Source organism: Hymenobacter sp. HDW8 (genome assembly GCF_011305775.1).
Classification (GTDB): domain Bacteria; phylum Bacteroidota; class Bacteroidia; order Cytophagales; family Hymenobacteraceae; genus Hymenobacter; species Hymenobacter radiodurans.
Genome location: NZ_CP049907.1, coordinates 1,835,858 through 1,893,528, shown reverse-complemented (window position 1 = coordinate 1,893,528; position 57,671 = coordinate 1,835,858). Strand labels below are relative to the sequence as shown.

52 protein-coding genes and 2 pseudogenes (2 of these 54 running past the window's edge) are annotated in these 57,671 nt (G+C 52.7%); 29 read left to right on the top strand and 25 right to left on the bottom strand.

What is annotated here, in order from left to right:
* Nucleotides 1-1,577: the 3' portion of a transglycosylase domain-containing protein gene (locus tag G7064_RS07775; protein ID WP_240935805.1), read on the top strand. 787 nt of this gene lie to the left of the window's left edge; 1,577 of the gene's 2,364 nt are visible here — the last part of the coding sequence; its start codon lies beyond the left edge, outside the window; the stop codon is at nt 1,575-1,577.
* Nucleotides 1,578-1,625: 48 nt separating this feature from the next.
* Here the strand turns inward: G7064_RS07775 and G7064_RS07770 are convergent, their stop codons facing one another.
* From G7064_RS07770 to G7064_RS07760, 3 genes are all read right to left on the bottom strand, one after another.
* Complete coding sequence (locus G7064_RS07770) at nt 1,626-2,546, bottom strand: TIGR01777 family oxidoreductase (RefSeq protein ID WP_166073145.1); 921 nt, start codon at nt 2,544-2,546, stop codon at nt 1,626-1,628.
* A gap of 123 nt (nt 2,547-2,669) precedes the next feature.
* Nucleotides 2,670-3,347 carry a GTP cyclohydrolase I FolE gene (folE, locus tag G7064_RS07765; RefSeq protein WP_166073144.1) on the bottom strand — a complete coding sequence of 226 codons (678 nt, stop codon included), beginning with the start codon at nt 3,345-3,347 and terminating at the stop codon, nt 2,670-2,672.
* On the bottom strand, nt 3,340-3,747 hold the full coding sequence (locus G7064_RS07760) for a 6-pyruvoyl trahydropterin synthase family protein (protein WP_166073143.1): 408 nt from the start codon (nt 3,745-3,747) through the stop codon (nt 3,340-3,342). Before G7064_RS07760 ends, folE begins: the two co-directional genes overlap by 8 nt.
* Before the next feature lie 312 nt (nt 3,748-4,059).
* On the opposite strand from G7064_RS07760, the gene G7064_RS07755 reads away from it, so the two are divergent.
* Nucleotides 4,060-4,770, top strand: coding sequence for a DNA repair ATPase (locus G7064_RS07755; RefSeq protein WP_133271847.1), 711 nt, complete (start codon nt 4,060-4,062; stop codon nt 4,768-4,770).
* Nucleotides 4,771-4,847: 77 nt separating this feature from the next.
* Here G7064_RS07755 and G7064_RS07750 read toward each other — a convergent pair whose 3' ends face one another.
* Both G7064_RS07750 and G7064_RS07745 read right to left on the bottom strand, forming a co-directional pair.
* Nucleotides 4,848-5,435, bottom strand: coding sequence for an inorganic diphosphatase (locus G7064_RS07750; RefSeq protein ID WP_166073142.1), 588 nt, complete (start codon nt 5,433-5,435; stop codon nt 4,848-4,850).
* 12 nt (nt 5,436-5,447) lie between these two features.
* Nucleotides 5,448-8,414 carry a M1 family metallopeptidase gene (locus G7064_RS07745; protein ID WP_166073141.1) on the bottom strand — a complete coding sequence of 989 codons (2,967 nt, stop codon included), beginning with the start codon at nt 8,412-8,414 and terminating at the stop codon, nt 5,448-5,450.
* 148 nt (nt 8,415-8,562) lie between these two features.
* Between G7064_RS07745 and G7064_RS07740 the strand changes: the two genes are divergently transcribed.
* Nucleotides 8,563-8,982, top strand: a complete 420-nt coding sequence (locus G7064_RS07740; protein WP_133271850.1) for a hypothetical protein — start codon at nt 8,563-8,565, stop codon at nt 8,980-8,982.
* An 85-nt stretch (nt 8,983-9,067) separates the two neighbouring features.
* Here the strand turns inward: G7064_RS07740 and rplS are convergent, their stop codons facing one another.
* From rplS to G7064_RS07700, 8 genes are all read right to left on the bottom strand, one after another.
* On the bottom strand, nt 9,068-9,424 hold the full coding sequence (gene rplS / locus G7064_RS07735) for a 50S ribosomal protein L19 (RefSeq protein WP_133271851.1): 357 nt from the start codon (nt 9,422-9,424) through the stop codon (nt 9,068-9,070).
* Nucleotides 9,425-9,577: 153 nt separating this feature from the next.
* Nucleotides 9,578-10,255, bottom strand: a complete 678-nt coding sequence (trmD, locus tag G7064_RS07730) for a tRNA (guanosine(37)-N1)-methyltransferase TrmD (protein WP_166073140.1) — start codon at nt 10,253-10,255, stop codon at nt 9,578-9,580.
* 74 nt (nt 10,256-10,329) lie between these two features.
* Nucleotides 10,330-10,911 carry a ribosome maturation factor RimM gene (gene rimM / locus G7064_RS07725; protein ID WP_133271853.1) on the bottom strand — a complete coding sequence of 194 codons (582 nt, stop codon included), beginning with the start codon at nt 10,909-10,911 and terminating at the stop codon, nt 10,330-10,332.
* Between the two features lie 148 nt (nt 10,912-11,059).
* Nucleotides 11,060-11,602: a 30S ribosomal protein S16 gene (locus G7064_RS07720; RefSeq protein WP_133271854.1), complete on the bottom strand. Its 543-nt coding sequence runs from the start codon at nt 11,600-11,602 to the stop codon at nt 11,060-11,062.
* A gap of 187 nt (nt 11,603-11,789) precedes the next feature.
* Complete coding sequence (locus G7064_RS07715; protein WP_133271855.1) at nt 11,790-12,545, bottom strand: acyl-CoA desaturase; 756 nt, start codon at nt 12,543-12,545, stop codon at nt 11,790-11,792.
* Between the two features lie 330 nt (nt 12,546-12,875).
* On the bottom strand, nt 12,876-13,583 hold the full coding sequence (locus G7064_RS07710; protein WP_133271856.1) for an RluA family pseudouridine synthase: 708 nt from the start codon (nt 13,581-13,583) through the stop codon (nt 12,876-12,878).
* Nucleotides 13,584-13,680: 97 nt separating this feature from the next.
* Entirely contained in the window at nt 13,681-14,496 is an 816-nt protein-coding gene (gene panB, locus G7064_RS07705) for a 3-methyl-2-oxobutanoate hydroxymethyltransferase (protein WP_133271857.1), read from the bottom strand.
* Between the two features lie 80 nt (nt 14,497-14,576).
* A complete protein-coding gene (locus G7064_RS07700; protein WP_166073139.1) occupies nt 14,577-17,435 on the bottom strand; it encodes a putative LPS assembly protein LptD in 2,859 nt (952 codons plus the stop codon).
* 132 nt (nt 17,436-17,567) lie between these two features.
* Here G7064_RS07700 and G7064_RS07695 point away from each other — a divergent pair, with 132 nt between their 5' ends.
* From G7064_RS07695 to G7064_RS07675, 5 genes and pseudogenes are all read left to right on the top strand, one after another.
* Nucleotides 17,568-18,374: an N-acetylmuramoyl-L-alanine amidase gene (locus tag G7064_RS07695; RefSeq protein WP_166073138.1), complete on the top strand. Its 807-nt coding sequence runs from the start codon at nt 17,568-17,570 to the stop codon at nt 18,372-18,374.
* A gap of 65 nt (nt 18,375-18,439) precedes the next feature.
* Entirely contained in the window at nt 18,440-19,483 is a 1,044-nt protein-coding gene (locus tag G7064_RS07690) for an MlaD family protein (RefSeq protein WP_133271860.1), read from the top strand.
* 101 nt (nt 19,484-19,584) lie between these two features.
* Nucleotides 19,585-21,212, top strand: a pseudogene (locus tag G7064_RS07685) (acyl-CoA carboxylase subunit beta).
* 13 nt (nt 21,213-21,225) lie between these two features.
* Nucleotides 21,226-21,615 carry a hypothetical protein gene (locus G7064_RS07680; RefSeq protein ID WP_166073137.1) on the top strand — a complete coding sequence of 130 codons (390 nt, stop codon included), beginning with the start codon at nt 21,226-21,228 and terminating at the stop codon, nt 21,613-21,615.
* A gap of 369 nt (nt 21,616-21,984) precedes the next feature.
* Nucleotides 21,985-22,857 carry a transglutaminase-like domain-containing protein gene (locus G7064_RS07675; protein WP_166073136.1) on the top strand — a complete coding sequence of 291 codons (873 nt, stop codon included), beginning with the start codon at nt 21,985-21,987 and terminating at the stop codon, nt 22,855-22,857.
* Nucleotides 22,858-22,930: 73 nt separating this feature from the next.
* On the opposite strand, the gene G7064_RS07670 is transcribed toward G7064_RS07675, so the two are convergent.
* Nucleotides 22,931-23,542, bottom strand: coding sequence for a redoxin domain-containing protein (locus tag G7064_RS07670; RefSeq protein WP_166073135.1), 612 nt, complete (start codon nt 23,540-23,542; stop codon nt 22,931-22,933).
* An 87-nt stretch (nt 23,543-23,629) separates the two neighbouring features.
* Nucleotides 23,630-24,211, bottom strand: coding sequence for a 4'-phosphopantetheinyl transferase superfamily protein (locus tag G7064_RS07665; protein WP_166073134.1), 582 nt, complete (start codon nt 24,209-24,211; stop codon nt 23,630-23,632).
* Nucleotides 24,212-24,517: 306 nt separating this feature from the next.
* Here G7064_RS07665 and G7064_RS07660 point away from each other — a divergent pair, with 306 nt between their 5' ends.
* The 3 genes from G7064_RS07660 (at nt 24,518) to folB (ending at nt 27,139) form a co-directional block, all read left to right on the top strand.
* Nucleotides 24,518-25,444 carry a WD40 repeat domain-containing protein gene (locus G7064_RS07660; protein WP_166073133.1) on the top strand — a complete coding sequence of 309 codons (927 nt, stop codon included), beginning with the start codon at nt 24,518-24,520 and terminating at the stop codon, nt 25,442-25,444.
* 175 nt (nt 25,445-25,619) lie between these two features.
* Nucleotides 25,620-26,630, top strand: coding sequence for a DivIVA domain-containing protein (locus tag G7064_RS07655; protein ID WP_166073131.1), 1,011 nt, complete (start codon nt 25,620-25,622; stop codon nt 26,628-26,630).
* Nucleotides 26,631-26,752: 122 nt separating this feature from the next.
* Nucleotides 26,753-27,139, top strand: a complete 387-nt coding sequence (gene folB / locus G7064_RS07650; RefSeq protein ID WP_166073130.1) for a dihydroneopterin aldolase — start codon at nt 26,753-26,755, stop codon at nt 27,137-27,139.
* A gap of 95 nt (nt 27,140-27,234) precedes the next feature.
* Here the strand turns inward: folB and G7064_RS07645 are convergent, their stop codons facing one another.
* A complete protein-coding gene (locus G7064_RS07645; protein WP_166073129.1) occupies nt 27,235-28,113 on the bottom strand; it encodes a YsnF/AvaK domain-containing protein in 879 nt (292 codons plus the stop codon).
* A gap of 58 nt (nt 28,114-28,171) precedes the next feature.
* Nucleotides 28,172-28,630 (bottom strand): YsnF/AvaK domain-containing protein, encoded by a 459-nt coding sequence (locus tag G7064_RS07640; protein WP_205711193.1) that lies wholly within the window; start codon nt 28,628-28,630, stop codon nt 28,172-28,174.
* Between the two features lie 567 nt (nt 28,631-29,197).
* Between G7064_RS07640 and G7064_RS07635 the strand changes: the two genes are divergently transcribed.
* From G7064_RS07635 to G7064_RS07620, 4 genes are all read left to right on the top strand, one after another.
* On the top strand, nt 29,198-29,620 hold the full coding sequence (locus G7064_RS07635; protein WP_133271869.1) for a BlaI/MecI/CopY family transcriptional regulator: 423 nt from the start codon (nt 29,198-29,200) through the stop codon (nt 29,618-29,620).
* A gap of 46 nt (nt 29,621-29,666) precedes the next feature.
* A complete protein-coding gene (locus tag G7064_RS07630) occupies nt 29,667-32,213 on the top strand; it encodes a M56 family metallopeptidase (RefSeq protein WP_166073128.1) in 2,547 nt (848 codons plus the stop codon).
* 147 nt (nt 32,214-32,360) lie between these two features.
* Complete coding sequence (locus tag G7064_RS07625) at nt 32,361-34,898, top strand: DUF5916 domain-containing protein (protein WP_166073127.1); 2,538 nt, start codon at nt 32,361-32,363, stop codon at nt 34,896-34,898.
* 49 nt (nt 34,899-34,947) lie between these two features.
* The gene (locus G7064_RS07620; RefSeq protein ID WP_166073126.1) at nt 34,948-35,346 is read left to right on the top strand and encodes a VOC family protein; all 399 of its coding nucleotides are present in this window, start codon (nt 34,948-34,950) and stop codon (nt 35,344-35,346) included.
* A 16-nt stretch (nt 35,347-35,362) separates the two neighbouring features.
* Here G7064_RS07620 and meaB read toward each other — a convergent pair whose 3' ends face one another.
* Both meaB and G7064_RS07610 read right to left on the bottom strand, forming a co-directional pair.
* On the bottom strand, nt 35,363-36,340 hold the full coding sequence (gene meaB / locus G7064_RS07615) for a methylmalonyl Co-A mutase-associated GTPase MeaB (RefSeq protein ID WP_166073125.1): 978 nt from the start codon (nt 36,338-36,340) through the stop codon (nt 35,363-35,365).
* 17 nt (nt 36,341-36,357) lie between these two features.
* Nucleotides 36,358-37,449 (bottom strand): WD40 repeat domain-containing protein, encoded by a 1,092-nt coding sequence (locus G7064_RS07610; protein ID WP_166073124.1) that lies wholly within the window; start codon nt 37,447-37,449, stop codon nt 36,358-36,360.
* A 233-nt stretch (nt 37,450-37,682) separates the two neighbouring features.
* Here G7064_RS07610 and G7064_RS07605 point away from each other — a divergent pair, with 233 nt between their 5' ends.
* On the top strand, nt 37,683-38,123 hold the full coding sequence (locus G7064_RS07605; RefSeq protein ID WP_166073123.1) for a DUF4174 domain-containing protein: 441 nt from the start codon (nt 37,683-37,685) through the stop codon (nt 38,121-38,123).
* 3 nt (nt 38,124-38,126) lie between these two features.
* Here G7064_RS07605 and G7064_RS07600 read toward each other — a convergent pair whose 3' ends face one another.
* Nucleotides 38,127-38,918 (bottom strand): SDR family NAD(P)-dependent oxidoreductase, encoded by a 792-nt coding sequence (locus tag G7064_RS07600; RefSeq protein ID WP_166073122.1) that lies wholly within the window; start codon nt 38,916-38,918, stop codon nt 38,127-38,129.
* Between the two features lie 166 nt (nt 38,919-39,084).
* On the opposite strand from G7064_RS07600, the gene G7064_RS07595 reads away from it, so the two are divergent.
* Nucleotides 39,085-39,567 carry an ankyrin repeat domain-containing protein gene (locus G7064_RS07595; protein WP_133271879.1) on the top strand — a complete coding sequence of 161 codons (483 nt, stop codon included), beginning with the start codon at nt 39,085-39,087 and terminating at the stop codon, nt 39,565-39,567.
* A 97-nt stretch (nt 39,568-39,664) separates the two neighbouring features.
* Nucleotides 39,665-40,072: a DoxX family protein gene (locus tag G7064_RS07590; protein ID WP_133271880.1), complete on the top strand. Its 408-nt coding sequence runs from the start codon at nt 39,665-39,667 to the stop codon at nt 40,070-40,072.
* A gap of 133 nt (nt 40,073-40,205) precedes the next feature.
* On the opposite strand, the gene G7064_RS07585 is transcribed toward G7064_RS07590, so the two are convergent.
* The 3 genes from G7064_RS07585 to G7064_RS07575 all read right to left on the bottom strand — a co-directional run bounded on the left by G7064_RS07585 (nt 40,206) and on the right by G7064_RS07575 (nt 45,368).
* Nucleotides 40,206-41,015 carry a class I SAM-dependent methyltransferase gene (locus G7064_RS07585; protein ID WP_166073121.1) on the bottom strand — a complete coding sequence of 270 codons (810 nt, stop codon included), beginning with the start codon at nt 41,013-41,015 and terminating at the stop codon, nt 40,206-40,208.
* A gap of 341 nt (nt 41,016-41,356) precedes the next feature.
* Nucleotides 41,357-43,480 (bottom strand): methylmalonyl-CoA mutase, encoded by a 2,124-nt coding sequence (gene scpA, locus G7064_RS07580; protein WP_166073120.1) that lies wholly within the window; start codon nt 43,478-43,480, stop codon nt 41,357-41,359.
* Nucleotides 43,481-43,571: 91 nt separating this feature from the next.
* Nucleotides 43,572-45,368: a methylmalonyl-CoA mutase family protein gene (locus G7064_RS07575; protein WP_166073119.1), complete on the bottom strand. Its 1,797-nt coding sequence runs from the start codon at nt 45,366-45,368 to the stop codon at nt 43,572-43,574.
* Nucleotides 45,369-45,535: 167 nt separating this feature from the next.
* Here G7064_RS07575 and G7064_RS07570 point away from each other — a divergent pair, with 167 nt between their 5' ends.
* From G7064_RS07570 to dnaA, 4 genes are all read left to right on the top strand, one after another.
* On the top strand, nt 45,536-46,762 hold the full coding sequence (locus G7064_RS07570; protein WP_166073118.1) for an outer membrane beta-barrel protein: 1,227 nt from the start codon (nt 45,536-45,538) through the stop codon (nt 46,760-46,762).
* A gap of 123 nt (nt 46,763-46,885) precedes the next feature.
* Nucleotides 46,886-47,641, top strand: a complete 756-nt coding sequence (locus G7064_RS07565) for a 5'-nucleotidase C-terminal domain-containing protein (RefSeq protein ID WP_166073117.1) — start codon at nt 46,886-46,888, stop codon at nt 47,639-47,641.
* A 65-nt stretch (nt 47,642-47,706) separates the two neighbouring features.
* The gene (locus G7064_RS07560) at nt 47,707-48,627 is read left to right on the top strand and encodes a bifunctional metallophosphatase/5'-nucleotidase (RefSeq protein ID WP_166073116.1); all 921 of its coding nucleotides are present in this window, start codon (nt 47,707-47,709) and stop codon (nt 48,625-48,627) included.
* 141 nt (nt 48,628-48,768) lie between these two features.
* Nucleotides 48,769-50,262, top strand: coding sequence for a chromosomal replication initiator protein DnaA (gene dnaA, locus G7064_RS07555; RefSeq protein WP_166073115.1), 1,494 nt, complete (start codon nt 48,769-48,771; stop codon nt 50,260-50,262).
* Nucleotides 50,263-50,337: 75 nt separating this feature from the next.
* On the opposite strand, the gene G7064_RS07550 is transcribed toward dnaA, so the two are convergent.
* A complete protein-coding gene (locus G7064_RS07550; protein ID WP_133271889.1) occupies nt 50,338-50,826 on the bottom strand; it encodes a hypothetical protein in 489 nt (162 codons plus the stop codon).
* A gap of 130 nt (nt 50,827-50,956) precedes the next feature.
* A complete protein-coding gene (locus G7064_RS07545) occupies nt 50,957-51,382 on the bottom strand; it encodes an OsmC family peroxiredoxin (RefSeq protein WP_166073114.1) in 426 nt (141 codons plus the stop codon).
* Between the two features lie 282 nt (nt 51,383-51,664).
* Between G7064_RS07545 and G7064_RS07540 the strand changes: the two genes are divergently transcribed.
* The 7 genes and pseudogenes from G7064_RS07540 to G7064_RS07510 form a co-directional block, all read left to right on the top strand.
* Nucleotides 51,665-53,161 carry a GH3 auxin-responsive promoter family protein gene (locus G7064_RS07540; protein ID WP_166073113.1) on the top strand — a complete coding sequence of 499 codons (1,497 nt, stop codon included), beginning with the start codon at nt 51,665-51,667 and terminating at the stop codon, nt 53,159-53,161.
* Nucleotides 53,161-53,586: a hypothetical protein gene (locus G7064_RS07535; RefSeq protein ID WP_166073112.1), complete on the top strand. Its 426-nt coding sequence runs from the start codon at nt 53,161-53,163 to the stop codon at nt 53,584-53,586. The genes G7064_RS07540 and G7064_RS07535 overlap by 1 nt, the downstream gene beginning before the upstream one ends.
* Nucleotides 53,565-54,029 carry a 3-oxoacyl-ACP synthase gene (locus tag G7064_RS07530; RefSeq protein WP_166073111.1) on the top strand — a complete coding sequence of 155 codons (465 nt, stop codon included), beginning with the start codon at nt 53,565-53,567 and terminating at the stop codon, nt 54,027-54,029. Before G7064_RS07535 ends, G7064_RS07530 begins: the two co-directional genes overlap by 22 nt.
* A gap of 168 nt (nt 54,030-54,197) precedes the next feature.
* Nucleotides 54,198-55,360: pseudogene (locus tag G7064_RS07525) on the top strand (1-deoxy-D-xylulose-5-phosphate reductoisomerase).
* A 169-nt stretch (nt 55,361-55,529) separates the two neighbouring features.
* Nucleotides 55,530-56,846 (top strand): RIP metalloprotease RseP, encoded by a 1,317-nt coding sequence (gene rseP, locus G7064_RS07520; protein WP_133271895.1) that lies wholly within the window; start codon nt 55,530-55,532, stop codon nt 56,844-56,846.
* 75 nt (nt 56,847-56,921) lie between these two features.
* Nucleotides 56,922-57,419: a DUF6702 family protein gene (locus G7064_RS07515; protein WP_166073110.1), complete on the top strand. Its 498-nt coding sequence runs from the start codon at nt 56,922-56,924 to the stop codon at nt 57,417-57,419.
* 230 nt (nt 57,420-57,649) lie between these two features.
* On the top strand, nt 57,650-57,671 hold the 5' portion of the coding sequence (locus G7064_RS07510) for a winged helix-turn-helix domain-containing protein (protein ID WP_166073109.1). Its footprint extends 338 nt past the window's final position; only the first 22 of its 360 coding nucleotides appear in the window; it begins with the start codon at nt 57,650-57,652; its stop codon lies beyond the right edge, outside the window.

Sequence of the window (57,671 nt, the reverse complement as noted above, 5' to 3'; positions counted from 1 at the left end):
AGGCAGGGCATTTGACCGCGAAACAGGTTGATTCTCTGCAAAAAAGCCCCCTAGCCTTACGCTATCAGGTTGATAAGCACTTTGATGGCCCTGAAGCCTACTTCCGCGGTGCGGTAAGCCAGACGGTAAATGAGTGGTGCGAGAAAAACGGCTACGACATGTACCGCGATGGCCTGAAAATCTACACTACGATTGATTCGCGCATGCAAGCTCACGCCGAGGAGTCGGTGTTGCAACGCATGAAAATATTACAGCGGCAGTTCGATAATTTCTGGCGTAATCGGGGCGGTAATCCGTGGGTAGATGATCAGGGAAAGGAGATTCCTGATTTCATCGAAACCCAAATGAAGCGCACGGATCAGTATAAGCGACTGGCTGAGCGCTACAAAGGCCAGCCAGCCCGCTTAGATTCAGCCTTGAACGCGAAGCGTCCAATGAAGGTGTTTACCTGGAAAGGCGACGGCGACACGACACTCGTCATGTCGCCTCTCGATTCGCTGGCCTACTACAAGAAGTTCCTGCACGCGGGCATGATGACGATGGACCCATTCACGGGTCATATCAAAGCCTGGGTTGGTGGTCTAAACTACCACTTTTTTCAGTACGACCACGTTAAGCAAGGCCGTCGTCAGCCGGGCTCTACTTTCAAGCCCTTCGTGTATCTAACGGCTCTTGACAACGGCTACACGCCTTGCGACCGTATCCGCGACGAGCGCGTGACCATCCGTTACGTGGAAAACGGCAAGAACATGGAGTGGAAGCCCAACAACGTGACCCGTGAGTACTCCGGCTCCAACATGACTCTGCGCCATGCCATGGCTCGCTCCATTAACTCAGTGACGGCGCAGCTTACGGAGTTGGTAGGGTGGGAGAATGTGGCTAAATATGCCCACAAAGTTGGTATCCGCAGTAAGCTGCTCGATGTGCCTAGCATTGGCTTGGGCTCGGGGGGCGATGTAAGCGTGTACGAAATGGTAAATGCGTACAGCACCTTCGTCAACAACGGCTTCCGCACCGAACCCCTGCTCGTTACCCGTATCGAGGACCGCAACGGCAACGTTATTAAGCAGTTCGACCCTAAGCAAAAGCGCGTTATCCCGGCCGAAACGGCGTGGCTCATGCTTTACATGCTGAAAGGCGGCATGGAGGAGCCAGGTGGTACTTCGCAAGCCTTGTGGGAGTACGACCTGTGGAAGAAAGGCAACGAGATAGGGGGCAAAACCGGCACGACCTCCAACTATTCTGATGGCTGGTACATGGGTGTAACCAAAGACCTAGTGAGCGGTGTGTGGGTAGGCGGCGAAGACCGCAGTATTCACTTCTACCGTTCTCAGCAAGGAGAAGGCAGCCGAATGGCTTTGCCCGTGTATGGCACCTATATGGAGAAGCTTTATAGGGACAAGGACTTAGATATAGAATACGGCCGCTTCCCTTCGCCCACAGTCAAAATATCGAAGAAGTATAACTGCGTAACGCCCGCGCCGCGCCGCATCGTGGAGCCCATTGACTCCTTGGTAACGGACAACCTGCTGGAGAAACTGAACGCTGGCACCATCGCCATACCAGACAGTTTGTAACTCAGGGCAGCGCAATATTAACGGAGGAATAGAAGCTTTATTAAGCGCTTATTCCTCCGTTGCGTAAAATGACTCCAAGGCCCCCTTCAAATTGGGATATTCAAACGTAAACCCTTGTTTTAAAACCTTCTCGGCGCTTACCCGCTGTGAAGCAAGAACGATTTCGCTCATTTCGCCCATCATTAGGTTCAGCGCAAAGGCCGGTACTTTAGGGAGTACCAATGGGCGATGCATTACATCGGCCAGGGTTTCAGTAAAGGTTTGATTAGTAACCGGGTTAGGCGATACAGCATTATACGTGCCCTGCCACTGCGGCTCATCTAGCATTTGAATGAGTAGCCGGCATAAGTCGTCGAGGTGAATCCAAGACATGAATTGCTTGCCCGAGCCTAAGGCGGCGCCTGCCATAAGCTTCACGGGCCGTGCCATTTGGGGCAATGCACCACCTTGCGTACTCAGCACTATACCGATACGCACAACAATGGTCCGAATGCCGAGCGCTGCCACTTCATGAGCTGCTTGTTCCCACTTTCGCGATACATCAGCCAAAAAATCATCGGAAGGAGTATTGGGGGGCGTTTCTTCGTTTACAAGCTTATCGCCGCTGTCGCCATAAATACCAATTGCCGACGCCGACAAGAATGCTCGGACATGGTGTTCTCCTTTAGCTAATTCCTTCGCTAGCAGCCTAGTGCCATCTAATCGACTTTCCAGAATCTCGCGCTTTCGCTCGTCCGTCCACTTTCCATCCGACACACTCGACCCGGCCAAGTTAATAATATAGTCGGCGTAGCGAATGGCGGCCGGATCTAGCGTTTCGTGGCGCGGATCCCAGCGGAAAGTGTGGTAGTGGCTAGCGCCGGCTTGGCGGCTAAGCAGGGCCACTTCATAGCCCGCATCAATGAGAAGTTCGGCGAGACGTGTGCCAATTAGGCCCGTACCGCCGGTGATGAGAACTTTTTGAGACATACAAATGAGTGTTGCCTATTGCAGTCTGGCACTTACGTGTTTAGTCAGCAAAGGGTGTTGGGCAGATGACGTGGTGAATGGGGATGCAAGCTAATAGGCCGCCGACAACTCACAACCAGAATTTTACTTCCCAATCAAACGCAGAAATTCAGTACGGAGGGCTTGGTCGCGGTCGAAAGCCCCGCCATACTCGGCCGTAAGCGTGCTGCTGCTGGTGTCATTCACGCCCCGGCTCATCACGCACAAATGATCAGCCTCTATTAACACGGCCACATCGTTAGTATGGAGGGTGTTTTTTAGCTCCTCGGCAATTTGTCGCGTCAAGCGCTCCTGCACCTGCGGGCGACGAGCATAATATTGCACCACCCGATTCAACTTAGAGAGGCCAACCACATGCTCGCCGGGCAGATAAGCCACATGCGCTTTTCCAATGATAGGCACAAAATGGTGCTCGCAGCAGGAAAAAAGAGTGATATCGCGCTCTACCAACATCTGATGGTATTGGTAGCGGTTGTCAAAAAGTTTTACATCGGGCTGATAAGCAGGGTTGAGGCCGCGAAACCACTCATGCACATACATTTTGGCTACTCGGCGAGGAGTCCCCTTCAAGCTGTCGTCGTTCAGATCCAGACCCAGCAACGTCATTATTTCGCGAAAGTGGTCGGCAATGCTGGCTATTTTCTCTTCTTCGCTTAGCGTAAAGGCATCGGGGCGCAGAGGTGTGCGCAGATCAGCCGGCAAGTGGGCATCGTTTGGGACGGGGAGGTCCGTTGCAGCAACTGCGGGCACGGCGTTATCCATGATATTCAACAAAGTTGCGTTCGGTCTCATATAAGGTGACCGATAAAATTAAATGGGGCTCAATATGAGACCGTAGCTTTTGCCAAATCACTACGGCGATATTCTCGGCCGTGGGGTTAAGGTGGCGAAATTCTTCCGTATCCAAATTGAGGTTACGATGATCAAAGGTATCCAGAATCTCGCGCTTAATCAGGTCGCTCAGACGCTTGAGATCATACACGTAACCGGTTTCCGGGTCGATTGCACCCGTAAGGCGTACGATCAGCTCGTAATTGTGACCGTGGTAGTTGGGGTTGTTACACTTGTCGAATACTTGCTGATTGCGTGCCTCATCCCAGGCCGGATTGAAGAGCCGATGGGCAGCGTTAAAATGTTCCTTGCGACAGACGGTGACTTGCATAGTGCTTGCTGAACCACAGGTATAGCGTTTTGTTCAGTTCACTTCGGTAGTGGCTATTTATTGTACGACTAAAAGGACTTTAGCGGCTACTGAAATACCTAACTCCGCTTTAGACCTCAGCCCAAAGACTCATTATAGTAGTTAAACCATATAGGTTATGACTTAATAAACAAAAGCGCGTGTTCTTGAAAAAAAACAACTCAAAGGGTATGCGGTAAAGGGTAGTCTGGTATAGATTTGGCGTAGTGAGATTTGAGATAGCAACACAATCTTTCTACTAATAACTTTTTCTTCAACCCTTTTCATTCATATATGAAACAAGGTGTACTACTTACTCTGCTCCTGAGCTTCATGCTAACGGTGACTGGCTATGCCCAGAAGTCACCCGTTGATGAAACGGATATGTCGATCAAAGGCATCCCCCGCAAAGGGCAACGCATTTCTTTGCAGCTTGAAAGCAAGCGCGTAGAAGAATCATGGGCTAAGCGGCTGAATGAGAGATTCGGTAGCAAAGTAAAGAACGACAAAGGCGTGTACTCTATGGAGGGTGTCACGATCGACGAGATATCGAAAACGCCGGTTCGGGTTTTCAGCAAAATTGATGCTACGCCTACGGGCACTACCATCTGGTGGGCTATTGACTTAGGCAACGCTTACCTCGACAGAGCCACTACTCCTGTGCAGTGGAGCGCCGCGGAAAAGTACCTAAAAGACTTTGCTCGCCTACTTTATCGGGAAGACTTGGCAGTACAGGTTGCTGAAGCTGAAAAGTCTCTGGTTATTTCACAAAATAATCATAATGCTGTTATTGCGAAAGCCGACTTGGTAAGAAAGGATATCGAGAAAAATAAGGCTCGCAAAATGGAGATTCAGCAGGAACTCGCCAAGAACGCCGCTGAGCTTCTTCAGTACAACAACGTGGTGGATATGAACCTGAAAGAGCAGGAAGCTGCCCGCGCCGATATTGTAAACATGCGCGTAGCCTTGGAGGCTGTAAAGGATCGCATGAACAAAATTGAGTAGTCAGTACTTCGTATAGAAAAAGCCCCCAGAGTTCATTTGGGGGGCTTTCTTGTTTTCTATCGATTCCTAAACGTTACCTAACGCATCACCTTTCGCACATGCTCGGCGGCGGCTTGTTCATCTTTCCAGCCCATAATTCGTACTGCGCCCGGTGAGTCACGATGCTGAAACCACAGCCGTAGCATCTGTTGGGCCGCCGGATAGCGCTGGGTAAACTCAGCCCATGTGCTGGTTTTGGGTAAGATTTGCTGACTCGGCCGCGCTGGTACAGCTAGTACTACCCGTTCTATGGCTCCAGCATTATCCAGTAGCACCAAGCCAATGGGCAACACTTCAAGCACCGTACCGATCGGCTGACTTTCGGCTAAAACTAATACCGGCAGTGGGGCGCCAGTTGCGGTGCTAGTACCCGGCACAAAGCCATAGTTGCCAGGATAAGGAAGAAATTCCAGCACTCGATCTTTGCCCGCGCGTTGCTGGGGGGCAAATTCGTGGGTAGCTGGATCGTAGCGGCGCTCAAGGTTGGTGCCCGCCGGAACCTCAATTACAGTTTGCAGCAGCTTACGCTCAGCCGAGAAGGTCGGTAGCTCGGCGTAGTCGGTTTGGCAACCAACTACGCCGAGACCAATCAGAAGGCTGCCTAAAACTCGTTTGGCTCCCTGCATCAATATCTGAGCTTACTTAGCCAATTGTTCGTCGAGCTGCCGGAAGGGGTTGAGCTGATCTAACCGCAGTACGAAGCGAATCCGGTCGGTAAAATCCTTGCGGCTGCTGGGCAAACCGTTCTCGTATTGAGAGCCGGCTACGGGCAAGTAGAACTGGAAGATGTTTTTAATAACCGGAACCACCAAGCCGGCATCGTAGAAGAAATTTTGCCCCCCACGGCTGCTATAAAGCGTGTTGTCTTCTTTAGTAGCACCAAAGTCAGCAAATACGCCCAAGCCTGTCACCGGTAGGTCGGCTTGCAGATTGAGAGTGCTGAGCCACCGCTGGCTGCCAACTGGGATAAAACCTTTGAAGGCACCGTCGCGGTCGTCAGTTTGATGCGTTTGAGCAGTGAAGGCATCCGAAATCTGCTGGCGGTCTAAGAAGGCCGTTTGGCGACGATAGTCGGGGCTGCCACTCAGACCAATGAAGAAGGGTGCCTCATTAGCCTTTTGCAAAAAACGCCCGCCAAACAAACGGGCCTGCACGCGTTTCTTCGGCGAATAATATAGGCTGTACGAAGCCGAAGCACGCAGCAACGTGGCTTGAACTGATGAATTTTCTACAGACAAATCAGGAGTAAGTCGGTTCAGCTCCACGCTGGCTGACCAAGTTTGCAGCGCGTCGCCAGCTTGCACTTGGTAGAGCAAGGTCTGGATGCTGCTGGTTACATCAAAATCCTCGTTGCGCACGGAAGTGTTCGCAAGTTGAACCGTGTGCTGGGGGGCATTATAGGCCGACTTAGGCAACGTCAGAGTCAGGCTGGGCTCTACCTTCACATAACGCTCAAAACGCTGTACTGTGACACCGGTAATAAGCTGACGAGCGGTTTCCTTTGGCAAAATGTTCAGGTTAAGCGTGCCAATGCCGTTTAGCTCATTGCGGTTGAAGCTGTACATAGGCATAGCCAAGTAGCTCAAGCGTTTGGGAACTAAGGGGCTGCTATAGAAGGCCGCGCCCAGCATAAACTTATCGGACGTATTGGCTCCCAGCACTGGTGCCCAGTTGATGGCGGCACGATCCCAGCGCTCCACACTTACGAGAGGTCGGAGGCGCAAAGGCTCGAATCGAGGCAAACTGCCACTTAGGTTAAGCTTATCATCTCGACGGTTAAGCTGGGGTGTAACGTACGTAGGGTCAATGACCACAGAGGCGACGCCCTCGCGCCGAAAGTCAAGCTGGGTTTCTTCATCTTCCTCTCCGTTACCAAATACGGGTGTCCATTGCGTCTCAAGCACCTCGCCCTGGGCATTAAGCGTTGATACTGGCACAGCAAACGGAGCAGGCGAGTCATTCCTGACCAATACCTTTACCTGGTCATTCGTCACCTGAATGTCTCCTACAGCGGCATTGTAGCGCGTGGTGTTTTGAAGCATGTTCTCAAAAAACCAGTCTAGTTGCTGACCGGTGCTTTCCTCAAATACCGCCTGCATATCGGCCGGAGCAGGGTGCTTGAACTGCCAGCGCTGATAGTAGGTGCGCATGGCAGCATCAAACTTCTCCTGGCCCAAGTAACCAGCCAGATACTTCAGCAAAGAAGCCGTTTTGGTATAAACGATGATGCCATAGTTGAATTTGCCGTACTCAGCTGCGCTAGGTCCACTTACTGCCTGATCGAGGCCCCTGCTGGCAGATGCCTGATAAGGTACCTGATTCAAAGCCGTTGCATTCAAGCCTTCCACACCTAAAATAGTAGCGGCTTTGCCCGAGTTCAGCACACTTTCGAACATACCCGCATTCGGATTGTCGCGCTCAGCTACCCGATTCTCGATGTAGGAGTTCACGCCCTCATCCAACCATGGGAATGCCCGCTCATTGGAAGCCAGGATACCATAAAACCAATTGTGCCCTACCTCGTGCACAATGGCTGAAGGCATCGTTACCGTTACCATGGGGTATTCCATCCCTGAGCCGGCGCTTAGTGCCCCGTCTACGGCCGTAGCAGCCGTGTATGGATACTCGCCCACCCATTGTGAGTAGTAGGTAACGGCGTCGTTCACGTCCTGTAGGCCTTTTATCCACTTCTCTACGTCCTTGTTCACGAACATCACCCAAGTGTCTACTTGCTTACCTGAAGGCAGTGTAACGGCGCTCTTAAGTACGTTAAAGCGTTTGTCGGCAAACCATGCGAAGTCGTGTACCCGATCCTGCACGTAGCGCAGGGTTTTTGTCTCTGAAGCAGAACTTGGGAAGGTGAGGTCTTTGCCATAGTCTTCCGGTTTTTTGGACGCTGCGGTGGTAGCTAATTGCGTTAAGCGTGCCTGTTCTTCGGCGTTTTGCAGTACGCCGGTAGCGCCTACCGTGTAGTTGGAAGGTAGCGTAATACGCACATCAAACGAGCCAAATTCGGAGTAGAACTCGCCTTGGTCCAAATAAGGCATCGGATGCCAGCCTTGGCTGTCATAAACGGCTGGCTTTGGATACCACTGCGTAATCTGATACGACTGGTCTACGTGCCCGAAGCGCGAAAACGACGCCGGAATCTTTACCCGAAAAGGCGTCGTAATCGTAATTTTGCCCCCCGGAGCCAAAGGTTGGGGCAACGCTAGTTTCGCCATGTCGGCATGTTCCGGGTCGAAGGTAAGGGAAGCAGGCTGGCCATTTACCTTGAAATCAAGCTGGTCGATGAAGCCGCGCTGGTCTTGGGGGGCAAATTGGAACTTGCGGCTACCATTACGCAATTGCTGTTTCGCAAAAGCCGTGGTGTTGTCACGGTAAGCGTTGGGCCAGAGATGAAACCAGATGAAGGTAAGTTGGTCGGGCGAGTTGTTAGTGTATTGAATTTCCTCTTGGGCCGTGAGCGTGTGCTGGCGGTCATCCAGGGTGACATCAATAGAATAATTAACTTCTTGCTGCCAATAACTGCCAGGTGAAGTGCTCTGCGCCGATAGCGCCAGAGGAAGAAAAGCAAGCCAGCAACTGGCTAATAACTTTTTCATGTGGGGAGGAAAATATAACGAGCGAATAAATGTGGGACGAAAGTACGCGGTCGGCCTCATAATGTCGTGTCACAACCTTTGTAGCGGTCGGCCCGTTTTCTCAAACTCAGTTCCACCGTCCGCCCCTGCGGACTAACACCCCCAACCTATGTCTTTCAATAAAATCCCCAAAGACGATACCCAGCACCAGAACCACTTGGATGGCGCTATCAATAACCTGAACAACGACTTGCAGGAAGAAGCTTCCAAAGCCGGCTTCGACAATGTGCTTCAACGCTGGATTGAAGACATAAAAGACGTAAACAACCCAGAACTACATCAAATTGTAGTTGATTTGCAGGCGTTAAAGGCCCATTTTAACGGTGGCACAATTGATCATAAGCTTGTTGGTCAGCTAATGGGACGCCTGGGTGATAATACTCTGAAAGCAGCCATATTTGCTGAAAACCCAAACACTGCCCAGCGGGTAACCAACTTGGGTGAAGCGTTGCTGAAGGCAGCTAAGCAAGTGCAAAACCCCAACGTCAATTCAACTCCCGAACAGGATTTGAAAAATTCGAACGGCTAATAGCTGCTTAATCGAATTTGTATAAACGCCAAAAAGCCGGCTCCTTGATAGGAGCCGGCTTTTTGTATGCTTAGGCAGGCGTGGCTTAGCCGCGCTTCTCTTTGATCTTGGCTGCTTTGCCCGACAGGCCACGCAGATAAAACAGACGAGCACGACGCACTTTACCGCGACGAACTAGCTCAATCTTGTCGATGTTGGGCGACAGAAGCGGGAAAATACGCTCCGTGCCAATTTGGTTCGAAATCTTACGAACGGTGAAAGTTTCGCCGTTGGAGTTTGGATTCTTGCGCTGGATAACAACGCCCTGGAACTGCTGAACACGCTCTTTGTTGCCCTCGCGAATCTTCACGTGAACATTAACGGTGTCGCCGGCGGCGAAAGCGGGGAAGCTGGCGCGGCGCTCCTGGGATTCCTGCTGGATAAAATCGAGTAGTACGCTCATGGCTGGGAAAAACTAAAAATAGGACGGCGCCGCCGTCCGAGTGGTTTCGGGTAAAAGAGGCGCAAATATAGCGCTCTGTTTTGAGGAAGGCAAACTTATTACGCAGTTAAATGCTGAAAGGGCCAAATGACTGCATGCATGATGGTTGGCCGCTTACTCGTCCAGTAAATCTGGGCGTCTTTGGCGCGTTCTTTCTAGGGCTTGCTCGTGTCGCCAGATCTCAACTTGCGGAGTATTGCCAGAAAGCAGAATGTCAGGGACAGTCTGGCCACGCCACTCAGCTGGCCGTGTGTATACCGGCGGAGCCAACAGATTATCCTGAAAGGAATCGCTTAAGGCGGACTCTTCATTGCCAAGTACGCCAGGCAAAAGCCGCACGATTGCATCGGTGAGAATGGCGGCCCCAAGCTCGCCACCACTGAGTACGTAGTCGCCTACGCTGATTTCATGCGTGATATACGCGTTACGAATGCGCTCGTCAATGCCTTTATAGTGCCCGCAAAGAATGATCAAGTTCTCAGTCAGTGACAGGCGGTTTACGAGCGGTTGCCGAAGCGTCTCACCGTCTGGGGTCATATAAATGACAGCATCGTAGCGACGCTCAGCCAAGAGCCCGTCTAGGCAAGCCGCAATAGGCTCTACGCGCAACACCATGCCGGCACCACCGCCAAATACATAATCATCGATTTGTCCGTGCTTATTAATAGCAAAGCGGCGCAAATCGTGAACATGAATTTTAGCCAAGCCTTTATCCTGGGCCCGCTTCACAATAGAATGACTAAAGGGACTAACCAATAAATCGGGCTGACAGGTTATAATATCGAGGCGCATGGTAGCACCGCCACTGGCAGTGAAGCTAGAGTCTTAAAATAAATCGGTGATTAAGCCCTGGGGGGCTTTTTTAACTATGGTTCGATGAATTCATCGGGCTCGTCACGCTCCCGGGAAGAGGGCTTAAGGTAAACATCTAACAAGCCCTCGGGCAGGCTAACGTGTAGCTTACGTTCAGCCTCATCAGCGTGTAAAACCAATTCATCTACCACCGGAATCAGCACTTCCTGACCCTGATAGCGCATGCCCATCAGGTCTTGCTGGGGCATCTCGTAGAACGTCTCCACAATGCCTAGCTCACCCAATGTTTCATCGACAACAGTGTAGCCGATAACATCGTGGAAGTAGAACTGGTCATCCTCAAGCTCCGGCAATTCATCGAGTGCCTTGTAGAGCTTGGCATTTCGCAAAGGCTCGGCCGCTTCTATTGTGTCGATGCCTTTAAGCTTTAGCAAAATGCGGTCAGACGCTTGCGGTTGTACACGCTCCACAGTGTAAGCGGTTAATTTGCCTGGCGTGGGGGGCAATTCCAGCCACACCGACTTCATTTTACGGTAGGCCTCCACATCATCTACATCCAGGAAAGCAACAACGAAGCCTTTGAGGCCGTGTGTCTTCCCAATGCCGCCGAGTTGATAGCATTCGTCAATAGTCATAGGACAAGAATTCTAATGAGTGACAGGAAAGAAGGTAACAACGTCAGCTTTGGCAGTAAAAAGTTAAGAGTTTAGAAGAGGCTGCCGCGACGCAGGCCGCAAGACAACAACTTCTAAACTCTCAAACGTTTAAACTCCTAAACTAAGCTTAGGCGCCAGCTTCCTCAGTGGTTTCAGCCGGAGCAGCGGCTTCGGTCGTTTCGCCTTCGGTTTCAGCAACAGGCTCAGCAGCAGGAGTCTGCTTTTTGCGAATTGCTTCAGCACGGGCTTCCTTAACCTTGGTTTCGGCGGCAAGCTGCTGCTTGCGCGTCTCTTCCTTAGCAGTGCCCAGGCTGGTACGCTTGCCTTCGATCTTCGCATCTTTCTGCTCTTTCCAAGCAGTGAAACGCTCGTCAGCTACGTCCTGAGCGATGGCACCTTTGATAACACCCAATTGCAGGTGCTTGCGGTACAATACGCCACGGTAAGAGAGCATAGCACGAACCGTATCGGTAGGCTGGGCACCCTTCATGATCCAGTCGAAAGCTTTGTCGCCGTCGAAGTTGATCGTAGCAGGGTTAGTATTAGGGTTGTAGGTACCGATTTTCTCGATGAAACGGCCATCGCGGGGAGCGCGGGCGTCGGCTACTACGATGTCAAATTGCGCGGCTTTTTTACGGCCACGGCGGGCGAGGCGGATTTTAACTGCCATAAACCTAGTTGGTTAAGCGACGGAACCCGTCCGTCTGGTTGAAAGTGAGGCGCAAAGGTACACACATCTTCGCAAGATTGAAAACCTTTCAGCAGATTCGGCCTGTGTACCTATTATCACCCCTGTGAGGAGATAAAAGAAAAGGCTGCCTCGTTTCCGAAACAGCCTTTCTAGTAGTTGGGATAACTTAAGCAGCAACCCGCACTGGTACTTGTTGCTTGCGCTTGATCTTAATGACGCCCATCTTATCCATGCCCCAAATGAACACATAAGTAGGATCAAACTCCCACCACTTCACACCGAAATTAACGCGCAATGGGAGCTTATGGTGGTTGTTCTGAAACAGTTCGCCGAAAGCCAAGAAGTCTAAGGCTAGTGTATTCCTCGACTTGTCATGGTTGTCAAAATTCTGATAGCCGTACTTGTGGCCACCCCAGTTCACAATGGCGCCGTGCAACGGACCCATCAAAAAGTGAACTGGCAGCAATAGATACATCCACCAAGCTGTAGCAAAGTTGATGTAGAAGAGCACGTAAGCCGTGCCCCACGCCAAGCGCGAATACCACTGGCTACCAAAGTTTTCTACAGCTTCCCATACTGGATAATCGCCTTCAAAGCGCTCAGGAGCTTCTACGTTATGCTTAAGCAAGTCAGTGTAGATGACCTTCGTCTTCCACATCATCGCAAATGGATTGGATGAGAAGTGGGGAGAGTGTGGATCCATCTCCGTGTCAGAGTATGCGTGGTGCATACGGTGCAGGATGGCGTAAGCCCGCGGCGACAGAAACGAGGAACCCTGACAAGCGTACGTGAAGAGGTAAAAGAACTTCTCCCAGAACTTGTTCATTGTGAACATCTTATGCGCCGCATACCGGTGCAAATAAAATGTCTGTGTGAACAGCGAAAGGTAGTAGTGAGCAACGAAGAAAATAAGTATGGGCATAATGCAGGGTGTTGAATATCAGAGGAAGCAGAACCGGGGCGTTGTTCGCAAAAGACTACGCAGTCGACTTTAGTTCAGATTTTGAGTACAAACCTACAGCCAGAGCTCCGCAGGGTCAATAAATAGGCTAAAAAGGCCAAAATCTTGTTCAGATGCTATTTTTAGGTACACTCAAAAGAAACAACGAGCCAGTAATTGCAACTAAAGTTTAGCGTTGTTGTAAGAGTCTCTCCAGGCAGCTTCGATGATCATGAAACCACGCTTTTAGAGAAATTTACTTCTAAACCTGTGGACGAAATAAAGGTTGGGAAAAGCTGATAGTCCTGGCTTTTAATAATAAGCGCAGGCGGCTTCCCAGTGTGCAATAGAAGGTAAGGGAGCCTCAAAGGTCATCAACTCTTTACTAACGGGGTGGGCCAACTCAAGCCGACGAGCATGCAGGGCGATGCTTACATCGGGTAAGGGTGCCAAAAATCCATATTTCACATCGCCTACAATGGGCGTACCCAAGCCGGTAGCGAGCTGCACCCGAATTTGGTGTGGGCGACCTGTAATAGGGTTTACCTGAACCAGATAGCGTGAGCCAGCTTGCCCTAGTACTTCATAATCCAGTTCAGAACGCTGGCCCTGCGGGTGAGCGGTAGAATACGCTTTGGTGACGTTGCGAATTGGATCTTTGACGAGCCAGTGCACCAAGTGCCCGCTGGTGGGCTCAGGACGCTTGCCTACCAGCGCCCAATACGTTTTGTGCACCGTGTTATCCCGAAACATCTCATTGAGGCGGCTCAGGGCTTTCGAGGTTTTGGCAAGCGCTACTACGCCACTTACGGGTCTGTCTAGTCGGTGCGCTACGCCTACAAAGGCCGCTCCTGGTTTTTTGTATTTGAACCGCAGATACTCAGCAGCCTTTACCGATAACGGTTCGTCGCCGGTTGAGTCGCCCTGTACGAGCAAGCCGGCCGGTTTATTTATGATAAGCAGATGATTGTCTTCGAACAGAATCTCCTTCTGTTCCGACCATAGATTCGGACGAGTCACGCGGAATTAATTGACGGCTAATAATAATAACCTATTGAAAAAAGCCCCCCAATGCACCCGTAGCGAGGCGTGGATGCAAAAGGCGTATTTGCAGAATCTAGTAGGCCTCTTCGGCCGAAGGGAAATCACGTGTTTTTACATCCTGAATGTAGCGCTCCACGGCATCGTGCATTACATCACCAATCTCAGCGTAGCGACGCAGAAAACGAGGTTTGAATTCTTTAGTGATGCCCAGCATATCATGAACCACTAACACCTGCCCGTCAACATCGGGGCCGGCGCCGATACCGATAACCGGAATAGTAAGCTTTTCAGCGACTTGCTTAGCCAAAGCCGAGGGAATTTTCTCCAGCACTAAGGCAAAGCATCCGAGTTCTTGTAGCAGCTGTGCGTCTTCAAGCAATTTTTGGGCCTCAGATTCTTCTTTGGCCCGCACCGTGTAGGTGCCGAATTTGTAAATGCTTTGAGGAGTGAGGCCTAAATGGCCCATGACGGGAATACCAGCCGTCAGAATGCGGGTAATGGATTCCCGGATTTCAGCGCCGCCTTCCAGCTTTACGCCGTGCCCGCCCGATTCTTTCATAATGCGAATAGCCGAGCGCAACGCCTCCGACGAATTACCTTGGTACGAGCCAAAAGGCATGTCAACCACCACAAAGGCCCGCTTTACCGCCCGTACCACGGAGGAGGCGTGGTAAATCATTTGGTCGAGGGTGATGGGTAGAGTCGTCTCGTGGCCGGCCATTACGTTGGAGGCCGAGTCGCCTACGAGTAGCACGTCAATACCGGCACCATCGAGCAGGGTAGCCATCGAAAAGTCGTAGGCTGTGAGCATGGCAATCTTTTCCCCCCGCCGCTTCATCGCTAGCAGTTGATGGGTGGTCACGAGCTTAACTTCTTTGTGCTGAGACATAGGGAGCGGAGAAAGTGAGGTATGAAGGTGGGACCCGGATGGGCGGATTGTTCGACTGAGCCTGAATTTGCCCCCCACCCTTACCGATTCTGGAAAGTGCGGTTGCGGTTAAGCTTGAGATCTTGCAGGAGGCTTGACTTGGCGGCAATGGTTACGTTGTAGCCCTGACGGATACCAAACGGAAACCAGCTGCCACTGATTTGCCAGCAGTGCAAATCACGGTAAAAATCGAGGGAAGTAAATGAAACCTGGTTGCTGCGGAAGTCATAGCCGCTGCTGTAGCCTATACGCAGGTTCTGGGTGAGCTTTACCGAGCCGCTTAGGTTGAGGGAGGCTACCGTTAGCGCGTCGGCGCGGGGCCGGTTGGGCCGGCCCGGAATAGGACCCGGATCTTGATAGGTAGCGCCAAAAGAGGTGCTCAGCTCCCAAGGAATATCAAAGTCTACGTAGTCCTCATAGGGGTCAACGCGCACGGGATTACCCAGAACAGGGTCGTTGGCAGGAGCCACATCGCGCGCTACAGTCGACTTTTTAGTGCCTGCTGCGGGATTGAATTGATAGCTCAGGTTTAGGGTAGCCGTCGTGAGCTGAGCCAGCCGACGCTTTGATTGATCAAAAAGGTATTTATTGATAAACCGGCCGGTGGAGTCGCGCTGATAGAAGACAAAGCCGGCATTTACCACAATGTTCAGCTTTTTGGCTACCTGCGTACGGAACGTAACAGCAAGCGGCAGCAGGTTGAGCGAGTCAGCGGCGAAATCGTAGCCGGTATTGAAATCAAGCCCATCAATCAAGCTGACCTTCTCAAACGGGGTGGTGCCGGTCGTGTCATTTTTGGAGCGAACCTTCATTTCTATCTGGTTCTGCAATCCAATGGTTACCGCACTGGAAGCGCGGCCATTCGCATTCCCAGCCGAGGCGCCGATAAAGCGGCTGAATGCTATTGGATTGCGGGTGATGTCGTTCTGCTGACCAAACTGGTTGTACAAGCGGCCTTGCGCATCACGAAGGGCACCCAAGTTCAGATTAGACTCATAGAAATTATCGTTCCGGGAGAAATCAGGGGCGTAGCTGTAGCTAACAGATGGCGTAATCTTATGGCGGATAGCTTCAATCTTGGCGCCTTTGATAGGCAAAATCCCATAGATGTTGGTCGATAAGCTGGCGCCAGCGGAGTAATTGTACAAGCGACCAAATTGCGAAACGGTGTCGATGCGTACAGCCTGCGCTTCGGGCTCGTAGTTGTAATTCAGCCGTTTGAAATACCAGGATTCGCCGTAATTGATTGTGGGATTAAGACTCAGATACTTTAGGACGGTGTAGTTACCCAGCGTAATGCCAAACTGGTGCTGGATAGTTGGCTGGGCGTTGTTCAGTAAAGGCGCCAGATTTGAGAATTCGAAGGGGATGGTGCGGCCCACACTCGTGCCCCCAATCACGGGGATAACCCCGCCGTTCAGTAAACGGGGCTGCTCCAGGTTGCTTATCTCATTCCGGCCAATGAGGTTATACGATATAGCAATCTGCTCGTAAAATTGATCGTAAAACTTTCCTTTGGGCTCGATGCCAAACCACTGATACGGATACTGCCGCGCTACCTGCACCGACACATCGGGCAGCACAAAATTCATGACGCCCGTCTGGGTGTTCTGGTTTTGGCTGAGTTGAAGCGAATAGTTGATGGGCGAGTTACGGATCTGTTTCTGATAGCTGATCGTGGAGTTGAAGGAGGGGGTGAGGTAGCGCCGCGTGTCGAAGGAGTTCTGCTGGTTGTAATCGGTGCTACCCGCCTGCACGCTGGCCGAAAAACGTCCCCCACCGGGCCGGGGAGTGGGGGTGTGGCTCCAGTTGATCCAGATGGTTTTGGGGCTGCGCGGGCGCCGAAACGGCTGGTTGGTGTTGGCCGTCTCTGAGCGCAAAATAAGGTCGGCTGGGCGCTGGGTGTAATCGATGCTCAGCAGGCCGTTATAATTGTAGCGCTTGATGTACTGCATCTCGCCCCGCAGAGCAAAGCCGCCGAAAGCTTCGGCATTGCCGGCGTACACATCGCCAGTGAGGCGCAGGCCAATGTATTCGTTGGGCGCGAAGTAGTAGCCCCCGTTTCGCAGGAAAAAGCCCCGGTCGGCGGACTGCCCGAACGTGGGGAAAATGAGGCCCGAAGCCCGGCTTTTGCCCGGCGTGGGAAAGTAGCCAAATAGAAAACCCAGCGGAGTCGGAATATCGCTAATCACGAGGTTGAAAGGGCCCGTAACCACTTTCTCACCCGGAATCACCTTCATTTTGGTGGCATTGATGTGAAAGTGAGGATGCTCCAGATTACACGTTGTGTACTGACCATTGCGACCAAAAATCTCGTTTAGGGCATTCTTCTTCACAATGCCAGCATGCACATAGCCCTCACCCTGCTGCGTAACAGCGTCGGCAATTTTGCCCTTCCGGGTTTTGAAGTTGTAATTGATGGTGCCAGCCTGATAAAGCCCCCCAGCGTCTTTAAACACCGGCCGGCCCTGCACCTTGCCCGCGGAATCGGGGGCGCCGTTGGCTTTTAGCAGGTTTTGACCGTAGTCAACGGTAATTACGGCGGCTTTTAACGATAAATCACCATAATCGACGTTAGCATCATCGTAGAGGTAAGCTACTTTTTGCTGTACATCAAAAAGGATGGAATCTTTAGCCGAATACTTAACGGTGGTTTTGATATCGCCCTTCACTTCAGCTCCCACACGTAGCGAATCACCAGCGGCGCTGGTATCTATGGCCGACACGAGACGGCGCTCACGGGCGGCCCGGCTGGTGTCGGCGGGCAGTCCGTTAGTGGTCTGGCGCCCGTCAGAGTTGACGCGCGGTACGACGGCAGGCACGGGCTTTGCGGGCCGCCGCTGTTGGCCCCAAGCGCCGCTGATACTCAGCAACAAGAGCACAACTGCGAGCAGCGGCACTAGCCGCCCCGGAAGGGGAAGTAGGCAAGAATAACTCAAGCGGAACGGCGCGGGCAAGGCCACGTAGTTTTTATCGTTTATTTTGTGGCAATTTGCAAAGGTAGCGGCAAGCTACCCCAACTAACGAACTCTGTGCGGAATATTGTAGCTGTTTGTCTGGCGAGTCTGTTGTTTATTTCTGGCTCGTCGGTAGCCGTGGCCCCAGGGTCAGCGGTTTTGCCCCCCAAGAAGTACCAACTACGCACTGTGGTACTCGATGCCGGCCATGGCGGTAAGGATAGAGGCTGCGCCGGCGTATCGGCCCGGGAAGCGGCGGTTTCATTGAAAATAATTCTGGAACTCGGGCGGCTCATCGAAGAGAATGAGCCGGATGTGAAGGTAGTATATACCCGCAAGACCGACGTATTTGTGGAACTAGCTGATCGGGCTGGTATTGCCAATAAAAATAACGCGGACCTATTTATCAGTGTACACTGTAACGCTGGCCCATCTGAGGCTTATGGTACGGAGGTTTGGACCATGGGTACGGCCAAAACCGACGCTAATCTGGCGGTGGCCAAACGGGAAAACGCAGTTATTTTACAGGAAGATAACTATAAAGCGCGCTATGGAGGCTTTGATCCTAACTCGCCCCAGAGCCACATTCTGTTCTCGCTATTTCAGAGTGCCCACGTAGATAATAGCCTGCGATTTGCTCAAAAGGTTGACTATCAGTTCAAAATAAAGATTGGACGTAAGTCGCGCGGGGTGAAACAAGCCGGGTTTTTGGTGCTCTGGAAGTCAACAATGCCGTCGTCTCTGATCGAAGTCGGGTTTTTAACCAACCGCAATGAGGAACGCTACCTGAACGATAAATCGGGTCAGTCGTATATGGCCTCAGGTATATACCGGGCCTTCCGGGATTATAAGAATGAGTTAGAAGCTATGAACGGGGATTAAAAGCCCCCCGTAGCAGTTAACCTATTGTCTACCTGCTCATCACCTCCCTCAACAGCTGACCCAACGTGTCAAAAGAAATCAAAGTAGCCCTGCTCGCTATCGTGGCAATTGTAGCCCTTTACTTTGGGTTTACCTTCCTAAAAGGAAGCAATTTATTCTCCTCCAGCCGCACGTTTCACGCCAAGTATGATAACGTGGATGGGCTGGCCCTAGGTAACCCCGTTATTCTGAACGGGGTGAAAGTGGGGCAGGTACGCGAAATGCATCTGATGCCGGAAGAAGGCAACCGCGTGCGCGTACAGTTTGAACTCAATAAGGATATCGTGGTCGGCGACTCTACCGTGGCCAGCTTGTCGGGTACGCTGCTTGGCAGCAAGACCATCACGCTGTTTATGGGGAAGAACTCGAAGGTGTATGACGGCGGCGAAGAGCTGAAATCGTACACCGTAGCTAGTATTACCGATGCCTTCCAAGCCAAGGCGCTCCCCGTGCTGGGAACCGTCGACTCGACGCTGATTAAGGTAAACAGCTTCCTGACCAAGGAAGCGCGCATCAGCTTGCAAGCCACGTTGCTCAATGCGCAAGGCTCGACGGAGGCGTTGAAAAACTTGTTGATTATGAATCAGCGCAACATCAATCAGATTACGACCAATATGGCCGAGCTGACCCGTGCGCTCAACGTGACCGAGCGCAAGTTCGACCGCTTAGCTACCAACCTGGCGCAAATCACGGACACGCTCAAAAATGCCCCCCTGAGCCAGACGGTGCGCAAAATGAACGCTACCGTAACCGAGGCTCAAGCTACCATGGCTTCGCTCAATCAGTCATTAACGAGCACCAAAGGCTCGCTTGGCAAGTTGATCAATGACGACTCGCTGTACAGCAACTTGAACGCCTCCGCTGCTAGTACTGACGCGCTGCTCGTTGACTTTAAGGCTAATCCTAAGCGCTACGTGAACTTCTCGCTGATTTCGTTTGGCGGCAAGGATAAGGCGAAAAAGGAAGTGACCAAGAAGCCCAACGGCGTGATAGAAACGGAACAGAAGATCAAGACTGATAATACGCAGACGCTTGTCCCCAAGGACTCGGTTGCGGTGCCGGTCAAATAAGGCATCTGCCAATTTTAAGTACCTTTGAAATCCGCCTTCGGGCGGATTTTTTTGTGTCGAAATCACCCAATTTGCCCCCCACAATCCCTTTTCCCACCCGCATGAATCTGGAGTTCAACAAAAACGAAGACCAAGTCAAACAACTCATTTTCCAACTCAGCCAGCGCCAAAAGAAAGCGGCCTTGGGCGGCGGCGAAAAGCGCATCGAGGCTCACAAAGCCAAGGGCAAACTCACTGCCCGCGAGCGCATAGACTACTTATTAGATAAAGGCGCGGAAACGGTAGAAATAGGGGCATTCGCGGGCGAAGGCATGTACAAAGAGCATGGTGGCTGCCCGTCCGGTGGCGTGGTTGTCGTGATTGGCTACGTGCAGGGGCGACAGTGCGTAGTAGTGGCCAACGACGCCACTGTGAAAGCCGGCGCGTGGTTTCCGATTACCGCCAAAAAGAACCTGCGGGCCCAGGAAATCAGCATCGAAAACAAGCTGCCCATCATTTATCTCGTGGACTCAGCGGGCGTGTATTTGCCCATGCAGGACGAGATATTCCCAGATAAAGAGCACTTCGGCCGCATCTTCCGCAACAACGCCGTGATGAGCAGCATGGGTATCGTGCAGCTGGCCGCCATTATGGGGCCGTGCGTGGCCGGGGGGCTTATTTGCCCATCATGAGCGATGAGGCCATGATTGTGGATGGCACAGGCTCGGTGTTTTTGGCGGGTTCTTACCTGGTGAAGTCGGCCATCGGCGAAAGCATTGATAACGAGACGCTGGGCGGCGCTACCACGCACTCCGAGATTTCGGGCGTGACCGATTATAAGTTTAAGAACGACGAGGAGTGCCTTGATCATATCCGCAACATCTTCGATAAGATGGGTGGCCAGCCTTCCGCTGGCTTCCACCGGGCTGCGCCCGTTGCGCCGGCTGAAAAGCCTGAGGAAATCTACGGTCTGCTGCCCGCCGACCGCGCCAAGCCCTACGATATGATGGATATTATCCGTCGCTTGGTGGATAACTCGGAGTTTGAGCCCTATAAAGACCTCTATGGCCAAACGCTGATTTGCGGCCTAGCGCGCATTGATGGTTGGGCAGTCGGTATTGTGGCTAACCAGCGCAAAATCGTGAAGTCGAAGAAATCGGGCATGCAGATGGGCGGCGTCATCTACTCCGACTCGGCCGACAAAGCCGCGCGCTTTATCATGAACTGTAACCAGAAGCGCATTCCGCTGGTGTTTCTGCATGATGTGTCGGGCTTTATGGTGGGCTCGCAAAGCGAGCACGGCGGCATCATCAAAGACGGAGCGAAAATGGTGAGTGCCATGAGCAACTCGGTGGTGCCCAAGTTCACAGTCATTGTGGGCAATAGCTACGGGGCCGGTAACTACGCTATGTGCGGCAAAGCCTATGATCCGCGCCTCATCGTGGCTTGGCCCACGGCCCAACTTGCGGTAATGAGTGGCGCCGCCGCCGCCAACACACTCCTGCAAATCCAAGTAGCCAGCTTGAAAGCCAAAGGCGAAGTAATCACGCCCGAAGCCGAAAAGGAATTGCTCGACCGCATTAAGAATCGCTATGAAGAGCAGCTGTCGCCTTATTATGCCGCCGCCCGCTTGTGGGTAGATGCGGTAATTGACCCGTTGGAAACGCGTAAGGTTATCTCAATGGGTATTGATGCAGCTAATCATGCGCCGATTGAGAAGCCGTTTAATGTGGGCGTTATTCAGGTATGAGAAGTATTAAACTATGATGGAAAAAACAGTATTCCATAACTCTATAGTCTACTGGGTTCTGGCGGTGTCGTTGATTGGTGGGTTGCTCCTATCTGGTTATGCGCTGGTCACAGGATTCAATATTTTGGTTAGCCTGCGGGTGATATGGATGGCGGCACTGCTATTTCTAGTATTGACTAAGCACAAATATGCTTTGGCGAACCTGAAGTGGTGGTTGATTATTTCTTTTATAGCTGGTCCCGCCTTAAGCTTGGCCGGTCGTTTTCTGAATGAGATGCTAGATAATTTCTCGTCTTTTAGTGTAGAATTTTATCTGTATAACGCATCACTGTTAGTAGTCGGACTTATTCTGTTCAATTACATCAGAAGCACTGTTACGGTTGAACGGGTAGAGGCGCGTTGACAATTACTGACAAAGGCATGCTCCCCGCTGGCGCGAGCTTGTAGCTCGTGACTTAGCTTGAGGTGGAGGTTGTACCTCCACTGCCGCAGAGCGGCAAACCGTGACTGCGCCGCCTAGATAATCTGGGCGGCGTTGTTGTTCTAACGGGGGAGGCGCAGCCTGCCGGCATGGCTGGTCACGAGTTACGCTGCGTTAAACTCGCGCCAATGGTGTGCTGAAAACCAGTTCGTGAAAGCACTTTATTTGAACATTCCTCCCCGTTCTGCGTGTTGATTCTGGGCAACCGGCTGCGGCGAAACCGTGTCGGTTGCTTTTATTTGCTACTTCGTGCTATTCGGGGCTGCTGCACACGTCCCGATCCTCCGCTCCATGACCAATAAAGAAATCAAAGCGCTTATCTCGCTGCTCGATGACCCGGAAATTGCCCCCCAGATTGAGGAGCGAATTCAAGCGTTGGGCGAAACCATTATTCCGTTCTTGGAAGAGTCGTGGGAGGAGAGCCTCGATCCGCGCCAGCAGCAGCGCCTAGAGGATCTGATTCACGATTTGCAATTTGATGGTCTGAAACAGCGCCTGCGCGTGTGGCGCGATTCGGGCGGCGAAAACCTGCTCGAAGGCATGTGGCTGCTGAACTCCTATCAGTATCCGGATGCCGATTTGCAGGCGCTGAACCGAGCTATTGAGCAGTTACGCTTCGAAGCCTGGACGCTTATGCGACCTGAGATGCATCCTACGGATCAGGTGCAGGTGCTGAACCATGTATTGTTTCGGGTGCATAAGCTCGGAGCCAACACACAGAATTTCCATTCGCCGGCTAACTCCATGCTACACTTAGTGTTAGAAACTAAGCGTGGTAATCCGCTGACACTCTGCGTGATTTACTTGCTGGTGGCGCAGCGGCTCAATTTGCCTATTTATGGCGTGAATCTGCCCAATCTGTTTGTGCTTACTTATCAGTCGCAGAGCCAGATTACGGAGCCTTTCTATATCAACTGCTACAACCGCGGTCTCATTCTGTCGCGCACCGACATTGAGCATTATGTAGCGCAGCTCAACCTGTCGCCCAACGATATTTTCTATGCGCCCTGCTCGCACCTCGACATCGTGCGGCGGGCTTTGCGCAATCTGGTGATGAGCTTCGAGAAGCTGCAGGAACCTGCTAAAGCCACCGAAGTAGGGAAGCTCTTAGCCATCCTGACCGACGAAATCATGCCTCCCACGGATATTGACCCTACAGAATAAGCCTTAAGTATAAGTCATGAAAAAAGCCCCCAGTAATGTACTGGGGGGCTTTTTTCATGACTTATACTTAAGATTACATTCTCTTGATCAAACAGCCCGCCGCACGCTTGTCGGTTACACCTGCGGCCTTTCCAGCCAAGATATTATCCAGCACCTGCGCCACATAATGCTCCTTCGTATATGCTTCCACTTGGGCATTATCGTCGATTGCTCCTTTGTAGCGCACCACAAAGCCGTTCTCAGCGGGCTGTAGTACAAAGGCTTCTGGCGTTTTGGTAGCTCCCAGTAGGCCACTTACCTTTTGACCGGGGTCAGTCAGATAAGGATAGTCATCGGAGCCCGTGGATTTCATTTTGAGTTTGTCGGCGTCGGTGGCATCGGCCGTAGCTTCCAGGTTGATGGGCACATTGATAAACAGAAACTGCACTCCCTTGCCGCTATACGCGGCAGTCAGGGCGTTCAAACGGCTTTGATAAAGCTTGGAGAAGGCGCAGTTGGGATTCACGAATACGACCACGACGGCCTTGTTACTCGCGTAACTGCTCAGCGTAACGGTTGCGTTGGTGGGGCTCGTAAGGCTAAAGTCAGTAACGGTGCGGCCCTCTTGCGCTTTTGCCACGCTTACTGCTACAGTACAGAAAAGCAGGGCGGCGGCAGCGATAATAGAGATTCGACGAAAGAGCATGGATGGGGAGATTAGAAGGTGGAAGTGAAGCGCTAAATCTTCGTTGGAAAGATTTTTACGTCTTCAACCAGATGCAGCAAGCGAAAATCAGCCGTGCTTAGCATCTTCAACGCAATACGTTAGCATATAGTCATTTGCCAAGCGTTGATAAGAAATTCGGTGTTCGCTGCGGAAGTTTTCGAGCAGCAGGTGCCCCGTCAAAACACCTGCCTCCCGCAGCTCAAACGGGTTGAGCAACAATTGCTCTTTAAACACCACGCCCCGGCGACTATGCAGCTTATACAGCGTCTCTTTGGCACTCCAATAGAGACTATATTTTGCTAAATCGTCGCCGGCATTGGCTTGTTCCGTCTCAGCTAGAAACCGGGTCGCCAAGTGTTGCGCTTTGGGTCTTATCAGTTCAATATCTGTGCCAACGCGCCCTTGAGTGGATACAATTCCTGCTACCCACTCCCCCGAATGTGACAATGAAACCGCAAAATCAGGCAATTGCTCCAAATAAGGTCGGCCGTTAGAATCATTCACTAAAAGAGTATCGGTAGGGGTCAGTTCTCGCAAAAGCGTGTGCGTAAGCGTCCGCCCTGCCAGCCATTGCGCCTGACGGGTTAAATCGCGCGCTGCCGGCTGCTGGCCAGCATAGTAGGCCGGGTGGGGAAGAATAGAAAGCAACGCGGGGGGCGTTTCTGTGAGTTGCCACAATCCCAGCAAGGTGTGTTCGGAAAGAGGGGTGAGGGAGTGTAAGGGCATTATATGTATAAGTTTACTTTTAACCGTCACGCAGGGCCGTAGTGAAGGATCTGGCCTGCTGATGTGACGCTGCCAACCTTACTAAACACGCGAGATGCTTCGCTGCGGCTCCACGTACTCAATGAAACAAAATAGAGTATGTAGGGACGCAAGACTAGTATTGGTCGGGTACTACCTCCTGAACTAGTTAAAACTGCTGTAATTTCGCCCTAAATTTTTACCTGACTCATGCCGTTGCTTTCACGTCCGCAGGTGCAGAAACTGGCTACGCTCAGCGGCCACCGCGACTGTGTATACGCTTTAGCCGGGTCTGCCGATGAGGACCGTTTCTTTTCAGCGGGCGCCGATGGCATGGTCGCCGTGTGGAGCATCGATGACCTCACGCGCGACGGTGAGTTAGTAGCCCGAGTTGAAAACTCAGTTTACGCTCTGCGCTACTTACCCGAGCGTGAAATGCTGATACTGGGGCATAATTTTCAGGGAGTTCAAGCTATAGCATTGGCAGAAAGGAAGCTAGTGTATAGTACTGCACTGCCGCCAGCCGCCATCTTCGACTTTGCATACTCTGCGCCGCGCCAGCGCCTGTATGTGGCCCTCGGCAATGGGGTGCTGGCGGTATTACGAGCCGCTGATTTTTCCTTGGAAATGCTGGTGCCCCTCAGCGACAAAAGCTTACGTTGCCTGGCCTTGCACGAGGAGCGCGGTGAACTGGCTGTAGGGGGCAGCGACGCACTAGTACGTGTTCTGGATACTGATTCACTGGCTGTGAAGTACACACTCACCGGGCACAGCAACTCTGTATTTACAGCGGCGTACTCGCCCGATGGGCAGCAACTGCTAACCGCTGGGCGCGATGCTCACCTGCGGACGTGGGCCGTGGGGGACAATTATGCCGAAGTACGCAGCATTGTAGCCCACATGTTTACCATTAATCACCTACTGTTCAGCCCGGATGGCTTGCTGCTGGCCACATGCAGCATGGACAAGTCCATTAAAGTATGGGAAGCCGAAACCGGACGACTGCTACGGGTCGTTGACAAGGCTAGACACGCAGGCCACGGCACTTCCGTAAACAAGTTATTTTGGTCAGGCAAGCAGAATCGGGTAGTTTCGTGTAGTGACGACCGCAGCCTTGTCGTGTGGGGGCTATCCTGATGCCTGAGAGGGTAGAAGCTGAGCGGTAGGTGAAATGAAAGTGTAGTCCGTTTATAGCGCTTCAGTTACTTTCAGATACTTCCCTCGCCTTGCCCTTCGTTTCTGCCCTGTCTCCCGTTTCATCAAGGCTACTGGCATCTACTCACCAGCTTTCAGCCTATCAATCATAGCTTCCATGAAAATTACCGCTCTTGACATCCGGCAAAAAACCTTTGAAAAAGCCTTTCGGGGTGTAGACAAGGACGAAGTTCAAGCCTTTTTAGTCACGCTGTCGCAGCAGTGGGAGCGCATGGGCGATGAAAACAGGGAGCTACGCCTTAAGCTGGAGCATGCCACCCACGATGTGCAGAAAATGCGCGAAGTGGAAACCAGCCTCTACCGCACGCTCAAAACGGCCGAAGATACCGGTAACAGCATCACTGAGCAGTCGCAGCGCGATGCCGACCTGCGCATCCGCGAAGCCCAGCTCAAAGCGGATCAGCTTTTAAGCGAAGCCAAGCAGGAAGCTCGTCGGTTGGTGGAAGAAGCCACCCGCGAAGCTGAGAAAAGCGTGGCCGCCATGCGCACCGAAGTCAACAGCTTGGGCCAAGAGTGTCATCGACTAGAAACCCAGATGGAGAACCTCGTGCGCGACTTGCAGCACCTAGCCTCCGACGCGTTGGAAAAAGTAGCAAAAGCGAAAGCTCGACCTAAAACAGACGCGGCCGCTATCCTTTCGCGGGCCGAGAGCGTACAGGTAAGCAGACCCGAACCTTCATCCCAAAACGACTCTGCCATGCGTGTTTCTTCTGCTTCTATTTCGTCGGCTGCCGCAGTGGCTGGGGCATCTAGCGCCTCCCTGGGGGGCAGTTTGGCTGCCGAGCCCCGCGCCATTGGTCCCCAGCCCGGCAACTACAACCCCAAGCCCGGTCAGCAGCCTGACCCAGGTGCACCAGCCCAAACGCCGGGCCCAGAAATTCGCCCCGGCTCGCCTGATGAGAACCCCGGTAAAGCTGATCCGTCGCGCATCTATCAGCCGGAGCCTTCCCGCGTGCCCGATCCAGGCGCCCCGGATATTGAGCGCCCAGCCCCCGACATTCAACCCGTTGGCCCAGGTCATCCCGAAATTATGCCGCCTTCGCCCGCTACGCACCCCGGAATGGCCACGGCTGCTTCAACCGAAAAATCTTTCTTCGACGAGATTTAACTTAGCTTCGGCTACAACAAAGCGAAAGGCCCGCAATAGCTTGCGGGCCTTTCGCTTTGTTGTAGCCACAAATTCAGTAGTCTTACAGAAAGGCGCTACGCCATCATTAACCGCTTGCTACCATGGGACAAATCGCGCTGGAGGGTATGGAGTTTTTTGCATTTCACGGCTACTACGATGAGGAGCAGAAAATCGGGAATAAGTACGGGGTAGACCTGTATATCCAAACCGACTTGCACGCAGCCGGCGCCTCCGACAAACTCCAGGAAACCATAAATTACGAAGTGCTCTATCGCCTTGTCGCAGAAGAAATGCTGGCTCCGGCGCGGTTGCTGGAGCACGTAGGACATCGGGTAATGGATCGGATTCTAACTCAATTTCCGCACGTATATACCGTAAAAGTGTGCGTGTCGAAGTTCAATCCGCCACTGGGGGGCATTTGTCGGCGTGCGCGCATTACCCTCAAGCGCAAACGAGTGCAAAATGCCCCTCAGAACCTGGAAGGATAGAAAAGAAAGTATTTTATACTGGCTTTAAGCATAAAAAAGGCGACCATTAATTGGTCGCCTTTTTAAATAATGGATAGCTATAACTTAGAAACTGCTTACACGTCTCTATTCAGGGTATTGGGGTTGTCGGTAGTGCGGTTGGCCATCGTTGGATTATTTATCTGCTCGATATCCACTTCAGTTTTGCGCACCGTATCGCGAATGGTTTCTTCCCGCTCAGTTACCTCTTTGCCGAGGTTGATTTCTTCTACTACGCGAGCTTCTTTACCTACTACGGCGCGCTCGGCGCTTTCCGTAATTTCAATCTCACCTTCTCGGAAGGCATTGAAATCGGCTTCCGTAGCCGGACGGTTTACAGCGTGGCGCTCTACGTTCACGTGCTCTTCCCGCAGGCGCAGATGTTCCTCTACTGGGCGCTCCACAATGCGGCTGCGCACCCGTACCCCACCTGTTTGCTCTACGCGCTTCCCAACCTGTAACTGCTCTTCCATCACCTTCACTGAGCCAGTCTCATCAGTTTGGCCATTGGCCGACTGAGTGCCCGCATATGCGTTGCCAGAAGTGTTAGCCCCACCATATTGAGCAGCTACATCATCCACATCTACCGCACCATAGCTGTCGAGAAGGTCGCGAGCGCGCTCCGCTTCTTCCGCCGAGCGGGCGTGGACTGTTACCAAAGATTTGCCACTGCGCACTACGTTGGAGTAGTTGCGGGAGGTATTATCATCGTCGCCGCCAAAGAGATTGCTGAAGAAGTTGCCGATTTTGTCGCCGGCATCATCAGCAACCGCCTCGGCACGAGTGCCGGTGGTATTTGTGCTGCCACTATTGCTATAGCCGCCACTAGTCGTGCTGCCCTGATTATAAGGTGCTACGTCGACGTAGTCGCGCTGAAAACCACTCTGCTCCAGTTGCTGTACGGCGCGCTGAGCTTCAGCAACTGTGTCGAATACTCCAATTACGGTATGTGCCATCGTTCGTAAGGATTTTGGTTAGTAGAAAAATGAAGAATAGTAGGGTAATCGGTAAAGTCTAAGCTTGAATAGAAGGGTCGGTGGAAGGGGCCGTATTTGGAGCCACACGCTCCAGATGAATTTCCTCCTTCCGTAGCGTCACCTGTTGGGGGGTACGTGTTTCTGTTTGGAGTTTTGTGATGCGAACTTCCTCTACCAGGAGCAGGCGCTTCTCCACCACCAATACTTCCCGCAGAATGGGCATAACCATCGTATCGCCCTCATAGCGCACAGCGGGGGGAGTAGCCACATATTGATTAATAGCTACTCGCTCAACATTGACCTCCTCCTGAATAATGGGCACATCGATGACGCGCTCCTCCTCGTGAACTGTCTTCGATACCCGAATCCGACCGGTTTCTACCACATCCTTCCCGATTTGTAACTGCTCTTCCACTACCGGAATGGTCATGCGAGGATCAGGGGCGTGGTTGGGATCAGGCTGCTGACCTTGGAAAACATTATCAGAAGATTGCATAGGCGAGACGCTGAAATCCATGGGTGAAAGGACGTATTCAGGTCATGGATAATACGGGGTGCATCCTTATGAGTTGATTTTTGGCTAAAAAACATTATGGGTTTCATTATAAAGCTCGTCAGTAAAAGATGCTTCCTATTCATATTAATAAACATAGATATAACGATGATCTGCTGTTGATAACCGATTGAATATTAAGCTAGTACTGCCATATTTATTTTTGATTAATTCGATCTAAATCAAGTTCTTTATTCCTTGATAAGTTTAATTTTAACAATTGCTTGTATAAACTAGCCTTACTTATATCAGGCTATAATTTAATGCTAGAGTTACAGCGTACTAAGTCGAATGCTCCATACTATTCTTCTTAAATGCTATTTCACTCGGCGCGAAAAAATAGAGCAAGCACCCAGTCTTATTTTGTCGTGACATTGATAGAGTTACTGCGAGTTAAGCCATGATTCTGGGTGTCAACGAAAATATTCGTAGATAAGACTTGTTAGTACGATAAGTTTCGTATATGTTTGTCATACGAATTCCTTCGTACGTCTATAACTCCTAGAAATAATGAGCAAGCCACCCCTCCCCAAGCCTACCGAATCGGAGCTGGAGATTTTGCAGGTGCTCTGGCAGCACGGCCCCACTACCGTTCGCTTTGTAAACGACGAGCTAAACAAGAAGCGCGATGTAGGCTACACTACCACGCTGAAGCTGCTTCAGCTAATGCTGGATAAGGGCTTAGTGCTCCGTGATGATGAGAATCGCACCCATGTGTATCGGGCGGCGCTGCGCGAGGAGGAAACCCAGGGGCTGCTCATCGACCGCCTCCTGGATGCTGCTTTTGGCGGCTCGGCCCTCAAGCTAGTGGTGCAGGCCCTTGGCCACCAGCGCACCTCGCAGGCCGAGCTGGACCAGATTCGGGAGCTGCTGAACGAAATGGAAGAGCAAAAAAACACAACCGAGAAAGGAGGGACCAATGAACTGGCTTGAGCATCTTCTATCCCCAGCCGTTGTCCGGGCCCTTGGCTGGACCATTGTGCATTCATTGTGGCAAGGGGCCGTAGTAGCGCTGGCATTAGCCGGGCTGTTATTGCTGCTGCGTCAGCACACGGCGCGGATTCGTTACCGGGCGGCAGGCGTGGCACTGGTTGCGATGTTGGGCTTATCGGCGGTTACGTTTAGCCGATATTATCTGACCGACAGTTCCGATACGGAGGCAGTAGTTCCCACTGCTCTGGCTACAACAACAGATGCCCCAGCAGCTATTGCAGCTAGTCTGGGGGGCAATTTGCCGTTAGTATATGCTTTTGACAAGCGTCCTACCGCAACCGCAACCGTAGAGTCTGCTGCACCGGTTACTACATCGTGGCTGCCATACTTCGACCAGCATTTACCCCTAATTGTAACCGCTTGGCTGCTGGGCTTACTCGCCATGACACTGCGCTTTCTGGGCGGGCTGGCTTATCTGGATCGGCTTCGGCACTACCGCGTACGCCAACTGCCCGCCGTATGGCAACACCGCCTGACGGAGCTTGGTGAGCGGGCCGGGCTGCGCCGGTCGGTAACGCTGCTGGAGTCGGCGCTGGTGAAAGCGCCGCTGGTAGCGGGCCATCTACGTCCGGTTATTCTGCTGCCATTGGGCACTATATCCGGCCTAAGCCAAGCACACCTAGAAGCTATTCTGGCGCATGAGTTGGCGCATATTATTCGGCGCGATTATTTAATGAACCTTGTGCAGTCCATCACCGAGATTCTTTTTTTCTATCACCCCGGAGTCTGGTTTGTGAATGCGTGCCTGCGTACCGAGCGCGAAAATTGCTGCGACGATATGGCTACTGCTCTGTGTGGTAGCCCGCTGACGCTGGCTCATGCGCTCACCGGACTAGCCGAGCTTGGCCACGACCGCTTTTCAGCACCCCGCCTGGCGGTAGCCGCTGTTGGCCCAGATGGCTCACTGCTGAGTCGCGTGCGGCGGCTGGTACAGCGTCGTTCGGCCCCTACATTCTCTGAGGGCTTTATGGCGGCCGTAGTGGTGCTAGGGGGCATTGTACTGCTAGGCGTGAGTACGGCCTTCTCCATGGCTGATCCGCATTTCAAGAGCAGCCGCAAGAAGGAAATGGCCATGAGCAATACTTGGCGTGCTGACCTGATGCCCGGTTTGATGGTGACGCCATCTGTTGCCGAAATGCCCCCGTTGGCCCTTGCAAATTCTATGGGTCCGCTGCGCGAAACAGAACTTGTCGCTGTTAGTGACGATGATAAGGATAAAGACAAAAAGAAGCGCCGTCGGAAGGACGATAACAGCCGGGTCGTTATCATTCAGGATGGCGCGCGGGGTCGCCGCGACGCAGGAGCTGTAATACTGGAACGCGACAAAAAAGGCCGCGTAACGGAGATGTATATCAATGGCAACCGCATAGACGCCCAAGAGCTGAATGCGGCGCGAAAGATGAGCAACGACGAAGGCACGCAGGTTATTCGGCTGAAGTCTGGTCGTACGCTACGCCTGTTAGGTCGCAACGACTCGCATTTTGACTTAGACGCCAGTAATTTGAGGGTAATAGACCTAAATGCGGATGAACTACATCGGTCCACTCAGTTGCTGCGGCTCAACAACGAATCAATGGCCTTGCTTAAGCGCAACCTGAATGGAAACGTCCAGATAATTCAGGGTGAGAACGCGCGCCGCCAAGCCCTGCGGTCAGCGGAGCAAGCCTTGCGCTTGGCCGAGCAAAACGCCGATAGCGACGAGGAAAGAGATAGAATCAGGGAGCAGTTCGACAATATTCGGGAGGAGCGCGAGCGGCTGCAGGAAGCGGCCGAAGAGGAGCGTGACCGGCTACAGGAGGCCCGCGACAATCAGCAAGTCATTCGGGAGAGAAGCCAGGTTGAGCGCGATGAGCAACGAATTATTCGCGACCGTGAGCGTGCCGAGCGTGATAAAGAACGGGCCGAGCGCGATGCCCGCGTTCGTAAAACCGAGGACGGCATCATCGATGAGTTGGTGAAAGATGGATTGATCAAGGATAGAACTCGCTTCAACTTCGTGCTGACAGCCAAGGATTTGCAAGTAAATGGACAAAAGCAGTCGGAAGCTCTTTTTGTCAAATACAAGAAAATGTATGAGGAGGGCGTAGGCCGAACAATTGGTGACACAGATACCTTGACACTCAGCTACAATGGGGGGAATGTGAACCGTATTTATATGAACCGCGCTGGTTCCAGCACCAATTACAGCATTACCCCACCTCCACCGCCCGCACCACCAGTAGCTCCGGGAGCCCCTGATTTTCCAACGCCTCCAGGGGTTCCAGCACCACCGGCTCCTCCTCGTGCGCTCCGCGCCCCGCGGCCTCCACAGCCTCCCCGCGCCCCAGCCATTAATTCCGTTGATTTGGGCAACCAACTGCGGCAGGATGGGCTGATTGGGAAGAACGATAAGTCGTATCAGTTCCAGATAAATTCTACTGGCATGACCGTGAACGGCAAGCGTCAGTCGGACGAGCTGGCGGCTAAGTATCGGCAGCTGCTAGGCGAAGGCAAGAACAGCAAGTTCAATATGAACATCTCCATCCAAGAGTAGCTACAACTTCGTTTTTAATATAAAAGCCGGCTTTCTGAAGCAGAAAGCCGGCTTTTATATTAAAAAAGCCCCCCGCGGCAACTCTCGTCTGGCTTTGTGCATCTATTGGCTTATCGACGGGGAATCCCGGTTTTACCTTTACATTTTATGCTGCGAATTTTACTTTGTTGGTGTTTAGGATTCATCACATACGTGACTGTAGGGCAGAATTTGCCCCCCACAGCACCTACGCCTAAAGCCAATGCAGCGCCCAAGCGCCAGCTTCAAGCCGTTCGCATCACACAGCCTATTAAGCTCGATGGCCAACTCGATGAAGCCCAATGGCAGGAAGCACCCGCAGCCACCGATTTTATTCAGAATCGGCCGAACCCTGGCCCGCATGAGAAGAACAAGACCGAAGTGCGGGTGCTGTACGATGATGCCGCGCTATATGTGGGCGCCGTGATGCACGAGTCATCTGCCGACTCTATCATGCGGGAGTTGACCGCCCGCGACGACCTCGGTAATACCGACTTTATCGCCATTTTCCTCGATACCTATAACGATAAGCTCAACGGCTACAGCTTCTTTATCACGCCAGGTGGCGTGCAACTGGATGCCCGCTATTCGCCCGCCAGTGGCGAAGATTTTGCGTGGAATGCCGTGTGGGATGCGCGTACGGCCCTACGTGGTACCGATTGGGTAGTTGAAATGCGTATTCCGTACTCGGCCATTCGCTTTAGCGCCGTACCCGAGCAGCTCTGGGGACTCAACTTTATGCGCCGGCGGAAGCGCGATAATCAAGATTTTTTCTGGAATGAAGTAAAGCCCGAAGCCGATGGCTTTGTGAATCAATGGGGTCAATTGCAAGGCATCCGCGACATTAAGCCGCCGCTGCGCCTGTCGCTCACGCCCTATGTATCCACCTATCTCAACCATTATCCTTACCAGGAGCAGGGCGTGCGCAACACAAGCTTCTCTTTTAATGGCGGCGCCGACATCAAGTACGGCATCAACGAAAGCTTCACCCTCGATGCAACGCTGGTACCCGACTTCGGCCAAACCCAGAGCGACAACGTGGTACTCAACCTCACGCCTTTTGAGGTGCAGTACAACGAAAACCGCCAGTTTTTTACGGAGGGCACGGAGCTATTTACTAAAGGCAACCTCTTTTACTCCCGTCGGGTAGGAGCCCAGCCGGTGGGCTTTTACGCCGTCAATGGGCAGCTTGGCAAAGGTGAACAACTAGTGAAAAACCCTGGCGAAACTCGCTTACTGAATGCTGCCAAAATATCCGGTCGCACGAGTAAAGGACTAGGCATCGGGTTGTTCAATGCTTTATCTAACGATGTGTACGCCACCGTGCGCGACAGCACCGGGCAGGAGCGCGACGTGCTGACCCAGCCTTTTTCGAACTACAATATTGTAGTGCTGGATCAAAGCCTGAAGAATAATTCCTACGTGAGCTTGATCAATACCAACGTCACGCGCTGGGGTAAGACTTACGACGCCAACGTGACTGGGGGGCTTTTTCGCTTTGCTGACAAGAAGAACGCCTATGCCATTGATGGGCAAGTGGTGTACTCACGTCGCCGCGGCAAGTCTTTTGCCTCAGATAATGACGTAAATAACCAAGATGGCTTTAAATATCAGGTGGGCGTGGGCAAAATCAGTGGCAACTTCACTTGGAAAGTAAGCCACGGCATCGAATCCGATACCTACGACTCCAACGACTTAGGCCTACTGCTCAGCAACAACAGCATCCAGCAATCCATCGACTTCAACTATAACAAATACAAGCCCTTCTGGAAGGTGAATAACCTGTATACCTACTGGGGCGTCAGCAATCAGGTGTTGTACAAGCCCCGGCGCTATCGGAGCGTGCAGCTGTACGGAGGCGGCAACACTACTTTCACGAAGAGTTTTATGACAGTAGGGGCTGAATTTGACGCTGCCCCACGCCGCCACGATTACTTCGAGCCGCGCGTATCCCCACTCGGCCGCCTGTACGTACGGTTGCCCGCCAACGTGGGCGGTAACATGTTCATCTCATCGGATTACCGCAAAAAACTGGCGTACGACGTGAGCGTTTCTGGGCGCTACTACGCTCAGGACCGAGGCCGTCCGAACCGTACGGGCCTCGGCATAGGTATTAGTCCGCGCTATCGGGTCAATAACCAACTTACCTTTCGCTATGACCTAAGTTGGAGCAAGCAAGACAACCAGATTGGGTACGCTGGTGGCATGAGCAGCCAGGAACCTCTGGACGAGCTTTATCTGGACGAGTCGGTGCTGGGCCGGCGTCGCGTGGTTACCGTAACTAACACAGTTTCGGGGTCTTACACGTTCAATAACCGCATGTCGTTCACTATTCGCACGCGTCACTACACGAGCAACGTGCATTACTACGACTACCTGCGGCTGCTAGAGAAGGGTCAGGAAGAAGCCATCGACTACCGCCGCAACCGCGACACGAGCTTCAACGCCTTCAACGTGGATGCCGTGTACTCGTGGTGGTTTGCGCCCGGCTCCCAGATCAGCATAGTGTGGAAAAATGCTGGCTCCAGCTTCCTTACTGCCGACAAAGCCACCCCGCTTTACTTCGATAATCTGACCAATACCGTAAATACGCCTCACAGCAATTCTTTGTCGATTAAAGTGTTGTACTACCTTGATTATCTGATGCTGAAGCGTAAGACTATCTAACCAAGTAAAAGACGCGTACTCTTGCTTTTTTTTTGCCCCCCAGCCACTTATGCCACAGTATATCGGCGCCATCACTCTGCTCGTTCGTGATTACGACGAAGCCATCGCGTTTTACACGGATAAGTTGGGTTTTGAGCTGATAGAAAATACGGACTTGGGACACGGGAAACGCTGGGTGGTGGTAGCGCCGCCGCAATCCTCATCTGCTAGGTTGCTGCTGGCTCAGGCTGCTACTGAGGAACAGGTTCGTCAAGTTGGTAATCAGGCGGGTGGGCGCGTGTTCCTGTTTCTCCACACCGATGATTTTGCCCGGGATTATACCCTATATCGGGAGCGCGGTGTACAGTTTCTAGAAGAGCCCCGGCACGAAAGCTACGGCAGCGTCGCTGTGTTTGAGGACTGCTATGGCAACAAATGGGACTTACTAGAGCAGCGTATCGCTTCCTGATAAGCTGAGATTTTCACTACAATTCCAGCAGTTCGGCAGCAGCGCCGAAGGGGGATTTTTTGCCCCCCATTACTTGCTCCCGCACCTCATTCAGGTGCTTTTGCACGCGTGGGTTAGCGTAGAAGCGCTCTTCCAATTCCTGTCGGATGGCCTCGTGCAGCCAGTGCAGATTTTGCTCCTGCCGCCGTTGCTGAAAGTACCCGCTGGCCTGCATTTGCGTCTGGTACTGCTCTATTATTTCCCAGACTTCGGCAACGCCAGCACCTGTCAGAGCCGAGCTGGTTGTTACCACGGGGGCCCAGCCGGAAGTAGCTTTTGGAAAAAGGTGAAGAGCATTCTGGTATTCACGGCGGGCACGACGGGCTGCTAACTCGTTGCCTGCGTCGGCTTTGGTGATGGTCACCGCATCGGCCATTTCCATAATGCCCTTTTTGATGCCTTGCAGCTCGTCGCCGGCACCGGCCAGCATGAGCAGCAGAAAAAAGTCGACCATACCGTGCACAGCGGTTTCACTTTGGCCTACGCCTACCGTTTCTACAAAAACGACGTCGTGTCCGGCTGCTTCGCACAAGAGCATGGCCGCGCGGGTGCTGCGCGTAACGCCCCCCAAGGAGCTGCCCGCCGGCGATGGCCGAATGTAAGCCGCTGAATGGGCTGCCAGCTCACTCATGCGGGTTTTGTCGCCGAGTATGCTGCCGCCGCTGCGTTGGCTGGTAGGATCTACGGCCAGCACGGCCAGCTTCTTGCCTAGCTTATTTACCAGATACAGCCCCAGTGCTTCGATAAATGTGCTTTTTCCCACGCCCGGTACGCCAGTTATGCCAACTCGTATCGAGTGGCCCGCCTGTGGCATAACCGCGTCGAGGACTTGCTGAGCGAGCTGTTGATCGGTGGCCAAGGTGCTTTCCGCCAGCGTAATGGCGCGGCTCAGCACCACGCGGTTGCCGGCCTGAATACCCGCCACATACTCGTCTACGGTGAAGCGTTTGGCCATAGGTGCTGGATCTGCCCTTACTTGACGATGAAATTGGGCAGGCCAAACTTACTACGTTTGCCCCCCAGACTGATACCATCGTCTTTGTAGCCACAGGCTAAGCCCGCCGCATTCGGGTTTTCGATGACTCCCAAAAAAGGGTTGTCTTCGCGGGCCACGTAGATTTTGCCATCCGGCCCCCGCTGAAGCGCCCCGATTTTGCGGTTCTTGGAATCCCCTATTTTGGTGGCTTTGTTGGTCTTCAAATCGAACTGCCAGATTTGGGCTGCCCCGCCACCGGTGCCGTTATTGGTGCCATAGAGCTTGCTGCCATCGGGTGAGAACTCCACGCCGTAGGCTTCCTCATAAGGGCCAAATTGCCGCGGCTTGCTCACCAAGCCTGTTGTGCGGTCGAAGTCAAAAACTTCGAACTTGTTGCTTTCGCGCCAGATGGCGGCGGCCAGCTTGTTGCCATCCGGTGAGAACTTCATACAGCCAATAGCATTGCGGCCGGGGCCGGCGTGCATCGTGCCCACGTTGCTTAAAATCGGCTTGGTTTGAACGCCATCGGCCGTAACGAGGTAAGCCACAAAGGCGTTAGAATTCCAGCGGTGACCTACTACCCATACGTCGCGGCCGTTTTGGTGACGCACCGCCGCCAGCTTTTCAGCTACGGGTGAAATGAGCAGCAAATTGGCGCGTGGTACATCGCCGAGGCCATTGTCGCGGGTCATGTCCACTACGGAATAGCGCATGCCACCGGGCCGGCCCTGAAAGTCGGTGGTAAACACGTAGAACACGTTGCCGCTGCCGGGATCGGGCACAATCAGAACGCCTTGTGTGCTTTCCTGCCCGCCCATCAGCTTGCGACCATTGGGCATGGGCTGGTGCTGGCGGTTAAAAATTGTACCTCCATTGGTATAAAACAGCAGTTGGCCACTTTTGGTAGTGGCCACGGCGCAGTTCTCGTAGCTCACCATTTTGCTGTCGAGAAGGGGAGTGGGCTTGCCTTGCGCAAAGCTTAGCCCCGCCATATTACCGAAATACCAGATAGATTGCTCAGCCTGAGCCCAAGCCGGAGCACTTGTAAGCAGGCTTACAAATAAGAGCAGAAAAGGAAGTCGTTTCATAGGGTGGCAAAGCGCCGGAGCAGGTATGATTATGGGCGCTATTAGAAGGAAAACGGAATTTCGTGCCAAGGTAATATAGCTAGCGGTGGGAGAGCCCCACGAAAACCCACAACGAAAAGTAACAGACACGCCGCTTACGGAGTTTGAATACGAGCTGGGGGCTTTTTTGCAGTCCGTCGAACACAAAAAAGCCCCCCAATCAATGTTCTAGCTTCACATCTTCCGTATTGCTCATGCTCCGGTCCATTCTTCTCGTGTTATTAGTCAGTGGCTTTGCATTAGGCACGTTAGCCCAAAAGCCTTCTGCAAAGCCCTCGTTGCCAGAGAGAATAAAAGCTCAGCGGTGGCAAAAACGAGTGGTTGTCCTCTACGCGCCCACGGCCGAATCGGTGGAGCTCAAGCAGCAAAAGGCAAGCATGACTTCCGCCGAAGCCCAAGTAGAAGCCCGCGATATACTCATCATTGAAGCTATTGAAACCAACTTGAGTCCCACCGAAAAGCAGTATGTGCGCCAGACGCTGGATGTCGAGCCGAGCGGCTTTGCCGTGGTGCTGATTGGTAAAGACGGTGGCGTAAAGCGTAAAGAAACCAAGCCAATCGACCCCAAAGCCCTGTTTGAAACCATTGATACGATGCCCATGCGCCGCCAAGAAATGCGTACCAAAGGCGAGTAGGCTCTAGCCAATGCTCCGTATCACGCCGCCATCTACCCGTACGGAAGCCCCATTCGTAGCCGAGGCGAGCGGACTAGCCAAGTACACCACCATATTGGCTACTTCCTCCGGCGTGGCAAAGCGCTGAAGCAAGGATGAGGGCCGGTCGTTCTGAAAGAAATCATGCTCAGCTTCTTCCTTCGATTTCCCTTCAGCCGATAATTTTTGTAGAAAGTCCTCTACGCCCTCGGAAGCCGTGGGGCCAGGCAGCACGGAGTTTACCGTTACATTGGTGCCTTTGGTCAGTTCGGCCAGACCACGAGCCACGCCAAGTTGGGCCGTTTTGGTGGTGCCGTAATGAATCATTTCCTGCGGAATCTGCAGGCCCGACTCGCTGGAAATAAATAGAATGCGCCCCCAATTCTGAGCAACCATAAGCGGGAAATACTGGCGCGACAGCCGCACCCCGCTCATTACGTTTATTTCAAAAAATCGCATCCAATCCTCATCAGTGATATCAGCGAACTCCTGGGGGGCAAAAATGCCGACGTTGTTCACCAAGATATCCACTGTGGGTACTTCATGCAGCAAGTGCTGTATTTCGTCGGCGCGCCCAAAGTCGACGGCTACGCCGCGCACTTGGGCTGTAGGTGTTTGGGCCAAAATAGCCGACGTGGCTGCCTGAATCCGGGCTTCGGTACGACCTGTAAGGATGACGTGCGCGCCTTCTGCTGCCAGCTGTTGGGCAATAGCCAAGCCGATGCCAGCGGTAGAGCCAGTTACTAAAGCAATTTTATTCGTGAGTTGCAGATCCATTCTTGTGTTGAGTATAAAGTGAGAGGCTTTAAACCAGTGAGCGTTTATTTTGTATGTTAATCTTTACGGTTGTCAGCCGAGATGGACGCTTCTGATGGCGTCAGCCAACTTGGCGCTGCAATCGTATTGACTTCGTGCCTTTTCTTACAACTCACTTATTGCCCATATGTCATTTTCCTCTGCCCGCCCCGAAGATTTATTGTTTGATGCTGCCCGCCGGGGCGATGTTGCTTATCTGAAAGAACTGATTGCCACCAACATCGACGTGAATACGGTGAATGGGAAAGGCTTCACTCCACTAATCGTAGCTGCCTACGATGATCAACTGGAAGCTGTTCAGCTTTTGCTTGAGGCGGGCGCTGATGTGGATGTGCAGGATGCTGGCGGCAACAATGCCCTGATGGGTGTCTGCTTCAAAGGCCACGCCGAGGTGGCCAGCCTGCTAATAGCGAATGGCGCCGATCTGAACCTACAAAATGGCAATGGAGGTACCGCGCTGATGTTTGCCACGCTATTTGGGCGCAACAAACTCGTGAAACTCATGCTCGACGCCGGCGCCGATACTACCATTCGGGATATCAGGGGCCTTACCGCACTAGATCTGGCTGTGCAGCAGGGCAATGAGGAGGCTTTGCAACTGCTGCAATAACTGTTGAGCCACTTTACTGTCTATTCGCCGTATAACCCGAAATTGCTTCCGACACGTTCGTGCTGAAGCCAATACTGAGGGTATACATATTCCACTTATGGACAGCTTAGCCAGATTTGCCCCCCACATTTATGCCTTGCTTCGTATTGTGGTAGGCTTACTTTTCGCGATGCATGGCAGCCAGAAGCTGCTAGGATTTCCCGGTGATAAACCGCCCGTGGAAATTGCTTCGCTCATGGGCCTTGCCGGAATAATAGAGCTGGTTGGTGGCCTCCTTATTGCCTTTGGTTTCCTGACGCGCATTGCTGCTTTTATTGCCAGTGGCACTATGGCGGTGGCTTACTTTATGGCCCACGCACCGCAAGCAAGCCTTCCTATTATCAATCAGGGAGAGCTAGCGGTTGTGTACTGCTTCTTGTTTCTGTATATCGCCGCGCAAGGCTCCGGACCTTGGAGCCTTGATAATATGCTACGAAAGGATCGGCGTGACGTATTGCCGCGATAAGAGCTATACCTTGTAGTATCAGTCTCAACTAATACCTGATCTAAAAAGGGAGCGTCCGCGTCTAACACTTTGTTAGACACGGACGCTCTCTTTTTCTTTCTCTGGGTAGCAGTCTTTCAGAACTACGAAGCCTTTAAGCTGGCTTTGTCAGCAAATAGTAGGCATAGCGCCGTCCAAGCTTTACTTCCTGCTCAATTTCAAGGGTAACAAGTTGTGGCGCAAAGCCACAGCTGATCGCATTTTCCCAAAACTCCTCAATACGATAGGTTACCATGTGAGGCAGGTTTTGCGCATAGCCCCAACGGTGTGGCTGGCTGATAGGAGTGTTGTCGGCGTAGCGAATTTGAATAAACGCCTGCCCACCCGGCTTCAACAGTTTGTAAGCAATGTCCAGCACGCGGGTGCCGTATGCCTTGGTTGGGAAAATCTCAAAAACGTAAGTGGAGAAAAACAGATCAACAGGCTCTTTAATAACGCTCAGAACCGTTTCGGGGGTACCCGCTTCAAATTGCACAGGAACGAAGTTGTGGTAGCCTTCCTGAGTTAATTGCTTCTGACACTCATTCACACTGGCAGCAGTAATATCAGTGCCATAGTAGCAGCTCGACCCGGGAGCAAAGTGCACAGCATTTGCTCCGCCGCCGCAGCCCCAGTCTACGATGCGGGCCGGTTGGTTGTCAAGGGTTGCCACGCCAGCTAAGCGGCGATACATCTCATAATTATGCCGGCCCATCTTAAGCCACCGCTCATCGTCATTGGTGAATATACCTTTGCCGCGCCAGTGCGCATTGCCAGGAATATACTCCCGATCAATACCTTCCCAATAGTGCTGAGAATCGGCTATTAGCTTATCCTCCGAATCGTACAGATGTAAGTTCTCCCGTACTACACGCTCACTGGAGCGATAAATTCGGGCTAAAGTATTTCGTAGCTGAGATTTCATCAGGTTAATTGTAAGAACTTAGGCTAAACCGTTAGTAATGCAATGTATGCTTTAATGTTAATTTAATCCTATTAAAATCCTTGTTAGTATATAGATAAACCAAATTAATGAGGGAAATACTTAACAAAAGCTGTTCAGTTGTATTATTTAAGTATTTTTTCAATTAGAAACTAAGCGGGCTAAAGCCTCACATTGCAACTATTGGCGTATGGTCTAACAGAGTTAAATTTAAGTAAACGCTAGTAATCTCCTTTGGCTGCTAATACAGGATATGCATTTATCCTGTACTAGCAGCTAGACTACGGAAAATCTATGCTTAAGTCGTGAGTTACTAGCAATTTTTACTGTTCTTTCAACTTATGCAAGATTTCTTGGGCTGCTACCGCAATTACCGTTCCCGGGCCATACACACCCGCTACTCCAGCCTGGAATAGAAATTCATAATCCTGAGCCGGAATAACGCCACCTGCAATAACCAGAATATCCGCGCGGTCAAGCTTTTTCAATTCTTCTATCAATTGCGGGATCAGGGTTTTGTGGCCAGCTGCTAAACTACTTACGCCTACCACGTGTACATCGTTTTCGGTAGCTTGGCGGGCTACCTCGGCCGGAGTTTGGAATAAGGGGCCAATGTCTACATCGAAGCCCACATCAGCGAAGCTCGTAGCAATGATTTTGGAGCCGCGGTCGTGGCCATCTTGGCCCATTTTGGCCACCAGAATACGTGGCCGACGACCTTCGAGCTTGGCATACTCATCGGCCATTTCACGGGTGCGCTGAAACTCAGCGTCGTAATCCAGTTCTGCGGAATAAACGCCCGAAATAGCTCGAATAGTAGCCTGATGGCGGCCATATACTTTCTCTAAGGCATCTGAGATTTCGCCAAGCGTAGCGCGTACGCGGGCGGCTTGCACGGCCAGCGCCAACAGGTTGTCGGAGCCACTGCGAGCTGCGTTTGTTAGAGCTTCTAACGTTGCTTGTACAGCAGCAGTATCGCGTTCAGCTTTGATGGTGGCTAGTCGAGCAAGCTGGGCCTCCCGTACAGCGGCATTATCAATGTCGAGTACATCGATTTTGTGCTCTTCAGTGGGGCGGTATTTATTGACGCCCACAATGATTTCCTTGCCTGAGTCGATACGTGCCTGCTTCCGGGCAGCCGCTTCTTCAATGCGCATTTTAGGCAGACCAGTCTCGATAGCCTTGGCCATGCCGCCCAACTCTTCTACTTCCTGAATCAGCGCCCAGGCTTTGTCGGCGAGTTGGTGAGTAAGGCTTTCGACATAATACGAGCCACCCCACGGGTCTACGACGCGGGTAGTATCGGTTTCGTGCTGGAGGTAAAGCTGCGTATTGCGGGCAATGCGGGCCGAGAAATCGGTGGGCAAGGCAATGGCTTCATCCAGCGCATTGGTGTGCAAACTTTGTGTGCCGCCCAAGGCTGCGGCCAATGCCTCAATGCAGGTGCGCGCCACGTTATTAAACGGATCCTGTTCTGTAAGCGAGTAGCCCGAAGTCTGGCAGTGGGTGCGCAAAGCCAACGATTTAGGATTCTGGGGGGCAAATTGCTGCATGAGTTTGGCCCACAACAGCCGCCCGGCGCGCAGCTTGGCAATTTCCATGAAGTGGTTCATGCCAATTGCCCAGAAAAAGGAAAGGCGGGGGGCAAATTGGTCCACGTCCATGCCCACGGCGAGACCAGCGCGTACGTATTCCAGCCCATCGGCAAGGGTGTAGGCCAGCTCCAGATCGGCGGTAGCACCGGCTTCCTGCATATGGTAGCCGCTGATGCTGATGGAGTTGAAGCGCGGCATATGCTTAGCCGTGTAGGCAAATATGTCGGCAATGATGCGCATGCTCGGAGCGGGCGGATAGATGTAGGTGTTGCGCACCATAAACTCCTTCAGAATGTCATTCTGAATGGTGCCCGCCAGCTTCTCTGGACTCACCCCCTGCTCCTCAGCCGCCACAATGTAAAAGGCCATGATCGGGAGCACGGCCCCATTCATAGTCATCGACACCGACATCTGATCCAGCGGAATCTGGTCGAAGAGAATCTTCATGTCCTCCACCGAGTCGATGGCGACGCCTGCTTTGCCTACATCGCCCTCCACGCGCGGGTGGTCGGAGTCGTAGCCGCGGTGCGTAGCCAAATCGAAGGCAACCGAAAGCCCTTTTTGCCCCCCAGCTAGGTTGCGACGGTAGAAAGCATTGCTTTCCTCAGCCGTAGAAAACCCTGCGTATTGCCGGATAGTCCACGGGTTTTGCACATACATGGTAGCGTAAGGCCCACGCAGATAAGGCGCCACACCCGCACCGAAACCCATATGATCGAGGCCGGCCACATCGTGGGCTGTGTAATAGCTACGGAGCGGAATCTGTTCGGGCGTCGGCGTTTCGGTGGGCGTAGCCGGAGCGGGCGGCAACGGCGCTGCATCGTACGGAATACGGGAAAAATCAGGCTTCATGAATGGAGGATAGATTGGGTGGCCTGGGGTGTTTAGTCGAGGATTACTCGGGTAATAGTTACTTCAGCAAGCTGTTTTACAAGGAGTGATCCTACGTTTTTCCCTGCAATCGGGCGAGGATATCGTCGGTTTTATAGCTATTTACACTAAGTTCTTGGAAGCCGTGGCGCTGAATGGCAGCCTGCATGGTGGCCACATCGCTGGATAGCAAAGTAGGCAAGTGAATTGACAGGTCAGCAGCATCAGGGGCGGATACTTCACGGGCAAGAGCGTGATACTGCTCCACGGTAGCGTACATCAGGGTCGCCGTTTCGGGCGTGGAAAACAGCACCGACAAGGTATCATCCGGTGTCTCGGGGAGCGCTAAGGAAACCCGTTCTTCCGGTGAAAGAGTTTTGAGGAAAGATTCGAGAATGGCCTGGTTCGCATCCTGACCCAAGAGTACCACCGCCGCCCGCTGATTCTGCTGCAACTGCCGCTTAAAATGCATAGCCGTTACCAACCGCAATACTTCCGTGGGATACGTAGCGCGGGTAGTATCGAAGCTGCGGCTGCGCAGGAGCTTTTTAGGATCGAACTCAAACTCCTCCTCGGCTTGCGTGAAGCGGTTGCTCCCTACTATCACCTGCTCGCCGGTGGCTATGCGGTGAAACTGCTGGCGGCTAACTGTGCGTAGCTCTTCCAACACGCTGCCCCAAGCTTTGGGAAAGCCACCTTTGGCTTCTGTGGCTTGGAAAAGCGCCCATGCTTCGCGGGCCAGGGTGTCGGTGAGCGTTTCGAGGTAGTAGGAGCCGGCCGCGGGATCGGTCACGCGGCCCAACTGGGATTCCTCCCGCAGAATAATAGATAAGTTGCGCGCCAGTCGCTCCGAAAACTCACCCGGTTCGCGGTACAAGCTGTCGAATGGGGCTACGGTGAGCGAGGTAGCGCCGCCTAATACGGCTGCCATGGCTTCTGTTGTGAAGCGTAATAGGTTGGTGTGCGGATCAAGGGTTGTTTGCAGCCACGACGACGTGCTGGTATGAATTCGTAGTGTGCCCGCTAGGCTGGGGGGCAAATGGAAGGCATGCAATAGCGTAGCCCACAGTCGCCGCATGGCTCTAAGCTTGGCAATTTCCAGGAAGTAACTGGTCCCTACTGCCAAGTGCAGTTGCATAGCCGCCGCCACGTCAGCCACACTCAGATCCTTAGTAGGAAGGGCTTGCAGATAAGCTGCCGCCACATTCAACGCGTAGCCAATCTGCTGGGTATTGGTGCCCCCTCGATTACCAAAAAAGCCGGCATCAATTGTCAGCGCCTTAAAATCAGGCAGATGCTGCGTCAGCTTTATTGCCGTCCGCAGTTCGGGTAAGTGGCTGGAAAAGTTTGTAGAATAATGGGTGAGAGGCTCAGTCACCAAAAAGCCCCCCAGCTCCTTGCTGGCGTCCAGGAGCCGACGCAGCAAGCTGGTGGAGTGGTGCGGCACCGAATACCCGATGAAGGTAGTACCGAGCGGCAGGAAGCTGTGGAGGTAGTCTACGTCGAAGGCGCTGGCATCGTCAGAGAAAATAAAATGCACGCCATCGGCTCCACGGTCCAGGCTTATCCGAGCTTGATCTACAGCCTCATGACCGCTATTTTGGGCTGCTACGCGCACCACCGGTACGTTGCGCCAGGCGCGATTGGGAGCGGCCTGCTGCGGTAGGAGAGGAGAGGGCAAGGCTCCTAACGATTCTAGCGCCTCTTGGTGATAAAACGGCTGTACATCAAACCCTTCACTCGTGTGCCACAGCAGCGCGGCAGGGTCAGCGCCCTTCAGGTCGCGGCGGATGCGCTCCTGCCAGGCCTCCGTACTGACGGGTTGAAACTCGGGAAAAGAAACAGGTGCCGGACGTGGGATATCGGCCATACGGGAGTGGTGAAAAGCCTATCATTCCGATGAGGAATGCGGGATAAAGATACCCCATCGGGCTAATAATGGCGAATTAGGCAAGTTGTTTGTACGGCGGCGCGCGGCATCCGGCTTTGGCGGCTTCTATAATCTAGGCTTCTTCCTTTCTCACTTTCACTATTTACATGATTAAATCTTTAGGGTTTTTACTGCTTTTGTCAACCGCTTCTATATCAGCCGTTGCCCAATCTGATTTCCGTGCTGGCTATATCGTGCAAGCGGCTGGCGATACGGTTTCTGGCCTTGTCGCCTATCAAGGTGCGCAGCGCAGTGCCTTGTTATGCCGGTTTCGTTCTGATGCTCAGGCTGCTGTGGTTGAATATCAGCCGGAACAGCTGCGCGGCTACGGGTTCAAGCAAGGTACCAAATACTTAAGCCAACCTACGCCTGCGGCTCCTGCCCGCGCTGCCTTCTTCGAAATACTAGCCTCCGGCAAAGTATCACTGCTAACCTTGGTTGACAGCGATGACCAACGTCACTTCTATGTACAAAGCGAAGCTGCATCAGTAGTCGAGCTAATTCAAAAAGATACCATTGTATCTAAATCAAGCCCTAGTGGTGTCCAGAAAGTAAAAGTTCGCTCGTACCCCTTTCGAAACGTATTAAATACGACGTTGGCTGGTTGCCCAGCAGTTCAGGCCCAACTAGGGCGTGCAGAGTTAGTAGAGTCTCAGCTGACGAAGCTGGTGAATAGCTACAATAATTGCGCTACCGGAGCACCAGCGCAAGTTGCCGCACCTCGTGCCGGCCGCTTCAAAGCTGGTCTGTTAGTAGGAGCCCAACGGAGTGCTTTCACCTTTAACGACGAAGGTGAGGAGAAGATGAGCTCCACCGTGGGTCCTCTCATGGGCATCGGCTTGGACTTTGCGCCAGCACGCTTCAATGAGAAGCTGTCAATGCGCGTAGAGGGGCTGTATTCAAAGCAGTCAACCGAACTGCAATATACACGTCCGGGTAGTGGACCCTTTCTTACTCAGCGGGCTCAACGTAATCTGGAAGTTGATGTGACGAGTCTGCACCTAGTGGCGCTTCTACGCTATGCCCGGGCTACGGGTGCCATCAGGCCGTTTATTCAGGCTGGGCCGCAACTTGCTGCTCATATTAAGAGCAACGCTGTTCTAACTACTACTTACGATGTTGCATCGCCACCTGCTCCTAGCAGTCGGGAGATTGATTTGCGCCCCAGTAACTTCGGCGGAGTGCTGGGTGCTGGGTTACTTCTGCCCGCCGGCAAGGTGGGTACTTTTCAGCTGGAAGCCCGATTGGATATGATGGATAGCTTGAGCGAATCCGGAATCCTCTCTGGTGCTACTACCACGTCGGTTTTAGTTGGATATACGATAGGCAAATAGCGGTTCAAACAGCAAAAGGCGAAGCAGACAAACAAAGTTGCCGAGATGTCGCAATGGGTTGGGGCAAAAGCCCAAAGACCAGCGTTATCTTTGCAATCCGTCTCTTCGCCTTTTGCTGTTTCTATGCACTTTCTCCGCTCCCGTGTCGCTAGCCTTGGTCTGTTTCTCGCCGTTGCTGTAACGCCAGCCTGTCAGCGGGCGGCTTACGTAGCCAAGCCCGCGTTGGCTCCCACCACGGCTCAGCCCGTAGGCCAGACTTTGCCCCCCGACCCCAAAATAGCGGCTCTCATTGAGCCCTATCAGCAGAAGGTGACGCAGCAGATGGCAGAAGTGATTGGCACAGCGCCGGTAGCTCTTAAAAAGAACTCGGGCGAATCGCCACTGGCGAACTTTATAGCCGATATTCAGCGGCAGCGAGCCAGCGCCGTTATGGGCACCCCAATTGATGTGGGTGTGATAACAAATGGCGGCCTGCGCGCCGAGATCCCCGCTGGACCAATTAAGCTGGGGGGCATTTTTGAACTCATGCCCTTCGAAAATGAGCTGGTCGTGTTGGACGCTCCAGGGTCCGTAATGCAGCAGCTATTTGACTATTCCGCTCGTATCAAAATGGCTATTTCGGGTGCTACCTATACTGTGGGCGCCGATGGAAAAGCAACCAGTATTCTAATCGGGGGCAAGCCGCTCAATCCAGCCAGCACGTATACCGTCGCTATTTCCGATTATCTGGCTGGTGGCGGCGATAATATGGTATTTTTCAAAACCATTAAGCCCCGCGGTACTGGCGTATTGTTGCGCAATGCCATTGCTGACCACATTCGTCAGCTTACCAAAGAAGGCAAGCCTGTGGAGGCCAAAGTAGAGGGCCGGGTGCGCTAATACGCAGCTTAGCACCATCTCAATTTAGTATTTGTTAGCCCAGCAACCATTAGCACATCAGAAGCATGAACCGTCGCGACTTCCTTAAAAATTCGACCCTTGGTGCCGCTAGCTTAAGCCTACTGGGTGTGCCAGCGCTGGCTGCCGATGCCAAAGGCTCGCGCCTCACCATTCTGCATACCAATGACATGCATTCGCGCATTGAGCCGTTTCCGGAGGGCAGTGGGCAGTTTGCAGGAATGGGTGGCATGGCGCGGCGCGCTTCGCTGATTCAGCAAATTCGGGCGCAGGAGCCTAACGTGCTGCTGCTCGACTCTGGCGACGTATTTCAGGGCACGCCGTACTTCAACTTCTTCGAGGGAGAGCTGGAGTTCAAGCTGATGTCGCAGATGGGCTATGATGCCGGTACGTTGGGCAATCATGATTTTGACAATGGCCTGGAAGGCCTGGCGAAGCAGCTGCCTAACGCGAACTTCCCTTTTCTAATAGCCAACTACGATTTCTCACAAACACCGCTGGCTGGTCGTTTTCAGCCCTACAAGGTGTTCACAAAAGCCGGACATCGCATTGGCGTCTTTGGGTTGGGCATTGAGATGGCGGGTTTGGTAGCCGATAAAAACTTTGGCAAGACTGTGTATCTCGACCCCATCGCGACGGCCCGCACTACCGTGGCCCGCTTGCGTGAAGCGGAGCGTTGCGATTTGGTTATTTGCCTATCGCACTTAGGATATCAGTATAAAAGTGAAAAAGTTGATGACCATAAATTAGCTGCGCAGGTAGCTGGCATCGACTTGATTTTAGGTGGCCATACCCACACCTTCCTCGATGCGCCAGTTCCAATTGACGGCCCGAATGGCCACCGAACGTTGATTAACCAGGTCGGTTGGTCGGGAATTAACCTCGGCCGTATAGACTATGAGTTCGAGCGTAAGTCGCGGCGGCCTGCGGTGGCGTCTGCTTCGGTGGTACCCGTGCGAACTGCCTGACAAAAGCAAGGAGTCAAGCGTTTTTTTGTGTCCTGACTTTTCCACATTTTTGTCTCCCCCTATAAAAACCGGGGCTCGGTTGCCCCGTGCTCTGATCCTCATTTCCTACCCTGCACCCGTTGCTTTTGCCCTATATTGTTGATGTTGAAGGATTGCCAAACCGTATGGGCTAACTGTCTTCGCGTCATCAAGGCAAACATTGGTGAGCAGAGCTTCCGCACTTGGTTCGAACCCATCGTGCCGGTGCAGCTTCATCATAATGTCCTGATTATTCAGGTGCCCAGCCAGTTCTTTTATGAATGGCTGGAAGAGCATTATGTGGATGTGCTTAAGAAAAGCATCTACCAAGAGCTTGGCCACGAGGGTCGCTTGGAATACAGCATCGTCGTGGACCAAGGCAACGGCCAGTCGAAGCCGCGGACGGTAAATATTCCGACGGCGCGCAAGGCCGCATATCCAACTCCCGGCAATAATAGCGTTGCCCAGGTGGCAGCGAGCGCTCAAACTGCGTCGGCCCGAAATGTTGCCGCCGCTGCAAATGCGCCTGCCAATCCGGACACGCTACGAAACCCCTTCGAGGCCGCAAAGGGAATTGACCGGAATTACCTGAAGTCGCAGCTCAACCATACGTATTCCTTCGAGAACTACATCGAGGGCGACTGTAACCGTTTGGCTCGCTCGGCGGGTTTGGCCGTGGCCAATAAGCCGGGAACCACGAGCTTTAATCCGCTGATGATTTATGGAGGTGTAGGCTTGGGCAAAACACATTTGGTGCAAGCCATCGGCAATCACATCAAAGCTACGACGCCCGATAAGTTTGTACTCTACGTGTCGGCGGAGAAGTTCACGAACCAGTTCATCGAAAGCCTGCGCAATAATGGTGTGCAGGACTTTGCCAACTTCTACCTGCTGGTCGATACGCTGATTCTGGACGACGTGCAGTTTTTGTCGGGTAAGGATAAAACGCAGGAGATGTTCTTTCACATCTTTAATCACCTGCACCAAGCCGGACGTCAGATTGTAATGACCTCCGACCGGCCGCCACGCGACCTCAACGGGCTGGAAGATCGGCTTTTGTCTCGCTTTAAGTGGGGACTGACAGCCGACTTACAGAGCCCAGATTTTGAGACGCGGATGGCCATTATTCAAAACAAAATGCAGCAGGATGGCATCGATATCCCGCCGCAGGTTGTGGAATATTTGGCGCACTCCGTAAACACCAACGTGCGCGAGCTGGAAGGCGTCTTGATTTCGCTAGTGGCTCAAAGTAGCCTCAACCGCCGCGAGATTGACCTGGAAATGGCTAAGCAGGCGTTGCGGCACATTATTGAGGAAGTAGAGGCCGAAGTAAACCTCGACTTCATTCAAAAAACAGTAGCCGAGTACTTCAGCATTCCAGTGGAATTACTGAAGGCCAAAACCCGCAAGAAAGAAGTCGTGACGGCGCGGCAGGTGGCAATGTATTTTGCGAAGGAGCACACTAGTCACTCACTAAAAAGCATTGGCCACAACTTCGGCGGCCGCGACCATAGCACCGTTATTCATTCTGTTCAAACGGTATCGGACCTAATTGATAGCGACAAAAGCTTCCGCAGCACGATTGCGGAGCTACGTAAGAAATTCGCCGGTAAATAATCCTGAGCTTTAATTCCAGGTATAAAAAAGCCCCCCAGATTTAGTCTGGGGGGCTTTTTTGGCTACAACGAATAGCTAGGCATTGGGCTGTGTTTCGCGCAGAGGTACTTGGTGCTGCTGGGCAAAAGTGCGAACCTGGTCGCGCAGGGTGCGTTTGCGGCGGGCACCTCTTACCTCGCGCATGCTCAGATTATACTGGTCGCCGGCTTTGAGTTTGATCCGCAGCTGCTGCGCCACAAAATCTAGGCTGGCGATATCCTCGGCAGCGAAGGCCTGCTTGGCCCGAAACAAACCGCCCTTGTGCACAATGTAGCCGGGCGTAAACTCCAGGTAGCTCTGGGTGCCAAATATGGGCGCATTATGTACCAGCACGTAACCCAGGTAGATTAGGCTAAACACGAGAAACACCCAGTGCAGAAAGTGGTAGTCGTTTACGCCATCATCCGATGACATAGAAAACAAGGTGTAGGCAATCCAGAAGCAGGCAATGAGCACTTGGCCCCAGAACGGAACTCGTGAGGTGTTGGCTGGTTGGAGACGAATGCGGGTAGAAGTAGCGGGCATAGAAAGAATAGATAGTTCAGCAAAAAGCAAAGTAAACTAAAAACCGGCAAGGCTTGGGGCTTTACCGGTTTTTAGTTGCGTTGTACTTTTCACCCGCTGAATAATCAGCAAGGAATAGTATCGGCAGAAGTTACTTCAGGCTTGCGCTTAGCGTCATCTCAGGCACAGCTTGCAGAAGCTGCGAAATAGGGCAGTTCAGTTTGGCATCTTCAGCGTGCTTTTGAAAGTCTTCGGGCGATATACCGGTTACCTGCCCTTCCGTCGTGACGTGGATTTTGGTGACTTTGGGCTTGCCATCCACCGTATCCATGGTCACCTTCGATTCGGTGTTGAGCTGCTGTACCTGCGCACCGGCTTTGCTCAGCTGAATAGCTAGGAACATCGTGTAGCAGCCTGCGTGAGCTGCACCTACCAACTCCTCAGGGTTTGTGCCTTGCTTGCCTTCAAAACGGCTGCCCACCGAATACGGCGCATTCAGGGCGCCGCTCTGCGTGGTGAGCGTACCGCTGCCTTTCTGGTCGCCGTTCCAAACGGCCTTGCCTGCATGATCTGCCATGATGTGATGAGTAAGGGGTGAAAGAATGGGTTGTATTATCTACCAACCTATAAAATACGTGTTGGGTTGTGGTGGCACAGAAATTTGAATAAGCTGGGGGGCAATTTGCAGCAATAGTCGCAGTTATTACTTCGTTATGGAGCTGATTTGGCGTTTTTGATAAATTAAACGGAGTATTTAGTTTTGGATTACTACTTACTCTATTTAAATCCGTACGTGTTTCTCGGTACGACGTGTTGACTCCGTATACATAGCTATTTCAGAAATCTTTATTGTTCAATTATGGCCCTCAAGGCCGCATTCAGTCGTCCCCTCGCCGCACTTTTGCATCATCGCTATCAGCAGTGGCTCCGCCACCCAGTAGCTACGCAGAAGCGAGTGTTAGCTGGCCTAATTAGTCAGGCCCATGCTACTGCATTCGGCCGCGACCATGAGCTTGTCAGCATCAGCAGCTCCAACGACCTAGCTCGCCAAGTACCTGTGCGCGACTATGAGGCCCTATCTCCTTATTTTCAGCGAGTGCAGGAAGGTGAGGCGGATGTGCTGTGGCCTGGTCGGCCCCTGTATCTGGCCAAAACCAGCGGTACTACCTCCGGCACCAAGTATATTCCGATTACCAACGCCAGCATCCCCAATCACATTAATGGCGCCCGCGACGCTCTGCTTACGTACGTGCACCGCACCGGCAAAGCACAGTTTCTGGATGGAAAGCTGATGTTTCTCTCCGGTAGCCCGGAGCTGAGCATAGTGAATGGGATTCGGACGGGACGCCTGTCGGGCATTGCCAATCATCATGTGCCGGCTTATCTGCGCCGCAGCCAACTGCCGAACTATACTACCAATTGTATTGAGGATTGGGAGCAGAAGCTCGACCGTATTGTAGATGAAACGGTAGATCAGCCGATGAGTCTTATTTCGGGTATTCCGCCGTGGGTACAGATGTATTTTGACCGCCTCGTGCAGCGCACCGGCCGGCCGATCAAGGATATATTTCCGGATTTTGACCTCTTCGTGTACGGAGGCGTCAACTTCGAGCCGTACCGTGCTAAGCTTTTCGAAACCATTGGCCGCCCCGTAGATAGCATCGAGCTGTTTCCCGCTTCCGAAGGCTTTTTGGCATTTCAAGATGAACCCGGCAATCCCGGCTTACTACTCTTGCTCGACGCGGGCATTTTCTTCGAGTTCATTCCCGCCGAACGCTTCTTCGAACCCAATCCGCCCCGCCTGACTATTGCCGACGTGGAGCTTGATAAGCAATACGCGCTAGTGCTCAACTCCAATGCTGGCCTCTGGGGCTACAGCATCGGCGACACGGTGCGCTTTGTGAGCCTTTCGCCCCATCGCGTGGTGGTAACCGGTCGCATCAAGCATTTCCTATCAGCTTTTGGCGAGCACGTTATTGGCGAAGAGGTAGAACAAACGTTGCGCGAAGTCATGGCTCAATTTCCAGAGGTGGAAGTAGTTGAGTTCACCGTCGCGCCCCGCGTAAGCACCAACCCCAACGAGCCTTCTCAACACGAGTGGCTGATAGAGTTTGCCCGCCCGCCCCGCGACGTTGCCGCTTTCTCCGCCGCTCTTGATGCTGGTCTGCGCCGCCGCAATACATATTACGATGACCTATTGGGGGGCAATATTCTGGCCCCACTTCGCCTTACCAGCTTGCCGCAGGGTGCATTTCAGCGGTACATGAAGAGCCTAGGCAAGCTTGGGGGGCAAAATAAAGTGCCGCGCCTGAGCAACGACCGGGCGCTAGCGGATGGGCTATTAGGCATAGGCTAGTGAAGCAGGGGACGATAAGAATCAGTGCCAGTGTGGATTATGATGGAGACTGTACGTTTGATGTCCTTATTTCAAAAGGAACAATTGAGACTCACATACATTTCTATGGCGATGTCGATACCTGGAAAAGCTTTGGAAAACAGCTTATAGATTTCCCCCAGGATATTTCAGATTATGTCGTGTTCGACGCTCGTACAACGGGTTTCTACATAGATTCTTTACTACTCAAGGCTTACTGCTATGATGCGCAAGGGCACGCTGCTATAAAAATCCTTACGGATAATAATTATCCTGACCCTGACCAATGTAGACTTGACTTTGCGATACTAACAGAAGTAGCGTCAATAAATCAATTGGGGCTTCTGCTATTAAATTGGCAGGTAGAAAACAATTCTGAAATAATATGGCAGGCACAAATCAGCTAATTAAACCCCGCCTCCACGCTGCTTGCCTCACCTACGTTCAGCAGCGCATAGCTGCGGCCACCCAAGCCATGCAAGCCGCCCAGGAATCGGCTAACTCTGAAACCAAAAGTAGCGCCGGCGACAAGTACGAAACTGGCCGCGCCATGGCCCAAGAAGAGCGCAACCGCAACGCCGTGCAGCTCCGCGAAGCCCAGAACCTACAAGCCGAGCTGGCGCGCATCAATCCCGAGCAAGCCTGCGACTCGGTGCGGCCCGGTGCGCTGGTTGAGACGAGCATGGGGGGCTTTTTTATCAGCATCAGCGCCGGCAAGCTTGCCGTAGATGGCAAAGACTACTTCGCCGTGTCGGCCGCGGCGCCCGTAGCGGTGGCGCTGAGCGGGAAGCGGGCAGGGGAGGAAGCAATGTTCAATGGGAAGGTGGTGCGAATTATTGAAGTACAGTAAAATATTGTCTTCTAAAGTCCGTCATGCAGAGCGGAGCGAAGCATCTTGCTAACGGTCGTCGGATTACTACTGAGCCATCAGCAGGCGAGATGCTTCGTTACCGCTCTGCATGACGGCCTATTTACTAAAACCGCGGCTTACCTTTGCTGACCCACGTCACCGCTTCGCATGTCCCACCCACCCAAACGTCTTACCCTACTCGGCTCTACAGGCTCCATCGGTACCCAGGCCTTGGACGTAGTGCGCTCCCAGCCAGGCCGCTTTACTGTCTCGGCACTTTCAGCCCACTCCAATGCCGATTTATTAATTCAGCAGGCCCTGGAGTTTCAACCGGCCGCTGTCGTTATCGGCGACGAAAAGCACTACCAGACGGTTAAAAGCGCGTTGGCTGGCCAACCAACGGAAGTGCTGGCGGGTATTGCAGCCTTAGAGGAAATTGCCAGCCGCCCTGATACTGACATTGTACTTACGGCCATGGTGGGCTACGCCGGCTTGCTGCCTACTGTGCACGCTATTCAAGCGGGCAAAACAATTGCTTTGGCCAACAAGGAAACCTTAGTAGTTGCCGGCCAGCTTATTACGCGCTTAGTTAAGGAACACAGCGTGGGCCTGTATCCGGTGGATTCCGAGCACTCGGCCATTTTTCAGTGTCTGGTAGGAGAGGAGCAAAACCCGATTGAGAAGATCATTCTCACGGCATCTGGGGGCCTTTTCGGGGGCGTAGTATGCAGGAGCTGGCTGCCGTGACGAAGGCTCAGGCGCTCAAGCATCCCAATTGGGATATGGGGGCCAAAATTACCATCGACTCTGCTTCGTTGATGAATAAGGGTTTAGAGGTGATTGAGGCCAAATGGCTCTTCGGCCTGCGCGACGACCAGATAGAAGTAGTCGTGCATCCGCAAAGCATTATTCATTCCTTGGTGCAGTTCGAAGATGGTTCGCTGAAAGCTCAGCTTGGCTTGCCCGATATGAAATTGCCGATTCAATACGCTTTAGGCTACCCCGAGCGTTTGCCCAGCAAATACCCGCGGTTCTCCTTCCTCGATTATCCCCAACTCACCTTTGAGCAGCCCGATCAGAGTACATTTCGCAACTTGCCGCTGGCTTTCGAAGCTATGCGTCGGGGCGGAAATGCGCCTTGTATTCTCAACGCGGCCAACGAAGTAGCCGTGGCTGCTTTTCTGCGCGACGATATCGGGTTTCTACAAATGCCCGACCTGGTCGAAAACTGCCTGTCGAAGGTTTCGTACCTTGCCGAGCCTGCGTTGGACGACTATGTGCAAACTGACCAGGAAACGCGCCGCGTGGCGCAAGATTTTTTAAAACATTAACTCAAAACCCCGTGTCATTCTAAGTAAAGTTGTGCGGAACGAACCACCGCTACCGCTTCGTTGCAATACCATCGGAGTGCTGCTTGACTTGCGCTTTTATGCGTTCCGCCAGCCGGACAATGAGCAGCGTAGATTACCGATTACCTTAACTCTGTAAAAACAAAAAGCTTTGGATATTCTGATAATGGCCGGGCAGCTCATTTTAGGGCTGACGATTTTGGTGGGCGTGCACGAAATGGGGCATATGCTATCGGCCAAGTGGTTTGGGATGCGGGTAGAGAAATTCGCCATCGGCTTCCCACCGAAATTGTTCGGCAAAAAAATCGGCGAAACCGAGTACATGATTGGCGCTGTGCCGCTGGGGGGCTTTGTTAAGATCACCGGCATGATCGATGAGTCGCTCGACACGGAGGCCATGAGCCAAGAGCCTCAGCCCTATGAGTTTCGCGCGAAACCAGCCTGGCAGCGCCTGATTGTGATGCTGGGGGGCATTATTGTCAACGTTCTCACGGGCATTCTCATCTTTACCATTCTGACGGCCAAGTACGGACAGAGCTACCTGCCGGCTTCGGAAGTACGCTTTGGCGTGGTGCCCAGCAAGTTGGGCGAGGAGATTGGCTTCCGCAAAGGCGACAAAATTGTGAAAATCAACGGCCGCCCCTTCGAGCAGTTCGATGACGTGTACGACCCGGAAGTGGTGATGGGCAACCAGAGCTACTATACCGTGGAACGCAACGGCCAGCTACTCGATATTAAGCTGCCCGGCGACTTCATGGATCGCCTTTCTGATAATCAAAACGATCCAGCGCGCTTCGTGGAGCCGCTCAATCCATTTGAAGTAGGTGAAGTAGTAGCCGGCCGCGCCGCTGCTAAGGCAGGTCTGCAGCCCGGCGACCGTATTCTGCGCGTGGGCGCCCGGGAAATCAACTTTTTCCCTGAGCTACAGCAAGCTCTAAAAGACAATGCTGGTAAGGCTACCGCCTTACTCGTACAGCGCAACAGTAAGCCAATTACGCTTACCGCAAACGTGGAGGAGGAAGGAACGCTGGGCTTTATGCCTAAGTCGTTGCTGCAATATTCGACCAAGGATTACAGCTTTATCGAAGCCATTCCGGCTGGCGCTTCGCAGGCGTTTGGCATCGTGAGCAACCAGGTGCAGGCGTTTGGAAAGATTTTCCGGGGTGAGGCATCGGCCAGCAAGTCTTTGGGCGGCCCGATGGCCATTGCCCAAACCTACGGCGGCACCTTTAACTGGATTAAGTTCTGGACCCTGACCGGCATGCTGTCCATGGTGCTGGCCTTTATGAATCTACTCCCCATTCCAGCCCTTGATGGCGGTCACGTGATGTTTCTGACCTACGAGATGGTATCGGGTCGTAAGCCTTCGGATAAGTTTCTAGAGAACTCGCAGAAGGTAGGCATGGCTTTGCTGCTTAGCCTGATGGTGTTTGTTATATTCAACGACTTGTTCAAAACGCTGTTTTAGAACTTATTTATCGCGTATTTACCTAGATAGAACGAAGGACGCCTTCGTTCTATTTTTGTTTACAACCTCCTGATTATGCGCCAACTACTTGTTTTCTGCGCTTTTTGCCTGCTTAGTGTCGCCGCCATGGCGCATGCATACCACGCGAGCATCATGGACGTGCAGTACAATACGAAAAAGCAGCAGCTGGAAGTAGCGCTGAAAGTCTTTACCGATGATTTTGAGAAAGGCTTGAGCGCTGGCCAGCCCAGTGCCGTCACTTTCGACAAGCTTTCCCCAGCTCAGGTTTCCAGCCTTACCACGGCTTTGCTGCAGCGCTCGGTGGCCTTTGGTACGAAGCCCGGCGAAACCTTGCCGCTCCGCTTTGTGGGCGTTGAAAAGGATAAGGATGCGCACTGGGTATACTTCTCCGTAAAAATGCCCCCCAAGCCTGCCACTACCATTTATCTGCGCCACCGCTTACTTCTGGATACTTTTCAGGACCAGATGAATATTGTGAATTTGGATGGCGGTGGTAAAAAGCAAAGCGCGCTGTTTCGCGCCGGCAACGACGAGCAGCAACTCAGTTTTTAGCCGCCATTGTTTGCGTCGGTTACTGCGCAAAAGCTTTTTGATGGCAACTGAGGGATAATTTATCTTAAGAGCTAGCTACCGTTGCGCACGACTACGTTCAACGACGAAGGAAGTGATTAGACAGCTAAGTGAAGCCAGCGTTTACCGATACAGTCAGTGTCGAGAGTATTCGTGACCAGAAAACGCACTATTTTGCCTGCTGCCTGATTACGCACCTTACCAATTGCTTTATGAAAGAATTGCTCCTGGCCG

Excerpts from the sequence above, each read along its gene's own strand:
- G7064_RS07545 (WP_166073114.1), bottom strand. The coding sequence starts at position 51,382 with ATGGCAGATCATGCAGGCAAGGCCGTTTGGAACGGCGACCAGAAAGGC.
- G7064_RS07680 (WP_166073137.1), top strand. The coding sequence starts at position 21,226 with ATGATGGAAAAAACAGTATTCCATAACTCTATAGTCTACTGGGTTCTG.
- G7064_RS07755 (WP_133271847.1), top strand. The coding sequence starts at position 4,060 with ATGAAACAAGGTGTACTACTTACTCTGCTCCTGAGCTTCATGCTAACG.
- G7064_RS07645 (WP_166073129.1), bottom strand. The coding sequence starts at position 28,113 with ATGGCACATACCGTAATTGGAGTATTCGACACAGTTGCTGAAGCTCAG.
- G7064_RS07640 (WP_205711193.1), bottom strand. The coding sequence starts at position 28,630 with ATGCAATCTTCTGATAATGTTTTCCAAGGTCAGCAGCCTGATCCCAAC.
- G7064_RS07595 (WP_133271879.1), top strand. The coding sequence starts at position 39,085 with ATGTCATTTTCCTCTGCCCGCCCCGAAGATTTATTGTTTGATGCTGCC.
- G7064_RS07515 (WP_166073110.1), top strand. The coding sequence starts at position 56,922 with ATGCGCCAACTACTTGTTTTCTGCGCTTTTTGCCTGCTTAGTGTCGCC.
- G7064_RS07605 (WP_166073123.1), top strand. The coding sequence starts at position 37,683 with ATGCTCCGGTCCATTCTTCTCGTGTTATTAGTCAGTGGCTTTGCATTA.
- G7064_RS07540 (WP_166073113.1), top strand. The coding sequence starts at position 51,665 with ATGGCCCTCAAGGCCGCATTCAGTCGTCCCCTCGCCGCACTTTTGCAT.
- G7064_RS07675 (WP_166073136.1), top strand. The coding sequence starts at position 21,985 with ATGACCAATAAAGAAATCAAAGCGCTTATCTCGCTGCTCGATGACCCG.
- scpA (WP_166073120.1), bottom strand. The coding sequence starts at position 43,480 with ATGAAGCCTGATTTTTCCCGTATTCCGTACGATGCAGCGCCGTTGCCG.
- G7064_RS07655 (WP_166073131.1), top strand. The coding sequence starts at position 25,620 with ATGAAAATTACCGCTCTTGACATCCGGCAAAAAACCTTTGAAAAAGCC.
- trmD (WP_166073140.1), bottom strand. The coding sequence starts at position 10,255 with ATGCGCCTCGATATTATAACCTGTCAGCCCGATTTATTGGTTAGTCCC.
- G7064_RS07610 (WP_166073124.1), bottom strand. The coding sequence starts at position 37,449 with ATGAAACGACTTCCTTTTCTGCTCTTATTTGTAAGCCTGCTTACAAGT.
- G7064_RS07570 (WP_166073118.1), top strand. The coding sequence starts at position 45,536 with ATGATTAAATCTTTAGGGTTTTTACTGCTTTTGTCAACCGCTTCTATA.
- G7064_RS07625 (WP_166073127.1), top strand. The coding sequence starts at position 32,361 with ATGCTGCGAATTTTACTTTGTTGGTGTTTAGGATTCATCACATACGTG.
- G7064_RS07670 (WP_166073135.1), bottom strand. The coding sequence starts at position 23,542 with ATGCTCTTTCGTCGAATCTCTATTATCGCTGCCGCCGCCCTGCTTTTC.
- folB (WP_166073130.1), top strand. The coding sequence starts at position 26,753 with ATGGGACAAATCGCGCTGGAGGGTATGGAGTTTTTTGCATTTCACGGC.
- G7064_RS07550 (WP_133271889.1), bottom strand. The coding sequence starts at position 50,826 with ATGCCCGCTACTTCTACCCGCATTCGTCTCCAACCAGCCAACACCTCA.
- folE (WP_166073144.1), bottom strand. The coding sequence starts at position 3,347 with ATGGATAACGCCGTGCCCGCAGTTGCTGCAACGGACCTCCCCGTCCCA.
- G7064_RS07600 (WP_166073122.1), bottom strand. The coding sequence starts at position 38,918 with ATGGATCTGCAACTCACGAATAAAATTGCTTTAGTAACTGGCTCTACC.
- G7064_RS07530 (WP_166073111.1), top strand. The coding sequence starts at position 53,565 with ATGGCAGGCACAAATCAGCTAATTAAACCCCGCCTCCACGCTGCTTGC.
- G7064_RS07660 (WP_166073133.1), top strand. The coding sequence starts at position 24,518 with ATGCCGTTGCTTTCACGTCCGCAGGTGCAGAAACTGGCTACGCTCAGC.
- G7064_RS07590 (WP_133271880.1), top strand. The coding sequence starts at position 39,665 with ATGGACAGCTTAGCCAGATTTGCCCCCCACATTTATGCCTTGCTTCGT.
- G7064_RS07575 (WP_166073119.1), bottom strand. The coding sequence starts at position 45,368 with ATGGCCGATATCCCACGTCCGGCACCTGTTTCTTTTCCCGAGTTTCAA.
- G7064_RS07715 (WP_133271855.1), bottom strand. The coding sequence starts at position 12,545 with ATGCCCATACTTATTTTCTTCGTTGCTCACTACTACCTTTCGCTGTTC.
- G7064_RS07620 (WP_166073126.1), top strand. The coding sequence starts at position 34,948 with ATGCCACAGTATATCGGCGCCATCACTCTGCTCGTTCGTGATTACGAC.
- dnaA (WP_166073115.1), top strand. The coding sequence starts at position 48,769 with ATGTTGAAGGATTGCCAAACCGTATGGGCTAACTGTCTTCGCGTCATC.
- G7064_RS07585 (WP_166073121.1), bottom strand. The coding sequence starts at position 41,015 with ATGAAATCTCAGCTACGAAATACTTTAGCCCGAATTTATCGCTCCAGT.
- panB (WP_133271857.1), bottom strand. The coding sequence starts at position 14,496 with ATGTCTCAGCACAAAGAAGTTAAGCTCGTGACCACCCATCAACTGCTA.
- G7064_RS07745 (WP_166073141.1), bottom strand. The coding sequence starts at position 8,414 with ATGAAAAAGTTATTAGCCAGTTGCTGGCTTGCTTTTCTTCCTCTGGCG.
- G7064_RS07565 (WP_166073117.1), top strand. The coding sequence starts at position 46,886 with ATGCACTTTCTCCGCTCCCGTGTCGCTAGCCTTGGTCTGTTTCTCGCC.
- G7064_RS07720 (WP_133271854.1), bottom strand. The coding sequence starts at position 11,602 with ATGGCAGTTAAAATCCGCCTCGCCCGCCGTGGCCGTAAAAAAGCCGCG.
- rplS (WP_133271851.1), bottom strand. The coding sequence starts at position 9,424 with ATGAGCGTACTACTCGATTTTATCCAGCAGGAATCCCAGGAGCGCCGC.
- G7064_RS07770 (WP_166073145.1), bottom strand. The coding sequence starts at position 2,546 with ATGTCTCAAAAAGTTCTCATCACCGGCGGTACGGGCCTAATTGGCACA.
- meaB (WP_166073125.1), bottom strand. The coding sequence starts at position 36,340 with ATGGCCAAACGCTTCACCGTAGACGAGTATGTGGCGGGTATTCAGGCC.
- G7064_RS07740 (WP_133271850.1), top strand. The coding sequence starts at position 8,563 with ATGTCTTTCAATAAAATCCCCAAAGACGATACCCAGCACCAGAACCAC.
- G7064_RS07635 (WP_133271869.1), top strand. The coding sequence starts at position 29,198 with ATGAGCAAGCCACCCCTCCCCAAGCCTACCGAATCGGAGCTGGAGATT.
- G7064_RS07750 (WP_166073142.1), bottom strand. The coding sequence starts at position 5,435 with ATGCAGGGAGCCAAACGAGTTTTAGGCAGCCTTCTGATTGGTCTCGGC.
- G7064_RS07560 (WP_166073116.1), top strand. The coding sequence starts at position 47,707 with ATGAACCGTCGCGACTTCCTTAAAAATTCGACCCTTGGTGCCGCTAGC.
- G7064_RS07760 (WP_166073143.1), bottom strand. The coding sequence starts at position 3,747 with ATGCAAGTCACCGTCTGTCGCAAGGAACATTTTAACGCTGCCCATCGG.
- rimM (WP_133271853.1), bottom strand. The coding sequence starts at position 10,911 with ATGACTATTGACGAATGCTATCAACTCGGCGGCATTGGGAAGACACAC.